This window comes from Leptospira noumeaensis, from assembly GCF_004770765.1.
Taxonomy (GTDB): domain Bacteria; phylum Spirochaetota; class Leptospiria; order Leptospirales; family Leptospiraceae; genus Leptospira_A; species Leptospira_A noumeaensis.
This window is the reverse complement of sequence record NZ_RQFK01000026.1, coordinates 1267214-1324884: the sequence shown is the minus strand read 5'-3', so window position 1 is coordinate 1324884 and position 57671 is coordinate 1267214. Positions and strand designations below refer to the sequence as shown.

Genomic DNA, 57671 nt, shown 5'->3' with positions numbered 1-57671 from the left:
CTTCGCGTTCACCAACGGAACAGTCTGTTAGAATCACAATGATCACCAGACAAAATTCCTTTCGAATCTGCTTCATATCTATTCACCTAATACCCAAAATGCGAGATGTATTCAGACTTTTGATCCGTGCAATTGACGATGGAGAACAAGATCCATAAAACAACGCCAAGGTACTTTGGTAGCACCGCACACACGAATATTCTCTTTTGATTATGACCAATTTTCGACTCAATCTTTCGCACTTTCATACTTCCGAAAAAATATTCGTAAATTAGAATATGAATCAACTCTATTATCCATACAAACTTTCCTTCAAAACGTTTTGGACGGAATTCGAACGTTTTTCAAACAGAAAGAACGGTTTTTGGAAACTTTTTTATCTGATCATTTGTTTGAATGAATTGAAGGATTATAAATAACAGAAAATCTAAATCATCCAGTTCTGAATCTTCGTGCGATAGAAAAAATAAGCTCCATCTTTTTTTCTCTGCAACTGCACCCCGAACTGACCGCGTTTGGAACGAACAATGGAAACCAAATACAAAGGCTCTTGTCCTTCCCAGGATACAGTAGGAAACAATTGTTTGCCCGAGGAATCATAGAAAGCCCACTGCGTTTCTTCTGTGTCTGTTAATTCTTCCGTAAAGAACTGGTCTAAATTCTGTTCCGCTTCTGGTAAAAATTGACAGGTCACCGACGGAGCGATTTGATTGCGTCCAAATACATGCAATGGTTTCTGTTTGCAAAAACGAATTTGATCCCTGGAAGATCCCACAAGTTCTAATCGTAGATTCTGTTCCGGTGTGACTAAAAAATTAGAGAACACGGGATAGATGGAAAATAGAATCAAACAAACTACAAAAATAAAGGAAAGGGAGAATGACTTCATTAATTAGTCCCCGGAAAGAGTAATGTTAAAAATTCATTTCCTTCTCTTTCGGCTAAAATACGAATGCTTGGTTCAAACGGTTTCCATGAATTGTTGGCATTTGGAGAACAATAAAAATGCAAAAGAGTTTCGATTTCATCTGTGGAAGATGGTGAAAATTTAAATGTAGAGCACATTTCTTTGGCATTACCTTTTAAAACAAGGGATTTCGTTGTTTCTAAATCGGCTCTCGGTTTGGAACCAAAACTTCCACTCATTCGAAAGTAACGCGCCGATAAATCGTATTCTGATGTTTGGCGGTAATAAACACCCATCAAATATAAAACATCCGATTTTTCCTGGTCAGATCTTTCTGCTGCAGATTCACCCAAAATGGTTTTTAAAAATTCCTTACCGGAATCGGCTCCTATTTTAAACTCAGAAATCCCTGTAAACAAAGGAGTTTTTGCCATTGCCGGGTTTTCTGCATAAATCGATAAAATCACTTTGTATTGTTTTCGTTTCAAAAGAATGATCGAGGCAAATTCATATAACTTTTGTGAGTTGGTAATTTTCAGATGTTCTGATAGTTCCGTAAATTTATCAGGAGCGGCCTTGGCTGCGAGCACATAAGTTGCAGAAAGTTCAGAAACGGTGATTGGTTTATAAATTTCGCTTAAATGAGTCCAAATCCAACCTCTTTCTTTCGAAGGGATGAGTGAAGGGAACTTACTACCTAAAAACAATGCATCTAATAACTTTCCGTGTTTTTTATACAAAAAGAAAAGCCTGGATACTACTGCCTTTTGTAATTTTCCGGATGGTTTTTGTGTTAATGCTTTTTCATACAAAGGGATAGCGAAAAGAGTATTCAACTGTTCCATCTCATACCCTTCTTCGTAAAAGGAATTAGCAAACAAAGATGAAGAGAACCCAAACAAAAAGGATATTAGAATGGAACAAATGAATGTTTGGTTTATCAATTTCATTTAATACAATCCTTTCATCAAATCTTTGTTCTCTGAATGTGTTGCCTTATGGTCTTCCGTACAAATTCCTTCAGGAGGATAATCAGAAAGATAGAGTTCAGTTGCCACTGGACAATTGGTTCCCGCTTGTTTTCCAGTCAGCGAACAGATTTTATATGGTTTTGCATACACAGGTTGGCTGAATTGGATTTTAGGAATGATGTTTTTTTTATCAATGGAAGATACAATTTCTCCCCAAAGTGGGGCTGCCACTGCCCCACCTAGTCCACTGGGGCCCATTCCAAATTTTGGATTGTCATAACCAATCCAAACAGCCAAAGCCAAATCAGGTCTTGCACCCACAAACCATGCATCTTTGTAATCATTTGTGGTTCCTGTTTTACCAATAAGATCACCCGCATAACCACCGCTACGTACCCCACTGGCACGACCACTGTCCCTAAGTAAAGAGACCATCACTTCAGCAGTGTCAGGACGAATCACTTGTCGTTCCGGTGGAAGTTTTAATTTAAACTCATCGGTGCCACCCACTTCATACAGAACCACACCTTTTGCGTTTTTAATCCTTTGGATGAGGTAAGGCCTTTTGACTGTGCCTTGGTTGACAAATCCTGTAAATGCGGAAGCCATTTCCAAAGGCGAAATTTCTAAGGTTCCAAGTGCCAAAGACAAATCTCCACGATAACGTGCTTTTTTCTCTACATCGTTCGGGAAAAAATATTTTGTAAAGTAACGTTCAATGCCTGCACTACCCAATCGTTCTGCCACTTGGACGGCTGCTGTGTTTTTTGATTTTACAAGGGCCGTGCGTAGAGAAATTTCTCCATCAAAACTTCCTCCTAAATTTTCAGGCGCCCATTCTTTTCCACCACCACCTCTGTAATACAAAGGAGCATCCAAAATTCTTGTACCTGATTGAATGACACCAGCATCAATGGCTGATGCATATAACACTGCCTTGATGGAACTTCCCGTTTGTCTACGCATTTGAGTGGCACGGTTGAATTGGTTTTGTGAATTAAACTCTTCCCCACCATGCAGAAATAACACCTGACCCGTGTTTGGCTGAATTCCTACAATCGCGGCTTGGACAGAACTCGTGTCTTTTTCGGACTCTAAACTATCAGGATTCCAAACCATTTCATTTAAGATGGATACTTCTTCCATTTTTTGTCGGAATGCTAAATCCATAGGAGATTCCGGTTTTAGTCGGACTCGTTTTTTTTGGATTTTTCCAGATTTACGATTACGATTCAAGTATTCACGAACCATTGGACCAATGAGTTCTTGCGCCCCACGATCCAATGTAGTTTCCACAGTGTAACCACCACTTTCATAAATATTTTTATCTCCTTCCAAGGAAGAAAGAATTCCACGAACATGTTCTGTTACATAAGGAGCAATGTCTTGTCTGGATCCAAAAACAGTTTCATTCGGGGAACGAGTGGATAGGTTATGATAAAAACTAACAAACTTATCACGGTCTAAATTGGGATAAATGCCACGATTGCGAAACATCTGTAAAATGGCGCGAACACGAGTGTAGGAATCTTCCGGATTTTTTAAAGGAGAATATTTATTTGGTGCAGAAGGAAGGGATGCAAGAAGCACCATTTCTTCTTTGCTTAATTCCATAGGATTTTTTTGAAAATAAAACTTCACCCCTTCTCCAAATCCAAAAGCACCATGTCCCAAATAAACATGGTTCATGTAGGTTTCTAAAATTTGTTCTTTGGTGAGAACAGACTCCAATGCAAAAGCCAATTGTGCTTCTCGCCATTTACGATTTAAACTTTTACGACGATCATCCAAGATAATTCTTGCTAACTGTTGCGTGATGGTAGAGGCACCTTGTTTATAACTTAAATTGACAACATTTTTAAAAAAGGCTCTAAGGATGGCCGAATAATCAATCCCACCATGGAAAAAAAACTTTTGATCTTCAATATTCAAAAGAATAGAGATCATATCTTCTGGATAATCTTGCAAACGTAAGGTGGAAGTTCTCTTCTGAAAAATTTCGCTCACCATCTGCCCATTCCGATCCAAAATTTTTGTAGGAATGTTTTTTGATAGAGATTCTAAATACAGAGGCACTTCTTTTTTAGTAGCCAGCACTCCAGCGACAAAGTAAGAGAACCCAAGTATAAACAAAAATAAACAAATGGAAGTGACGGTAAACGTAAGTTTCAGATAAGAAAATCTTTGTGACTTACCCCGTCCACTGTTAACACCGCTAAGTCGTTGTTTGAGTGGTTTTGGTTTGTAGGTCCTAACTTCCGGTTCTCTTTCAAAGACTACCTTTCTCTCCCAAAAAGGTTTGGACTTAGATTCCAAGTTTTCTTTACTAAAATTTGGTTTTTCAATGGATTCCGTTGGGATTTTAAAAGACTGAAACGATTGGGCTGAGTTAGAAACTACAGGTTCTTTAGGAACTACCTGCAGAATTTCAAATCGATAATCGGAAAAATTAAGGATTACCTTCTCTTTGCAATGAGCGCACGTTAGCTGAAATTTACCTTCCTTCGGAACTGGCTCCGGTAAACGTGATGCTTTTTGGCAATGAGGACAGAGATATTTGGGAGAAGGTGCCGACATAGGTTCTCCCTATTCTTATCGGTCGTTTGTTAAAATTACAAAATCAGCGATTTTCACAAAATCCCGGCTTTCTTCCCGATCTTTGACAAACCCGGAGATGACTAACACAGAAAGCCCCATTTCCCGTAGTCTATGCACGACACCACCGTTCCGATCGGAATGAAATCTACCATTCAGATGGACTATTTTTTTTCCCGTTTTATAAAATTCGCGCGAAACTGATTCCGCCATCCCTTGGTCCCAGGTGGCTTGGCCGAGAACCAAATGGGGATTTCCAGAACCGTGGCCTGCGCTGTGCCCTCCGGCAAACAATTCATTTAACCTCTGTTTGTAATCCTCGGTTAAATATTTTTCTAAACTATAAGCAGGGGGAAGGAAAGTAAATGCCGAATCAGAAAATTCACGGTAAGCGGCCAAACCCTTTCTAGAAATTAAATTGACATACCGTCTTGGCGGATTGGCGGCAACCACATTCAATTTTTTATCTTTCGCAAGTAAAACTAACGGCAAATAATCGGTTTTGAAGGATTTCCAATGAGATGTAGAAGTAAGGAAATGTGATTCGGTGATGGTTCCTTTTAGAAATTCGTTGGTTATATTTTGTCCATCTTGTTCCAACATCTCCAGTGACAAGGAAGTTGGTTCTAAATCAGAAATTTCTTTAAATAAAGTTTCGTAAAAACGATGGAGATTCTGGTTGTCATGTTCTTCCCCAAAAACAATGACATTGTATTTGGAAGATTCTTTTACAATATCAGAAATGGAAACGGTTTCCGCCGTGGCAGTCCGAACAATTTGTACGGTTGCTGAACCACTCTCGGCAGAAATTCCAAAACTAAAAAATAAAAAAAGAAATGCTAAAACAAAACGATTAAAGAAGATTCTCAATGGCTTGTTTTAACTCCGCAGATTCCGGTTTGGTTCCCGAAGGGAATCTTCCTACAACGTTTCCATTTTTATCAATTAGGAATTTTTCGAAGTTCCACTTCACATCCCCTTTTTCTTTTGCATTTTCAGTTAAAAACTGATAGATGGGATCTTTATCGTTTCCAAGAACTTTGGTTTTTTTCATCAGATCGAAAGTGACACCAAAATTTAACTTACAAAACTCAGCTATTTGAGTTTCGGTTCCTGGTTCCTGGCCACCAAAATCATTGGAAGGAAATCCAACCACTTTCAAACCTTTATCCTTATATGTTTGATGGACTTTTTCCAGACCATCGTATTGCGGCGTATAACCGCACTTAGATGCAACGTTCACAACTAGGACGGGATGTCCTTTGTATTCGGAAAGAGAAACCTCTTTTCCTTGGATGGATACAGATTTAAGATCATGGAATGACATTTTTTTTCCTCCTGCGTAGATATGGAAACCGGTAAAGAGAAAAATAGCAAACAAAACTTTTCTTTGCATGGAACCCCCCTGTTTCATGTTTAGACTATGCCTGCATTGTTTTTCGCCATACTTTCTGAGGCCAAACCCTGGCTCACAAAATTGGACGCAAAACCCATTTCCCATTCTGGAAAATTTAGGATCTTCCAAAAAGAAAATCATTATATCGTTATCTCTGGAACAGGCAAACTTTCTATAGCTTTGGCAGTTTCCGAATTTGCCCATATCTTCACGAAAACAGAAAGAAACCAGATGAAGGTTTGGAATTTAGGAATTGCAGGTTCAACAAACTCCGAACATACATTAGGTGATTTTTTCTGGGCCAACAAAATCACGGATGTAAGTTCACAGAGGGATTTTTATCCAGATCGTATTTTAAATTCAAAATTCCAAAAAGAAACAAATCTCAAAACTTTTGATAGACCAGTCACCAAAGACCATACAAAAGATCGTTTTCTATCGTTAAACGAAAACGAATTACAGAATATAAGTCTTGTGGATATGGAAGGCTCTGGATTTTTTGAAGCGGCTTCTCTTTATTTTCCTTTAGAAAACATTGCTGTGGGAAAAGTGGTTTCCGATCACTTAGAAGGAAATTTTTGCAAAGCAGAAGATGTGGAAACCATGATGGCAAAAACAATGGAAGGACTATTCGATGAATGGAAAACACCTCTTCCTTGGGTGAGTGCAGATCCCATCGAATCAATTGATTGGCCTATAGTAGAATCGTTCATTCAAAACTTACGCCTAACAGAGACCATGAAACATGACCTAAAAAAATCAGTTCGTTTCTACAGATTGCGCCATCCCCATTCGCAACTTCCTTTTCCTGAGGAACCTGACAAATCCAATTTAAAATCCAAAACCGATCTCAAAAACTACTTCGACAAGTGGAGGCATTCCCTTCATGTTTAAGTCGTTTTCTCATATCTACATTGAAGATAATATCAAAGATCATTTTCGTACCAAGGAAATTCTAAATCGATTTCCCAATGCCATTCCTATCCCAATTCGACATTACAAAGATAGTTTCAATCGGAATTCCCAAAACTTTAGAATCCAAAAAGAATCTCCCAAGTTGATTTTGGCCGAAAAAAAAGACCAATTTTTATACAAAGGAAGTGATTTTTCACCTAACTTCTCTCATCCGCATTTTTATTACAACACGTTGGCCCTCAACTGCATTTACGATTGCGAATATTGTTATTTACAAGGGATGTTTCCTTCCGCCAATCTCGTGTTATTTGTCAATTGGGAAGATTTTTTTTTCGCTACCAAAGAGTTTTTGGACAAAAATAAATCCTTATACCTCGCTTTATCTTATGACACCGACCTTTTGGCATTAGAATCCTTTTTTCCAGCCACCAAGGCATGGTTGGAATTTGCGGCTAACGAACTAAATTTGAGTTTAGAAATCAGAACCAAGTCAACTAACTACGGTCAAATTTCCAAATACAGTCCGAATCCCAATGTCATCCTCGCTTGGACGATCAGCCCGCAGTCCATCATCGAATCGATTGAACACGGAACTCCATCTTTGCAAGCAAGGCTAAAGGCGATAACTCAAGCCATAAAAGATGGTTGGAAGGTAAGAATTTGTATTGATCCCATTCTCAGAGTGCCCGAATGGCAAACCCATTACCAATCGTTAGCCGACGAATTAGGGAAAGAACTAAACATGGAAGGCATTCTTGACATTAGTATTGGTGGATTTCGGATGAATGTTGATTTTTTGAAGAGGATGACTGATCTCAGAAAGGACTCTTCCATTTTATTTCATGATTTTGAAAAAAAAGATAAAATCGTTTCTTATTCGAAATTAGAAACGGAAGAAATTATCAATCTTATGTCAGGAGCATTGGAAAAACATTTTTCTCCTTCTCAAATAAAAGTCAGTTATTCTTGAATTTTCCTTTTCTTTTCCATCGCTAGTTCTTAACCTTAGTAGCCTACCTATGAAGAAAAGAGTCTTTTTGTTATTCCTATTCGGCCTGTTCTTTGGATTGTCTCATTGTAAGGAAGTCAATCGCAACAAACCAATCGCAAAAGAAGGAAAGATGGACTTGTCTTCATGGGACTTCAATAAAGATGGAAACATCACCCTAGATGGAGAATGGGAATTTTATTGGAAACAAACAAACACTAGCATACAAATTGATTCCGAATTTGGCAAAGAACCAAAATACATCTACCAAACTGTTCCTTCCAATTGGAAAGGAGTCGATTGGTTTGGTGAAACCCTAGATGGATTTGGTTATGCGACATATAAGTTAAAAGTTTTTTTCCCACCAAACACACCAGCTCTGGCCTTTCATAACCTCGACTTGTCTTCAGCATACAGGTTGTACATCAATGGCAAACTAATCGTGGAACAAGGTAGTTTCGGAATCAATCCAAACTATTTTGAACCATCGTATAAATCAGTGTTAATGGATTTAGAACCAATCTCTGGTGAAACCGAAATTGTTTACGAAATATCCAACTTCCATTATTCCAAGGGTGGATTTTGGGAAAGTATGGAAATTGGCGAAAGACGAATGTTATACGACAAGGTCAATCGCAGTTACCAAACAACTTCCTTTCTAGCAGGAAGTATTTTCCTTTGGGCATTGTATCACTTGGGACTATTTGTGATGCGAAGGCAGGACAAAGCCAGTCTTTTTATCTCATTATTTAGTTTACTCATCGTTATGCGGCTTCTTACAATCGGCGAAAGGAATATTCTTAGCATATTTCCCGATATGCCGATGGACTTTCTCATTCGTTTAGAATTTGCAACCATCTATATTGCAACAATTGTTTTTGCTTACTTTTACCGGTTGGTTTTTCCAAACACAGTGGGCCAAAGGACTATGTGGGTGTTATACATCCTCATCACACCGTTTCTAATATCGTTATTTTTACCGGTTGCCGTTTTCAGTGCCAAAATTCACTTTTTCCAACTATTTCTCATCTCTGTCTGTGTTCGAATCACAATCGCCATCATCATGGCGTATCGTTCTGATACGGTTGGGGCTGGTTTATCCCTCATTGGATTTAGTTTTGTATTTGGAACTGTGGTTCATGACATCCTTTACCAAAATAATGTCATCAATACAATGAACTTAACCCCATTTGGGTTTTTAGGTTTTATTTTGTTCCAAGGTTATATCCTTTCCTATGGATTCACAAGGGCCTACCTTTCCATTGAAAAACTAAAAGAACGATTAGAAGTTTCCAACAAAGAACTAAATATCCTCAAAGAAGGATTAGAAGACATTGTTGTAGAAAGAACTCAAGAATTAGAAAGTTCAAAAGCAAATATTGAACGTCTGAACGAATTTGCTAAAACACTCAACACTTCCCTCGAACTAGATAGTATTCTCAAAAAAGCTTTTGATTATTTGAATGATGAAGTTTTTTGCGACTCGATGATTTTGTTACTCGTTGATTCCGAAAATTCCAAACTCATATATCACAAATCCGTTGTATCACCTAACTCTGGTATGACATTAGAATCTAAATTACAAGGGATGAGTTTCCCACTCGATCCTACTGCGGGTTTATTTTATCATGTTTATAAAAGGAACAGACCTTTCCGTTTTGCAAAAGTTTGGGAATCGCGGCTCAACGAATCCAACCAAAAGTTTGTTCAGTTGATTGGAAAACATCCTGGTATGATCATCCCTCTCAGTTCCCAAGGGAAAGTCATTGCCATGTTAGCCATTTTTAGCGCACAAAAAGGTACAAGTTTTTCCAGATCCCAACTCCAGTTAGTGGAAAATACAGCTGAAAACATCGCAACTGCAGTCACAAACTCCATCCTTGTGGAAGAAATGAACCGAGAAAAGTTCATAGCAGAAAATGCAAGGATGCAAATGGAGAATGCAAAAAACGAAGTAGTCAAACTCAACGAATTTACCAAAAAAATCAATTCAGAGTCAAGCCTCTCACAAATCATCGAAGAGATGTTTAACTATATTTTAAAAACTTTTGAAATTGAAGCCACTCTCCTGCAACTCATAGATCCAAAGAAAAAAGAACTTTACACTTACAATACAACCATTCCTCCTTATGCAACCGAAGAACAACTGCTATATGCAAAATCTTTCAGAGTTCCCCTAAACGAAAAAGGTGGAATCATTTACAAAACGTATGCACGAAAAAGAGCATTGTTTGTTCCCAAACCACCTAAAAAATACGAATCCGAGTTAGACGAACAAATTTTCACAAAACTCAGCCTTACTTCCTTTGTGGCGGTTCCTCTTGTGGTTCAAAACGAAGTGATTGGTATGGCGTATTTCACTTCCTATCAAAAACCAATGGAAGTCACACGCGAAGTTTTAAGAAGGATTGCCGGTTTTTGTGACCAAATTGCGGGAGCCATCCAAAACTCTTTATTATTACAAATTACAGAAGCCGAACGCAAAAAATCAGAACAAGCAAAAGCAGAAATTCAAAAAATGAATGAGTTTGCAAAAACTGTAAACTCGCAAAACAACTTAGAAAACATTCTCGCAGAAATATTTGGATTTATCCGCAAAAACTATAAAATCGAACATTGTGTTCTCTATTTTCTAGATAAAGAATACAATGAATTCAGATATTTAAACCATTCTGGATTTGATCTGTTAATTGATGATAATATAAACTATTTCAAATCACTTCGTTTTCCTCTTAGAGAAGAAAGTGGATTTGTATACAAATGTTACCAAAGAAAACGTCATTTTTATATGAAACATGTTCCGAAGTCCATGCCATTTGCAATCGACAAACAAATCACAGAAAAATCAGGTATGAAAGGATTTCTGATTTCACCACTTGTGAATAATGACGAAGTTGTGGCCATGGCAGTTTATGGAATTAGTGATGAAAACATCCAATTGAGTACCGACGAAGTGGATTCCATTGTCGGTGTTTCAGAACATATTGCCAGTGCGATCAACAACCACTTTTTACTTAAAAAAATCGAAGAGGAAAAACTAAGATCGGATTCTCTTTTACTCAACATCCTTCCTAAAAACGTAGCCGAAGAATTACAAAAAAAAGGCCGAGTGAATCCGGTTGAATTTGAAAACGTTACCTTACTAATGACTAGTTTTCCAGGGTTTTCACAAATTACGGGCCAACTCACACCAGAAGAACTCATCGAAGGCTTGGATTTATATTTCTCTCGTTTTGACGAAATCATCAAAGCACAAGGAATGGAAAAACTTCGTATGACAGGAGATATGTATCTTGCAGCCGGTGGACTTCCTGTAGGAAACTTTACTCACGCAGTAGATGCTTGCCTTGCCGCCTTACAGATCAAAGACGAAGTCAATCGAATGATAGAAGACTTTAAAGACATTCCCTTCCGACCGAATGGGATCACAATTGCCATCCACTCAGGTCCAGTGGTTGCTGGTGTGATCGGAAAATCTAAGTTTAATTATGATGTATGGGGAAAAACAGTCACACAAACGCAAGCCATTCGACGTGGTGGTGTGGGTGTTCCTATCAATATCTCACAAGAAACAATGGAAAAGGTAAAACGACTGTTCCATATCGACAACCAACGCCAAATCAATACCTATGAAGGAGATCAGTTCCCTATTTATGAATTGTTGTCCTTAAAACCGGATTTGTCGGATGATACAGGATCGACGCCGAATGAAAAATTTGGAAGGTTATACACCCAACAAAAACGGGGAGCAAAAATTCTAATCAAATGATTTACGGACTTTTTGCCATCGCGATTCTTTTTGTAGGAATTCTTTACGGAATGTTTTCTTTATACAAACAAAAAGAAGATAAGGAAAAAATTATCTCTAACTTGTTAGATGAAGTTGGTGTATTAAAGGAAGAAATCATCCAAAAAGAAAAGGAACTAGTCAGCACAAAATCCATCTCTGAAGATTTTTCTGACAAACTAGTCGATTCCTATAGCCAACTTTCTGATTTGGATGGACTGCTTCGAGAAATCAATTCTGCTTCCGACTTAAAAGAAATCTTGAAAATTTTAGGTCGATACATTCGGGAAAAATTCAAAGTCCCTCATTATCTTTTGTATGTTTATAAACAAGATCTAGAAACCTTAGAATTTTTTCACAGTAATTTCCCTGAAGAACTCACTGCCAAAGCAAAAGAAGAAATTATGGGGAGGCAAATTCCCGTTTCAGATTCTTACGTTACCATGTATGCACATGCTTATGTGAGAAAAAGAAAAAGAAGTTTTTACATCCAAGATTTTGAATCTTACAAAACAGAAGGTGTGGAACTTGCCAACAAACAATCAGCCAATTTAAAATCCCTTTTGATTGTACCTCTTTATTTACGTAACAAATTTATTGGCACCTTGGATTTGTTAGATTATTCTGGAATTTTTGAACTCACGGAACAACAACTCAATCAAATCAAAATCATTGCTGATTATATTGCAGGAACCATCGAAACCGGATACCTTTTGGATGAACTCAAACAAGGAAATATCACCATCCAAAAAGAAAAAGAAAACATAGAAACAAACAGGTTAAAATTAGAAAACCTACACCGTTTCAATAGAAAAATTAACTCTTTTTCCCAAATCGAAGATATTACAAGAGAAGTATTTACTTATCTCAAAATCAATCACCGAGTGGAATTAGGGTTTATCCTTCTCGTAGATCCCAAAACCAATACTTTGGTACCACTCATGGAAGGTGCAGAAGTTTTCAACAAAGGACTGCTGGTAAGTAATTTCCTTCGAACCTTTCGGCCAGTCCTTTCACCAAACATTGGTTCACTCTACAGAACGTATGAAAAACAAAAGCCAGTTTATTTAAAAAAATCAATTAGATGGAAACAACTCTCAACGATTGATACTTCGATTGTAGAAAGTTTTAAATTAGAACTTTTTGGACAAATCCCACTGGTAGTGCAAGGGCAAACCATCGGAATCATTTGTGTCACAAGGCTCACAAGAGAACAGGACTGGACAAAGGATGAATTTTCAGAAATCACATCTTTTTGTGAACAGGTAGCGGGTGCAATTCACAACGCAAACCTTAGGCGAGACTTAGAAAAGGAGCGAGAAAAAACCCTCCATTTCATTCGGAACATCCTTCCTGGTGATTTAGCAGATGAACTCATTGAACGTGGAGAAGTGGTTCCCATGGAATATGAGTCCGTCAGCATTCTATTTACTGATTTTAAAAATTTTACAAAAGCTGCAGAGTCTCTTTCTCCAGAAGATCTTATCGAACAATTGGATGGATGTTTTTCTCAGTTTGATGATATCTCGATTCGTCACAATTTCGAAAAATTAAAAACCATTGGTGATTCCTATATGGCAGCGGGAGGCATCCCTCAGGGGAATTTCACACATCCCGTAGACGCCTGTCTTTTTGCTATGGAAATCAAAGCCTTTATGACACAAATCCGCTCCTTCAAACAAATGTTAGGTCAGGAATTTTGGGAGATTCGAATTGGGATTCATACAGGTCCAGTTGTTGCGGGAGTTGTCGGAAAAACAAAATTTGCATATGATGTTTGGGGAGATACTGTGAACACCGCCAGTCGTATGGAAAGTTCGGGAGATGCTGGTGAAATCAATCTTTCAGAAACTACATATGATAAGGTAAAACGATTTTTTGAATGCGAGTATAGGGGAAAAGTAAAAGCTAAAAACAAAGGTGAACTGGGGATGTATTTTTTAAAACGATTGCGTCCTGAATTTTCAAGAGATGCCGAAGGAATGGTTCCCAACCAGATTTTTCTCGACTTATATAAAAATTTGCAGATTGGTGCAAAGATCATCTACAGACAAACGGGATCTTAATTTAATTTCCTCCGCCAGAAGAAGAGCTTGAACCACTCCCTGAACCTGAACTAGAGTTTCCTCCTCCACTATTTCCTCCGCCAGAGGAAGAACTACTGGAACGAGAGTAAGAGCCACTTCTTGAGGAAGTCACTGGGCATTTTTCATAACAAATCATGTACAAACTCACACATGTCACTGTGGTGGCTGCAGCATTGTCCAATTGTGGTGCCAAAGCAAGGGCACAAACATACTGTTCGCGGACACAACGATCCATACACTGAGTCCTTGTTTCATAGTTTTTGGAAGAAGAACATCCCTCAAAGAGCAGAACAAATCCAAAATAAAGAAACCAAATTTTCAATTCCCATCGATCCATGTAAGTAGGATCTCATGGATTCTAGAATCCTTCCATGGAGGAAAACCGCAAATGTGGGTACTACCTAAGAAACTGACTTGCGTATCCAAGGACTAGTCACAAAGTTTAGATAGAAACATGGAGACTCGCCAAGTTAGAATTCTTTTTTTAGCATTTTATGTTTTATCTCTGATTGTTTGGATTGCTGAAGAGGTTTTCACCTTAACCAACCCAGCATACTTTGATCGGTTTCGAATTATCATTGCCACGGTAGAATCCTTTATCGCCATCTCTTCCTTTCTTGTAGTTTTCATTCTCTACAAAGAACTGAAGGCTGAGGCTGTGGAAAATGTTCATGCCAAATCTCAGATCCATGACTTAAAACGAACCAACAGGATCTTAAAAAATCCTGAACTAGGATTCTGGGCAGAGGCAAAAGCCCAAATGGAAGAATGGAAATTGTCCGAGGCAGAAACAGAAATTGCCATCCTACTACTTCGCGGGTTCTCTCAAAAACAAATTGCCGCCGTCCGAAAAAAAAGCCTCCGCACCATAGAAAACCAAACAGCGTCTATCTATGAAAAATCTTCCATGAGGGGAAAATTGGAATTTATTTCGTACTTTTTAACTCCCCTTCTGCCCGAGGAAGACTAAACAAAAAACCTTGACCATTCCCGTTTTCTTTGTTTTTTTTTAGATTGTTTTATGAAAAATCAGAGAATCCTCATCACGTCTATTTTTCTATTGTTTGGTTCCTTACCCGTTTTTTCTCAAAACAATCTGGAAGAAAAAGACAAACAAAGGCAATCCGGCCTTGTCACAACAAACCAAAAGAAACAAGAAGAAATTTTACAAAAATACAATGACTTTGTGGGTCGTATCCAAAACCGATTTCCTGGTCTCAAAATCACATCTTCCCCTATCGACTTAAAATCTGCAGAAGGAATTTCCGACCATAACGCAAACCCCGGCGCCAAAGATAAAAAATCTAAATCCTTATCTGCCATCGCTTCCGAAAGTTTTTATCTACAACTAGAACCTACTGATAGCCTTTCTTCTCGTTCGAAAGTAAAAGTCAAAAAAGGAGAATCTGTAGAAGTGGTGATGGTTCTCAAACAAGATGTAACCTCAAAAACAGAAAAACCCCATTGGGTGCTTTTACGAACCAAGTCCAAACAAGAAGGATACATTACCCAAGATCTACTTTCTTCCAACAAACCAGCAGTTAAGTCAAGAAACACAGATGGATTGTCCTTAGATTTATCAACTCTCACGGGAAGAATTTCCGAAACACCTAACAATCAATATTCGGATTCAAAAAAAGGAAAAACTATGTGGGTGGAGGCAAGTTCACTCAATATGAGGGGAGAACCCGATGTCAATGCCTATGTTGTTGCAAGATTACCCAAAGGCCTCAAAGTTAAAATTGAATCATCTAGTTCCAATGAAGAAACCATTGATGGAATTACATCGCAGTGGCATCAAATTTCTTCTGCTTATGGAAATGGCTGGGTGTTTGGTGGTTATCTAAGTGCATCGGAAGTTGTATCTTACGAAGTCCAACCAGGAGAAATTTCCTATCCACAAGAAAATCCCGATGAATTGAAAACGGGAGAAAAAAGATATGTTCGTTCCACAAGTCTCAGAATGCGAGACGAACCTAATGATTATGGTTCGGTTGTAACCACAATTCCGGGAGATGAAAAAATCAAAATCATTGATACAAAAAAAGAAATAGAAACCATCGGTGGTGTTAGATCTAAATGGTTGTATGTTTCTTGGAATGATGAATGGGAAGGTTGGGTGTTTGGTGGATTTGTTTCCAAAGAACGCGGCCCACTTGTAGATAACGATGACATTTCCAAATACTTTCAAATTCCAGTCGATAACGACCGTTATGTATCTTCCAACTTTGGAACTAGAGTAGATCCTGTTACTGGTAAAGTTGGTGCTTTTCATTCAGGGATCGATTTACCAGCCTCCATCGGTACTCCCATCAAAGCAGTGAGTGATGGAAAAGTTTGGAGAACCATAACAACTAGCGGTGGTTATGGGATGCTCACAATCCTAAGCCATAAAAACAATATATTCACCTATTACGCTCACCAAAATGAACGCCAAGTAAAAGAAGGTGACAGTGTCCGATCTGGCGATATCATTGGTCAGGTAGGAAATACCGGAAAATCCACCGGTCCACATTTACATTTTGAAGTTAGGAAAGGCCCCGACCAACAAGCTTTGGATCCAGATGCCTATTTACCCAAATGAAACATAAACTTTTTACTTTTAGTTTTCTCCTTTTATTCATTTCTGCTAACAGCGTTTTTTCACAAAATAACCCTGCGGAAACTATCGAAACGGCTCCTCCCGATATGGTACAAATTTTAACCAAAGGGAATTTAAAGGAGTTTGAAACAGCCATCAAAAATGGTGGTGACATCAATGCCAGTGATGAATCAGGAAAAACTCTCTTAGTCCTTGCAGTAGAAAAAAACAAACCAAAACATTTTGAGATTTTATTAAACAATGGTGCAGATCTCAACAAAAGAGATTTATCCGGCAAAACATTGTTACATTATGTAGTCACTTCTCGATTCACAAACCAAATCAAAACCATTGTGGAAAAAGGAGCCGATCTGAATGCTTATGATGCGGACGGAAATACAGCTCTCCATGTTGCCGTTTTAAAAGCCAATCTCGCCGTACAAAAGTTACTCGTGGAAAGCAAAGCAGATGTGAACCTCAGAAACAATCCAAGGAAATCACCACTGTATTTGGCCTTTGAAAAATCAAAAACTGACTCCATCACTTACCTCTTACAGAATGGCGCCGACATCAATCTCCCCGACCTTACAGGAAGGACTGCTGTTTTTGTATCGATCGATCAAAAAAACTTAAAACTTTTAAACTTAAGTTTGGATTCGAATGCAAATCCAAACACAGAAGACACAAAGTCCATTCGCCCAATTGTGTTTGCGATTGAAAAAGGTTTCACACAAGGATTAGAAGTTTTACTGAACCGTGGCGCCGATGTGAATTCTAAAACTCCAGAAGGAGAATCTTTACTTTTTTATGCAGCCGAAAAAAAGAACCTAACCGCCATCAGCTTATTATTAAAAAAAGGTCTGGGTGTTGATACCAAAAGTTTAAGTGGAAAAACGTTATTTGAGCTCGCGTTACAAAAAAATGATTCCAATCTATTAAAATTAGTTTTGGATTCAGGTGCTAATCCCAACCAAATCCTTTCCACAAACAAAATCCCCTTAGAAGAATCTATTGAATCTGCGAAATGGCCTGTTGCGGAAATTCTAATTCAAAAAAATGCAGATGTATTAACACCTAACTTAAGCGGATACCTTCCCATTCATTTAGCATCTAGGAAATCTGGATTAAAGATTGTAGAAGAGTTACTGAAAAAAAATGTCCCAGTCGATGTACTAAATGAAAAAACTGGGGAAACAGCACTCAGTTTAGCCTTAGAAAACAAAAATTTGAATGTTACAAAATTTCTTTTGTCTAAAAAAGCCAATCCGAATCACAAACAAAAAGATGGTTCCAGTTTGGTTTTTGCTACAATTGAAAGAAAGGATGCTGATGGATTTAAACTTCTAGTTAGTGCTGGCGCAGACCTCCAATCTTTAAACGAAGAAGGTGAAAACTTAATTATAACGGTTTGTAAATTGGATATTGATAAAAAGGAACAAAAGTTTGCTGATGAAACGATCAAACTACTTGTCACAAAATCAGTAAATCCCAATACAAAAAACAAACGTGGGTTAAGTGCACTTCACATTGCTTTAAATCGAAATCGAATCGAAACCATGTCACAACTAATTACCTTAGGTGCCGATCCTAACCTAACAGACAATAACGGGATGACGGTTTTACACAAAGCCATCCAAAAGTTTTTATCATCCAGAGAAAATACACAAACGGAATCGTATAAGAAACTAGTACTATTCCTAGTGGAAAGACGAGCGAATCTAAACCAACAAGACAAACTAGGGAAAACTATACTTTCCGAACTAGCAATCCAGTTTGATCCTGGTAAAAGTGATTCCATTTTGGAATTGGCGAGAGTCTTCGTTTTAAACGGCGGAGATCCTAAGTTAGAAGATAAAACAGGAAAATCACCTCTGGAATATGCAGAGGAAAAAAGATTACCGGAACTGATTGAGATTTACCGCGGCCTTTAATGTCCATTCCTAAAAAAGACAATAAAATCAACATCTTTGACTTCGTGAATACTGTCCCTACAAAGACATTCAAACGAGGAGAAATTATAGTTAGAGAAGGTGAACCGTCTAACGAGAAGATGTATTTCATCTTAAGTGGTTCTCTTTCTGTAGGTATGGGAGCACCTGACCAAGGAAATTTCCATGAAGTGAGAAAACTCGCTACTGGAGAATTTTTTGGAGAGATTGCCCTGATCTCAAGCCATCCAAGAGCCATGACTGTTTTTATTGAATCAGACCGTGCGCAACTTGGAATTTTAGACAAACAGAATTTAACTCGAATTGCAAATTCGAACCCTATGTTTGTTTATGCTCTATTACAAACTTACGTAGAACGTTTGATTGAAGCAGAACAAAGATTAAAAGATCTTACGGAGTCAAGTGATGGGACTTAAAGAATCTCTCGCAAAACTAAGTATGATCAATATCAAACGTGGAGAAGTTCTCTTTAAAGAGGGAGTTCCATCCAACGGCGCAATGTTCTTTTTATTTGAAGGACAGTTAGATATTTACAAACAAATCGAAGGGAAACATATCAAACTTAGAAGTATCTTACCAGGTGAATTTTTTGGTGAGATGGCAATTATCAATAACAGTCCAAGAGCCGCATCCATCGTAGTGGTTTCGGAAACCGCAAAACTTGGAATCATCAACCGAACCACTTTTGTTCAAATGAGTCAGGAAAGTCCGGAATTTTTATTTTTACTTCTTAAAAAAGTAATCGAAAGACTTTATGAAACAGATGGAAAAATCAGAGCCATCAAACGCCAGCAAGACGAAGACTCGATAGTTGCAAAAGTCACCTCAACATCGAATGATTCTTCGGCTGAAAATGCAGAAGGTGATGGATCAGAAACCCCTATGGATCCATTTGTCGAAAATGAAACTCCTGTCGGAGAATGATCTTTCAGTTAATTCTGTTTTTTTCTTTTTAACTTAAAAAGTTCGGGAGAAATTTGAATTTCTGGAACCACCCAACCGTTATCATTTACAATCAAATTTTCAATCACTTCCGCGATTTGATTGGGCAGTAAATATGAATTTGGATCTTCATCCGGTTCAAAATTCAAATTTTTATAAAAATCTGTTTTTGTTATATCAGGGATGATCAAGTGAACTTTTACTCCAAACTTTCTTAACTCAGCAAACAATTCTCTAGCAAAGTGATGAATTCCTGCTTTGAGAGAAGCATATACATTCCCCCAAGGTGAAATTTCTTTTCCTGCCACTGATCCTATGAATAGAATACGACCACGGTTTTGTTTTAATGATCTTGTGAATGCACTGGTAAGTAACATTGGTGCGGTGAGATGAAGACTGACCATCTCTCGGATTTTTTCAGAAGAAAGTTCTTCCACCGGTGCAAAATAAGCTAATCCCGCATTATGAATCAGTAAACTAATGTCTTTTATTTCTGGAAAATTAACGATAAAATGATCTATCTCCTTAGAATTTGAAAGGTCACAAGCCATTAAATGAAACAATTCATGAGTAAATTTACAAGTTCCTGGATTTCTAGATATTCCATAAACTTTATATCCATGGCAAACTAACATTTGCGAGATGGAAAGTCCAATCCCACGAGAAGCCCCGGTTACTAGAGCAATTTTTGGTTTTGTCACAGGTTTTCCATAAAATCCCAAACAAGTTTGGATCCATCGATTACTTTTGTTGTTTTTCCTTGGTCGATAAAGGGAATCATGGGTTTTTCTCCAGGCCAACTATGACCTAGTCCATTTAATTGAATTAAACCAACTTTAGTATTATCAACGCAGGATTCATATCGAAGAAAATCTATCTTTAAATCGACAAAGTCTTCTCTATAACTTTCTGTTTTTTTAGTTACGGTTTCCGTACAAGAGTTCCATTCTTTCCATCTTAGTATAGAGTCATCTACGGAAAGAATCTCACCACCATCTCTCACATAACCTCCACTAAATGGAACAAGTGGATCTTCAGTGCCTGCCATAATTCCAACGGAAACTGTCTTTGTTTTTAAGATTTGTTTTCTTTTAAGAGTAAATACAGAAATTTGTGCTGCCACACTCAAAACCCCTTTCCATAATTCAGGTTTTTCTACTGCCAATCTTTGTGCCATAAAACCGCCATTAGAATGACCCACAAGAAAAACTTTCTTAGCATTCACGGAACCTTCCGCAATCAATCGTTTCACCAAAAGTTCGATGAAAGTTACATCATTGATTTGATTTTCATCTGCAGGAGTATTTCCTCTTCCATCGGCCCAACTTCTTTTGTAACCATCGGGAAAAACGACAATAAAACCTTTTGAATCAGATAATAAATCTAACTTTGTTTGTAAAATCATCGAAGAGCCAGATCCAAACCGTCCATGAAGAGCGACTAACATTGGTATTTGTGATCCATCCCAGTTTTTCGGATAATGGACAATATAAGTTCTTTTATGGCCTTGAATTTCGATAAAATCCGATTTTTCATTAGAAGTTAGTTTTCGATTCAATCCCATACAAGATAAAACAAAACTAGAGAATAACAATAAAGAAAGGATTCTCATATTTCTTTTATCTCCAATTCTGTAGCCTCAATTAATTGTTCTTTATAAACTTGATTAGGCCATTGTAAAACCATTATGATGATAACAGGAATCCCCCGCCACTGATCCATTCCGATTTCATAAATTGATTCTCTTTCAATATCACCGAGTTTGGAATAACGAAATGTAATGGTTTGTTCTGTTCGAATATGAGAAGGGATCAATCCTCCCGACAAAAAAGTTGCAAGTAAATTCAAACGGTGGATCCATATATATTTATATGTTGGTTCTTTTTTTTGAAGGATTAATTCCAACTCTGAATCAGAATTGGGATCTATAGTGAGACCTCTTTTCAACAAGGTCTCCAAAATCGCTTTTTTTTCCTGCTCATAACGATAAAACCCAGTAAATACAACCCTCACTTTTTCCTTTCCAATTGATGACAATTTACGTTCTTTTGATGTGACCTGATCAGGAAAAGCTGCACAACTAAAATAAAATATAATGATCACTAGATGCAATAAAGTATAAACTTTAGAATCATTATTCACCATAAGAGTCCCCTAAAAATTTAGAAACTTTTTCCGTGAGTATCGGTTTCCATTCTTTTCGATCGTCACCCCACATCAAAAGTAAAGATACCCAACCAAACAAGCGATAGGACTCCATTGGATACCGATATTCTTTTTCCAGTTTTCCTTTTTTACTCAATCGAAAGACCAAATAATCATCATCCCGATCGATATCTGGAATCACAAAAAAAGTACTAAATGCTAAAAAACGGTTCAATAAATAAAGTGCCAATCTTTCAGGATTTCTCTCCGGTAAATAAGAAACAGGTTCTATTGATTCACCCAAAAAAAGGACGAATCTCGGACTTGATTCTAATATAATTTGAACATGAAGATCCGTATTTGTTTGATTTTGGTATCTCAGTGATGTGAACTTTCCAGAATTTTGTAAAGCAGCCAAAATGTAAGAAACTCTCCGACGATCCGCTTCACTATCCCAACCAATCAACTCATAACTAAGAGACTGATCCTTAACATACTTTGAAAAATCAACCTTAGGCCTTTCCGTTGAATAAAAAACTGCGCAAGAAGAAAGAGTCAAAAAAAAACTAAAAATCCCGATGTAATGCAGAATGATTTTATACATTTTTACTTTGTTTCTCTTTTTAATTCAAATTTTTGTAATTTATATTCATTACCATTTAATAATATAGAAATCGTATGTTTTCCTGGATAATATACTCGCGTGGTGATCGGAGCAAAAGAATGTCGTTTTGTGATTTTAACTTTCTCTTTAGGTAACAAACTTTTTTCACCTAACTGAAACACCTTATACCCATGTTTACCATTTGCTAGCAAAAAACCAATTTTATATTCAATTCTTATTTTGGTTGTATCTTTTGGAGTTTGATTGATTGAAACTTCAAATTCAAGTGAATCCCCAATATTGATTTCTTTCTTACGTAAAGTTAAATTGATTTTTGTCGGTTTCCATTTTGTGTTATACGAAAAGAAACTTAAAGATTTTTTGTTTCCTTTTTTCAGAAGGGTTCGTAAAGCATGTTTTAAATTTTTATCTAATTCTTTTGACTTTCCAAATCTACTTTCGCAAAATTCTAATACCAAATCTGGATTTAATTTAGAAATATCATTCAAATGATTTGCAACACTTCTGCGAACAATTTCATTTTCATCATCCCAGAGTGTTTTTAATATAGATAAATGAATTTCTGGGTTTTGTTTGATCTCAGGGATCCCAATCCCCCAAGGCAACATTGGCCGACTGCCTTCACTTGCCAACCTTCGCACAAATGGTTCCTTATGTTTTGACCAGGTTTGCATTTGTTTTACAGTTTTTTGAAAATGGTGTTTGTAAAAAAATCGAATCGCAAACTCAGCACTTGAGAATACCGTTATTTTCTCCAATGCTTTCATAGATGTATCAAAGTCATCTAACCCTGTTTTGGTGACAATATCGTTCAAAAAAATATAAGGAAAATTAAAATCAGAAACCCCTTCTTCGCGCAGTGAGTGAATGAGAGAGATGATATTCGGATAGATATCGGCTATTGATCCTTGCCAATTCTCAATCAGTACATCAGAGAGGCGATCGATCCTTTGTTTTAATTCCATCTCTTTCCAAGGTGCAGAAAACACTTGTTTTTGAAATTCCAAAGGTTTGATTTTGGAATCCACCCGATTTAAGTGATTTCCGAGTCCGAGAACCCAATCCCGGGAATACATTTCTTTCAAAGGTTCCATACAAACTTAGAACGAAATTACATTTACCTACTCTCAATGGAATCGAAAAACCAAGTTGAATGAATTTACGCAACACGATTAATCGCCTAATTTAAGCAGGTTTTTTGGGGGAAACCATGATAATTTGTCTCAGAATGACCGCTATATGAGATACGTATATTTTTTCAAAGATAGTTTGGATCAGGTTTCGGCAACCGGCAACCAAACCGAAAAACATGCCCCCAGGGGGACTTCTTCTAACTCAATTTTTCCATCCATTTGAGTAATGATCTTTTTACAGATATCAAGACCCAAACCCATACCTTCCCCATCAGGTTTGGTGGTAAAAAATGGGTCAAAAATTTTTCTTTTGATGGACTCAGAAATCCCAGTGCCAGAATCAATGATCGACACTTTAATAAAATTTTCTACTAATTGGATTTTGATTTCTATTGTACCATTGTACGACATAGCCTGAAGAGCATTGTTTAGCAAATTAATCCAAACTTGATTTAATTTATCACGGTTCCCTTTACACTTTTTATCCGTTAAGTATGATTTAACAATAGTTACTTTCGTTAAATTATAATGATAAAGTGAAAGTATAGTTTCTATTTCAAATACTAGATCAACAACTGAATTTCCGTTCAAAATGTCTTTATCCGAAACCAGATAACTTTTTAAGGCCCTAATCACATGGGTTGCTTTTTCTGATGCAACAGAAATAATTTGATTTGAACGGTAAGCAGAAGTAATACTTGAGACCGCCTCTAGAATTTGTAAGGAATTTTCACTTTCTAATATTTGTATCAGTCTATCACCCAAACGAAAAGCACCCGTCCCAACAACAAGTTGTATATGTTCTCCATACAAATCCATTTTTTTTATCGATGAATACTTTAAAGCCAATTCTTTTTTGATCAACCTTTCTGCTTTTCCTTCCATAAAGGTTTGGTTCTTTAAACTTTCTTCTAATACCAAATAAAATCGAATTGAATCTTCTTTATTAAATCCAACAATGATATCGATTACATGAATTAATTTCTGTTTCAAAAAATCAGATAACAAAAAGTTTGATGAAACAATGGCACCTAAAGGAGTGTTTAATTCATGCGCCATTCCAGCTGCTAGTTGACCGAGTACCGCTAGTTTTTCTGAAGCAAGAAGCTTATCTTGAGCTTCTGTTAATTCCTTTAAGGTATTTAACAAACTCTGGTTTAAAACCTGCAAATATTCATTGGATTGTTTTAATTCTTCTGTTCTAACCTCAACTTGTTTCTTTAAATTTTCAGAATATTGTTTATTAAGTCTTCTCCACTGTACAAAACCTAAAACAATCAAAGAAAAAATCACAACACCAAACGTATAATAAACCCAATCATAGTTTGTTTGAGGATTGGGATCGTAAATAAATCCTTTTAGATTAATGTTCTTCGGAAGCATTCCAAGCTCAGAATAAACTTCATTGATATGTCTCCACCTTCCCGGATTCATATAACCCATTTCCACAAGGACTGGTTGGATGAGCGGAGTCATTTGTTTTGCTTCAAAAAGTAATCTTTCTTTCGAATTTTTTTGTGAGTATTGATTATAAATTAAATCAACAATTTCTTCTTGATGATTCATTGCGTATATCCAACCACGAAGCGTTGCTTCTCGAAAGGCTTTTACTCTTTCGGGATGTTCCCGAACTTCGGCTTCACTTGTAAAAAAGTTATCTCCATAAAAATCAATTCCTGCTACTCTAGGGGAGTATTCTACAAAAGGAAATCCGGCTTTTTGGAAATCGTAGGCTTGAGTGGTTGCATACCCAGAAAATGCATCTACCTTTCCAGAAATTAAATCATCGGGATTAAACCTATGTTCTAGCAATTGTAAGTCTTTTAATTCAATACCTTCTTTCTTTAGATAAGCAACAATTTCATCCATCCTTGGCGTTAACATCACCCGTTTCCCGGCAAGGTCATGAATGCTCTGAATATTGGATGTTTTTTTGAAATATAGAACCGATGGAGAATGTTGAAAAATTACAGCCAATACAACCACAGGTTTTCCTTTGTATCGTTCTTGAATCAGTTCATTACTACCAACCCCATATTGGCCAGTAGAACGAATTACTTTTTCGTGAATCCCTTTAATACCAACTGTACTTTCCAAAAGTTCTACATTAAGACCGACGTCTTGATAATAACCTTTTTCGAGGGCTGCATAATATCCTGCGAATTGGAATTGATGAAACCATTTAAGGTGCAGGGTTACTTTTTCCATCCCCAAAATTGCGGTATGGTATGGAAGTACAAAACAAACTAAGAAGACATAGTAAAATCTTTTAGTGCCAGAACGCCTACCCATAGATGGATTTTTATATAGATTCTCTATTTCAAATCAATGAATTTAATCTTTAGATTGTTATTTTATTTCTAACGATTGAACAGATTGTGTTGGAATGAAAGGGGCCTTTTTAAAAAATTGAAATAAAACTCAGGCTTTGATTTGATTCTTAACTTTGTCAATCCAATCCAAATTTAGTTTGGTTTGTTTTTCTGCATATTCGAGAGTCAAAGACCAATACTCCAAATCAGGATGTTTTTTCCAATCTGCATCCAATTCTTTATGAAAGTTTTTAAGAAGTTTTAAATCTTCTTTTTGTTTTCGAATTTCATCTTCCAAATGTTGTTTGATTAACTTCGGATTCATATTCCTTCCAAAAAAAACTAATCGTAGACACAATGTACTTCCGAATTTCATATCCATTCATTTCACACTGAGAAAGAATTCCTAATAAAACGTATTGTGTTTTACTTTCTCGTTTCATCTGAACAATATCATTCCCCGTGAATTGCTAATGATTCCACAATGTTTGTCCACTTGAGAAAGTGTTTTGGTTTACGAGTTCTTACTTCACCAAAAATTGTAACTTTTACAGGCGTCACTCCACAAAATTCTAAAGTTCCAAATTTTAATAACTGGATACCGGGAGATTTATTGAACCATTTATAATACCAACTGGGAGCATCCATTGTTACGATGATACGAGCTGTTTTACCTACCAAAAGTTTTTCGGGCAATGGTGAGTTTTTTCTATACTTAAAAGAAAATCCCGGTAAAAAAACACGATCAATCCAGGCCTTTAAAACTGCAGGCATACTCGCCCACCAACTAGGAAAAACAAAAACTAGATGGTCTGCTTCTGAAATTAATTTTTGGCTTTGTATCAAATCTGGTTCGAGAGTCGGTGTAGAATCTTTTTTATGACCCATATATAAATTATAATCGAATTTCAGATCAGCTAATTTCAAAAAACCCACAGTATGACCTGCATTTTTTGCAGAATTAACATAAGTCTCTGCCAAATGGCCACAAAGTGAATTGGGATTAGGATGACCAAGGACAACGAGGATATTCCTTTGTTTGGTTTTCATAAATTTGCCATATCTAATAGATATATTTAGTCAAGTGAAAAACTATTAATTTTAATTGTTCAACACAATAAAATGGTAAATTACTGATACAAGTAAACGAATTCATTCCAATCGCATTGGATGACGTTGCAGATGTATTGTCAACTAACATTGCTTTACATCCTTTATCAACCGGGCAAAGGTTGTTTTTTTTCACCTATCATACCTAATAAAACTGATGTTTCAGCATAAGATTTTGATTCAGAATCACAAACATTATTTGCAGAATTTCCACTACAGGAAAAGAGAAAGATATAAACCAAACTTTTGTATCAATTGAATTATAAAAATAGGCCAAGTTTCCCATCTGCCTTCAATACTCAACACATAACAATTTTAGTTGATTGCCACATCCATAGGTTGCTCCAAAAAACAAATTATTTACTTGCTGAGTCCTTAATATAAATCCTGATTCTGTATTTACGATTGCCGACCACGTAAAACAGCTAGTGCTGGTAACAAAAACCCAATCAGCATTACCGCCAAACCAGGTTCCATAGTTAACCGAATCAATGGGATTGGAAAATGGAATTTGGAATAAAGAGGTATTGTTGGTATAGGAAATCAGAGTCGTTCCATCCGTTAGGTAATAATGTGCGTTAGGTTTCAAAACCCAATCCACTTGCCCATCACCCACATTCGCAGTTAAGGAAGCAATCCGAGTGTTTCCATTTAAAATCATTGCCTTACAAGAAGAACCGGGTGGGCACAAGCTATCAGTAGAACAAATGGCATCTGCACCTGAAACTCCCCCAAATTCACCGCCTCGATAGGAACCAGCAGATAAAAACATTCTTTTTTCGTTGTCCAAAATTTGCATTTGTATTTCCGCAGGATTCAAATCCAACTTTGAATCTTCTGATTTTGGAGTTAAAATCACACGAAAATCTCGAATGCCATTGAGCAAAGAATCATTAATATCTGTTACCTGGATATTTTGAGGAGTAGACCAATTGGTTGAATCAAAACTGAGCGCTGTAGGACTGACGATAGCATAAGAAGGATTTGAAACTATTAGTTCAATCTCAACTTTTGCCTCAGGTTTCTCCTTAAGAGTTACTGAAAATCGAAGGGGACTTCCACTACCCTCGTTAATCACTCCTTTTTTAGAACTGAGTGCAATGACAGTGGGGAAAAACTCAATGGTTCCTGTGGAACAATTATTCCTACCTTCACCTAACAAATTAAAAAGGATTGTTGATTCGAGATAAGAATCGGAATTAATATCGCATGTATTGTTTAGTGTTTGTTCATTACAATAAAAAACGAAAAGTAATAATGGAACGAATAAATAACGAAACATAAAAGAAAGAATCTAATTACCTATGCCAAGTTGGTTGCAAGCAACTTACTCGCAAACCATTAATAAAAAATTTATAATTTATTAACTACGTTAGCGTATTCCCTTAAACTAACAGAAATAAGCCTATATGCAGATAGAAAAATTCATTACATTTAATTTTGTTCTTAGAGAAAAACTCTATTTTAGTTTTAGTGAATCCAAAAACACATCCATCAGATTTTGGATGGATTGTTTTGTTGATAAGTCGCTGATTTGTCCATCTAAAGTTATCTTCGCTTTGACACCAGAAATGAGTAAGTTAGTTTCTTCTGATAATTTAGCGCCAATTGTTTTTAATACTAAAAGTAAAGATTCATGAGCTTTTTCGCCAACAGATGCAGCTGTGATTAAAGCTACCGGTTTATCAGTAAACACTACGGAAGAGACAGCCCATTCCAATGCATTTTTTAAGACTCCAGGAATACTAAACACATATTCGGGTGAACAGATAAGGATTCCATCTGCGTTTTGAATTTTTTTCAAAAATTCTTTTATAATTACAGGAGTTTCTTCCTCTGAAATTCCAGAAAGAAAAAATGGAAAATTTATTATTTCATCATATACCTCCATCTCAAATGCATTTGAAAAATCTTGTTTTAATGTATTTAAAATTTTTCTATTATATGAAGTCGGACTAATTCCACCTGAAATTGCAAGTATTTTCGGTTTTGTTTTAATCATTGTTTATATTGTGATTCCTAGAATTTTTTTGGTCCCATCTGTTTCTTTTGTATAAGAAAACAATTTTAAGATGGAAAATTTTTCATATCCATTGTCTTCTGTTTGATACTCCCAAAGCCAACCCCAAAGGCTTCCTCTTTTAACATATCCTCTTTCTATCTCCGTTTTTTCTTGGTATAAAGCGCCTAATAACAAATATGTTGAGTATTGATTATCGGATTTTGTTTGATTATGATAATAACCAAGACCGGCCAAAACCAACTCAGTTTTTTCTTCTTCTGAATCGAAAAGATAATAAAGGAAAGGTCCATAAAGTCTCGATTTTTCTCCCGCGGCATCGGCAGTCCTGACAATCGGGAAAAAATTATAAATCTTACGATAGGATTTATCATCGTAACCGAGCCACATAAATGTAAGTCGATTTATGTTATTTTGGCTTTTATCAAAATTCCAGAACAAACCACCCAGACTTTTAAACTGATACTTCGATTCAGTATTTTCTGATTCGATCAAATAAAGAAAGTTGTAATAATGTCCTGTTCGATTCCATTCGAGATAATTCAAAAAACTAAAAGTTGTAAAACTATCAGAATTCCAGGAATTAAAAGATAATGGAATCACAGAAAAACTAGAATTTGTTTTATAAAAAGGAAAAATCAAAATATGAGATAGTGTTTCTTTTGATTCATATTTATTGATGGATTTTGAATTATCGTTTTTAGATAGGTTCTTCTCCTGATACCATTCCCAATCTACAAACCAAAATAAATTTGTCCTAGTCGAAGTTTCGCTTGAGTGTCTATAAAAGAATGGTGTGATCCAAATCGTAATTTCTTTTTGGATTTCTGAATAACTTCTATTTTCATAAACAATCCATAGTGGCCAAAATAAAAACTCATTATACAATGAATTAGAACGTTTTGTTTGATTGTATATTGAAAACAATGTATAGGTTTTACTGGTAGTAACTTCTTGTTTGAATTCATTACGATGGATGTAAAATGGAAGAACCCTATGACCGGAATTGGAATCTGATTCATAAACATTTACAAGAGGCCAAAAATAAGATTTCTCCTTCCGATTGTTTTCTTTTACATCTTCAGTTAAGTATAAATTGAGTAAATAATCGCGAAATTCAGAATCTTTGTCTTTTTGTTTTCCATACAAAGGAAATAGAACTTTATATTCCAAATCATCCGATTGGTAACTAAACCAAATAGGGAAAAATGGTGGCAAAAGAACAACATTATCATCTGAACTCTCATCCCATGTAAACCATGCAAGCGGTAACAAGCGAATATGTTTTTTAGAGTCAGCTCTTTCATAAGAAAAAACGCCAAATAACAAATTATAACCAATAAAACTATCGCTACTCTCTCGTTTGAATTCCCTTTTTTTAATTACTTTAGGGTCTTTTATTTCTGGAGGTTTTATTTTTTCCGTAACTAACTTCGAATCCAAAACTTTAGTTCTTTGTGAGTAACCAACTAAATTATAAAAAACTCCGAAATCAAAATCTATATAAACATTTCCATCGTTAGTCGCCAAATCAACATTTGCGGAATTTGTCTTTGTATACCATAACAAATTAATATGATAGTCTTCTTCTGAATCAGAATAATTGATATATAATGGAAAAATTAAATCAAATTCTTTTCCTGGTGCGCGGTAGTGCCCAATAAACGGAAAACCAACAATCAACCGTTCATCCTTTGCCTTATCCTCAGAATAATAAATTGGCCCAAACCAATATTCATTAAAGTTAGATCTATTATTTTGATAAAACAATACCAAAGGAAGGAACAAATAGTTTTCTTTGGAATAATAAACTAAAGGAAAAATTGAAAATTCATGAAGTCCTTTTCTATCATTTACTTCAAGATGTAATAAAGTAAGTAGTCTAGTATAATGGTTTTTATTTTCTCCGGCAGTTTCTCGGTTATGATAGTATAACAATGGCAAAATGGGAAATCCAAAACGACTTCGTACATCATTTTTATTAGAAAAGAAAAAAGGAACTGTGGTTAAGTAAGAACTATTTGTGTCTTTTCCCCAAAAAACAAATGGATAAAAGGATTGATCCACCGCTTCCTTTTCTACCGTTTTATTGAGATTGAGTATTCGTTTGTATTCACGATTGTCGGACTTACTTTGAATATGGTAATAAAATGGAAAAATGGATTTTGTTTTTGCTTTTGGATAATCGTAATACCGATAGAATCCTAATGCACGAACCGAATGATGATTTGTCCAGTTTTCTACGTCGTAGAAAATATTACTGGCAGTAAACTTAGCACTCCTTTCACTTCCATAAATTTTTGTTTCCTTCTCCGATTCTAAATCATACCAAGTTTTAGCATACAATCCATGGGGAAGTGTAAAAATAATGAAAACAAAAATGGATTCATAGAGAGTGCTCAGAGTTCGTCTAAAAATGTCCATAGCTTTAGAAGTGTGTTATGGACTCTTGTTTTTATGCAAGAAATTACTTGGTGTTTTTAGATCCTTCTTTCATTGGTAAATGGATTAACTTTTTGTTTTTTTTGGGGATATGTTCAATGATCTCTGCTGATTTTGGAGTTATTGAATCAGATTTATTATTAACATATTGATAATTTATTTCAGACAATAGAATCGGTTTAGTTGAAGGATACATTTGACCAATTTGTTTTTTTCCTTCCCGATCATAAAAAGGAATGACTGATTTGGAAATTGAACGATAAGGAAGGTAAGTAGATACCTTGATCAACCTACCTTCTTTATCATATTGATAATCATTAAAACCTAATACAATTTCTTCATTGGAAACAATGATTCCTTCCAATACATCTTCAGTAAATTCATAAGTTCCTTTTCCCATCCCCAAGATAATAGCGGTTCCCGTGGAAGCAATATATACAATTCCTAAAGCAGCAAAACTTACAACGGCTGAAGTTGCATAAACGGGCATATAAACTGGCGAATTATCGTTTGCCCTTCGAATATCATATTCTGTTCTAAGAGTTTGTCTAATCGAAAGATAGTTGGTGACATTGATAGCGTAATAAACTGGATAATATAAATATTCTGTCGGATGTAAGTTCAAATCTTTGGAATCCACAAGGATAGCAATACTTCTTACAATTCGGTTAGTTTCTTTATCACGAAGAATTCCGTAATAAATTTCACCTTGCGAACTAGGCCTTTTTATTGGTTCAGAGACAATTGGCAAAAGGGATTCAGAAAATTCTAGTTTTTTGACAAACTGAGCGGGCAACAAAGAGTTGTTTAGATTTTCTTTTGGGATATAAACTTTCTGTGTCGAACAGGAAAAAAACGAAAGAAGCAAAACAAAAGTAAGGTGGTTTGACAATAGAGATTTCATTTTGATGATTCAATGAATACAAAAAGGAATGTTAGGAGAGCAAACAATCAACTTTTTGTTTTATCATTCAAAAAGAAAGTAAATAGATCAAAAAAAAGAATTTACTGATAAGAAAATGTGTTAAAACCGTCGAATAGTTACTCCTGACTCAAGAAAGTTGGAAATTCCTTTTTTGATGACCTAGAAAAAAAGGAATTTTTCCTTACGACTTAACTCTGAGTAACAAGTGTTTATGCTTCTTTTTATTGGATTTTTATCTGAATTTTTATCCAAAAATGCCATAATCTAAACCCGGCAGATATCATTTTCTTACCAACTATCAGAAATTTATTCTTTCTACCATTGATCGGAAAATTTTCGCTAAGTAAACCAATTCCCAAAGAGAAGAATCTGAAAGCGTATCATGAATTCAATTAACAATGATTAGTAAAATTTTCTTAGTTTTAAAAAATTCCCACAAACGAAACACACCATAATACAAAAAAATTTAATTAATGTTAAATTAAAAACAAATACAATAAAAATCTGGAACTATTCTTATAATAATTACAAATTTATATAAACAATGTTAGTTGTTATATTGATTCTAATATTTGAATTCTCTCAATTTTAAAAAATTTGATTCGCATTTGTTTATTTTAAAATAATACCATGTACTTTGTGTTATCAATGTGTCACTGAGTTCTTTAAATTTTAGATTCATTCAATAAACACGAACAATCATTTTTAAAATGATTCAAAACAAGGAGAAGGAGGATCTGTAGTGGTCGTAAAAAGAAACGATGTCATTATAATCGGTGCAGGAATCGCAGGTTTGGTAGCAGCATATGAATGTCTTAACCAAGGGAAATCTGTTTTAATTTTAGAAAGAGATACCGAAGAACATTTAGGGGGACTCGCTAAACTATCATTTGGTGGGATGGCCCTGGTTGGCACCCCGATACAAAAACGTTTGGGAATCAAAGATACTCCCACAATTGCATTGGATGATTGGTTTTCTTTTGCAAACTTTGGTTCGGAGGATGTTTTTCCAAAACAATGGGCGGAACAATATGTCCATGAAAGTCTTGGACAAGTGTACCATTGGCTAGGAAACCTTGATTTACATTTTTTTCCAGTGGTCAATTGGGTAGAAAGAGGGGAATACAAAAGAGGCAACTCAGTTCCTCGTTATCATGTTCTCTGGGGAACTGGTCACCGTTTGGTGGAACGTTTTGAAGAATTATTAAAAAAACATCGCCACATTGCAAAACTAAGTTATTTATTTGAACACAAAGTAACAGATTTAATCAAAGAAAACGGTAGGATTGTAGGTTGTATCGCTGAACAAGAGAAAACGGGAGAGAAAGATCTAACGTTTTATGCAGATCATGTGATGGTAGCAACAGGTGGCATTACAGGTTGTCTTAATAAGGTGCGTGAACATTGGCACAAACCCTGGGGTGAAGCACCAAAAGAAATGTTGAATGGATCTCATCCTTTTGCCGATGGTCTAGTCCATGATGCCGTAAAGAAACATGGCGGAAACCTCACTCATTTGGATAAAATGTGGAATTACGCTGCGGGCATTCCCAATCCTAAACCACAATTTGATGCTCACGGACTCAGCCTAATTCCTTGTAAGTCGGCCTTATGGCTCGACCATTCGGGTCGTCGGATTGGACCCGAGCCAATGATGACCGGTTTTGATACCAACGAACTCTGCCGTAGGATTTCTAGATTAGAAAAACCTTATACTTGGCAACTTCTGAATTGGAGAATTGCGGCCAGAGAACTCGCCGTTTCTGGTTCAGAACACAATCCGATGATCCGTGATCGCAAACTATTTATGTTTCTAAAAGAAATATTGTTTGGTAACCACCGCCTCGTGCGACAGTTACAAAAAGAAAGCGATCATTTTCTAGTTGCAAACAACTTGCGAGAGTTAGCTGACAAAATGAATCATTTGAATGGCGATCATTCGATTGATTACGAAGTATTAAAACAAGAAGTCACTCAGTATGATGATGTGATTAAACGCGGCAAAGGACTTTGGAACGACGACCAATTAAGAAGAATCCAACATGCAAGGTCATGGCGTTCCGATCGTGTTCGGACTTGTGCCCCCAAACCCATTCTGGATCCAAGTGCAGGTCCCCTCATTGCGATCAAACTAAGACTGATCACACGAAAAAGTCTCGGAGGAATCCAAACAGACTTAGAAAGCAGAGTATTAGACAAGTTAGGTGTTCCGATAGAAGGATTGTATGCCATAGGTGAGGCGGCCGGATTTGGCGGAGGCGGTGCTAGTGGATTTAAGTCTCTAGAAGGAACTTTTTTATCTGGTTGTATACTGACAGCAAGAGCAGCGGCAAAGTCGGTCAACAACGGTGTTTCATTTAAAGGATAATCAAACAAAGGAGAATGATCGTATGAAAAAAACAGGTGCTTGGTTAGTAAGATATGCTTTGGAACAAATTGGAGTTCGATATACCTTTGGAATTCCTGGCGTCCACAATACAGAAATTTATGATGAATTAAACAATTCCGATTTGATACATCCAATGCTCGTAACCCATGAAGGTTGTGGTGCGTTTATGGCAGATGCCATTAGTCGCACAAGTGATTCCATTGGAACAGTGGTGATTGTACCTGCGGCAGGAGTGACTCATGCTGCTAGTGGAATTGGGGAAGCTTTTTTGGATGGGATTCCAATGTTAGTGATTGCCGGTGGAGTACGAAGTGATTCACAATTCAAATACCAATTACATGATATGGATCAACATACATTAGTAAAACCCATTACTAAAAAAACATTCAAAGTAAACTCGCAAGAGGAAGTAGTGGAAACTCTTTACGAAGCGTACCAAACAGCTGTGAGTGGAGAACCTGGGCCAGTATTTATAGAAATTCCAGTGAACATCCAACTTTATACGGGAACAGTTGAAAACCTTCCCAGTTATCTTGATTATTGTAAAAAACAAACAACCAAAAATACAACTTTACCATTCTCTGATGATAGTCTTGATGAAGCTGTCGAGTTATTATCGAAAGCAAAGTCACCAGGTTTGTTTTTAGGATGGGGAGCCGTTGATGCGGCGGATTCAAGCGTGGCCATTGCGGAATTACTTGGTGCACCAGTGGCCACAACTTTACAAGGACTCAGTTCATTTCCAGGCAACCATCCTTTGCATTGCGGAATGAGTTTTGGGCCGGCAGCAGTTCCCGCAGCAACCAAAGCATTTTCTGGATGTGATTGTTTACTCGCAGTAGGAACTCGTTTTGCAGAAATTGCTACTGGTAGTTTTGGAGTGACTGTTCCCAAAAATCTAATTCATATCGATATCAATCCGAATGTCTTTCACACAAATTACCCGGCAAAAGTAAACATTCAAGGCGACGCCAAAATCATTTTGCCTGAACTGGTAAAAAGACTACAAAATAAGTTACAACTAACGAAAGAAAGTCGGGAAAATCGAATCCAGGTGCTCACAGCAGAAATTCAGAAAAACAAACAAAACTATATGGAGGAATGGTTCCAACATAATAGTAACGATAGAGTGAATCCCGCAAAATTCTTTAGTGTTTTACGTTCCTCTTTACCAGATGATGGTTTTGTTGTGGTAGATGATGGAAATCACACATTTCTCACTGCGGAACTGATGCCAATTCACAAACCAAGACATATGATCTCCCCCACTGATTTTAATTGTATGGGTTATGCAGTTCCTGCAACCATTGCTACTAAACTTGCAAATCCCGATAAAGCCGTTGTTGGGATCATTGGCGACGGGGCGTTTCTAATGACTTGTATGGAATTGGTCACTGCTAGTAGAAACAAAATTGGGGCCATGTTTGCAGTTTTTAATGATGGTGAATTATCTCAAATTTCACAGGCCCAACAAGTTCCCTACAATCGTAAAACTTGCACCGTCCTCGGAACCACAAGGTTTGAAGGAATTGCTCTGGCTACCGGAGCAGAATATCTTAAAATTCAAACCAACGATGATATCAAACAAAAGTTAGATGAAGCCTGGAGCCGAACAAAAGAAGGCCGTCCTGTTATTTTGGATGTCCATATCGACTACAGTAAAAAAACTCGTTTCACACAAGGGATCGTTGGCACCAATTTGAAACGTTTACCATTTGCAGCCAAGGTCAGAATGATTGGTCGTGCTTTAGCACGAAGAGTCACTGGATAGAATCGAGGTTATTTTCTTTTGCGTATCTTACTTGCTCCCATGGAAGGACTTCTTGACTACCGACTGCGTGACACTCTCACACAAGTTGGTGGTTTTGATGAATGTGTTAGTGAATTCATTCGAGTGAATGACACTCTCCTTCCATCACATAGGTTCTATCGTTATGTTCCAGAACTATATGAAAATTCTAGGACTAAATCGGGAGTTCCTGTCAAAGTACAATTGTTAGGTTCTGATATCAATTGTATGGCAGAGAATGCAAGTAAGGTAGCTTCTCTTGGGGCTTATGGAATTGATATTAATTTTGGATGCCCTGCTCCCACTGTGAATCGAAACCGAGGTGGGGCCGCACTCCTCAAAGAACCGGATCAGATGTTTGCCATTGTAAAGGCCATCAGAAAAGCAGTTCCTTTGGAGATTCCAGTGACAGCAAAAATGAGGTTAGGTTACGATTCCACCGAACAGGCGCTTGTTTGTGCCAAAGCCTTAGAAGAAGGTGGGGCCGAAGAAATTGTTGTCCATGCTCGAACAAAAACCGACGGATACAAACCTCCTGCCTATTGGGACTGGATCCATAAAATTGGATCTACGGTAAAGGTGCCCCTAGTCGCCAATGGGGAAATTTGGACTGAAGAAGATGCAATCCGATGTAAAGAAATCTCTGGCTGCAAAGACATTATGATTGGCCGGGGAGCAGTAGCCAATCCAGCCCTCGCTTTGATGATCCGAGGCGAAAGAAAAGAAAATCTTTCTTGGGATGAAATCAAAAGAATTTTACATCGGTATTGGCAAAGTTTAGAATCAGACATGGAAGTAAAAAGCCGTGCAGGAAGGATCAAACAATGGTTACACTACCTTTCTCGCCAGTATCCCGAAGCCGAAAACGACTTTGAGATGGTAAAACGATTCACAAACAGAATGGACTTCGAAAAGTATTGGGAATCGCCTGTAAAATCTACGTAAAGTTTCCTATTAACGCAAAAAACCGAACAGACATAAAGATTAATTCCAAATATTCCAATTTATTGGATGATCACCTTGGGATTGATACTTTGCCCAAAGACATAAAAAAAATAATTTCCTGGAGTTATAATGGTATAAGTAGAACCAGATTGGGTAATATCGGTTATTGTATTTGCCAAATTTTGTCCTCCAGAAATCGGACATTCGTTTTGTTTGTATATGGCAATTCCATCATCCCCATAATCACTGAAGACAATTTTGTCATTGGCAACTAACTGACTTCCCTTTACGATTCCACCTCCATAACCATTATCATTCATTTTTTTACTAATGACTGTCAAAACTCTGCTAGCAGTAGTTAAAGGCAAGGTAAGAGCATCTATACCAGGAGAAGATTGATAATTACAAGTGAGACCACCTTGACTTCCGGCAAGCAACAAAACAAGACCTGCACTATTATCGTTTTTTTCTTTTTGACAATTGAGGAAAAACACACTTAAAAGGAAGCTGACAATAATACTAATTTTTAACATATCTTTATATTCTAAAACAATACTTTACTACTTTTATTTTTCTGTAAACCGCAAAAATAAAAACTAGCCAACACCTAACAAAAAAGTAAATAGATCATTTTTCGCGTTTTTTCATATATAATTTAAAACTTCTGAATAGTTCGTTAATTTAATCGTGAAGGAAAATAACAACGAATCTACCGAGAGTATTATTCATGGTAATGCCTCAAAGGTGATTGTAGAACATTTAGTAAGATTTGGTTGGCTGTTTAAATAGGATTGAAGATTTACAATGACAACCTTGTTTCCAAAAGAAGGAATGATACAAGTCTGAGTTCCGCCAGGAAAGAAATCTTTAAATGTCCCAGAATCACATTGAGTCGTTGTGTTTGTAGCAAAAACATTCGGACGATTACAGTCGCTCACAAACAACATAACACCACAACCAGGATAATCGGAAGAAAGCGTAAACGAATATCTAAAACCATTTGGGCCAGAATCCAAACGAAACTTTTTACTTTCATTACTTACTGCAAGAGAGATAGGAGAATTAAAAGTTATTGGAGAAGCTCTATTTGGATCATCACAAGCAGGGTCATAATACCCTGAACTCCTAAACAGTGTCTCAAACCAAATCACAAAAAAACCTTGAGCATTACTCCGGCTTTTTTTCTCAGGGTCTACGCATGATACAAAACTTAAAACAAATAGAAGTATGATGATAACTAGTTTCACGAAATTTCTACCACAGCATTCAACGCGATTGTATAACAAATCAGAACTAGATATTTTTTCAAGGAATCACCTCAAATTGCACCGTTGTACACGGAGTCGTTGGATAAGATGAAGTTGCAGAAACCAAATACACTAAAACAACTTGGTTTGAAAAACTAGGGATTTGGCATGTTTGTGTTCCGCCAGATACGTAATTTCGATATGTCCCCGAATTACAAGATACTTCAATACCAGTATCACTAGCAAATGAGTAAGGGGGACGACAACTTCTGATATTGATTAGCACTCCGCAGGCAGGATAATCGGAAGATACAGAAAAATTATACTTCAATCCTGAAGAACCTGTAGTAAATCGATAAGTCTTTCTTACGGAACTGGAAAGTATGGGAGAACTCAGAGCCAATGGAGTTGACAGACTTTCGTCATCACAAGCTGGATCATATTTCCCCGATTGACTCAGCAAGTTGAGAAACCCGATGAGTAACCATCCCTCTTTATTGACTCCTCCGACCTCTTCCTTTGGAATAAAGCACGATACAAAACTTAAAACAAACAGCAGTAATATCATCCATTGTTTCATATTACTTACCCCTTCTGATTGCTTCATCAATGGCCGCTTTCCGAAGGGAAACCAACCATTGCAAATTTGTCTCGGTGATTTGTTTTTCCGATTCTGGTAAACTCACAAAATAGTCCTTCAAATACGAATAAGCAAAAACCCCAAGGAAAGAATTCCCTCGCAAATGAGACAATTGCAAGGCAGATAGTTTGGGAACTTCTTCAAGTGCTTTTGCATAAAAGTCATTCATACCAGAGTCTGACGCCAGTTATTTTATGAATCCAAAAAAAGAAAGTCAATGAGATTTTTCGCATATCATGAATTATACGTCATTGCCGAAAAATGTTCGCAAAAGAATAATGAAAAAAGATGGCATTAGTTTTAATGCCCTTTAAAACTATTTCTAACAGCGGTATATGAAGTTCAAGACCATGAAAAATAAAACCAAAAACATTCTTAAAATATTTCTTATCCTTTCACTAACGAGTAACTGCGCAGTTGATATCAGACAAGTTCCTGAGCCAAGAGCTCTTATCTATTCCCCAGTTTTTTTGACACAAAGCAACTTATACATCGGTAAATTGGAAGTATATACTTCTGACTCAATCGAATATACAACTGCATGGAGGCATATCTTCAAATCTTTTCTATTAAATAATCGAATCAGCAAAAATGTTAAAGATTTAAATGGAGAAAAACAAATTAATAAAGACGACTATATTCTAGACATTGAAATCTATCCAAAACTGAATGATGAATTTAACTATTGGTGGACTTGGCCTGCTATTTATCCAATGTCAGGTTACTGGCCTGTTCAAATGAGAACCTACAATTATGAAACCATCATTAAATACAAAATTATTAAAAATCAATCCATTATACATGAAAGCGAAATAAAAGAAACGGAAGAGAAAACTATCACTATGTATGGTTTCTACAGGACTTCCGAGATCGAAAAAATGATCGAAATTGTAAATCTAAAGGCATTAGATAAATGTTCAAAAGAAATTTCATTAAAAGTTCAATAACTTTAGCATTATTAATATTTCCTTCAAATTATTCAATTAGAGAAAGAAATCACAGTATCAGAAGATTTTTTAAATTCATTATAGATAAAAGAAAAAATTCGCATAACATCGAGAAAACGATTCGCTTCGGCACTTACGACCTCGCTTGTCCTGCGACACATAGGCTTTCTGCCACTCATTTGCATACGCAAGCGTCGTTCCAATCCCTGTCCCATTGGGATTTAGCTTGCGCCCTTACCCGACCGCTCCCTTTTTTTCCTTTCAAAAAGGATCCCCCTCCACTAACTTATTCTTATGTTCGAATCATTTTCCAACTCTGAGATTCTTTCTGGTATGATCACTCCAGCCGTCCTTGTTTCCGCCTGTGCCAGTTTGATTTTTTCCACAGCCAACAGGCTTGGGCGAATTTTTGACCGAGTGAATCTTTTAAAATCGGAAGTGGAATTACTACTCGAAGGCAAACGAGGTTTTCAAAAGGAACGAATGGTTTACATGCGCCAACAATTATCGGTTCAAAAAAAACGTGCCGTCCTCATCCAACGTTCCATGGCTTTTTTATATTTGGCCACTTCTCTATTTGTGATTTCAAGTCTGACACTTGCCATCACCCTTGCTTTTGCCAAGGACTATGCCTGGATCCCCACAGTTGTGGCAATCACCGGTGGAGTTTGTTTGTTTTTAGCAAGTGCCCTTTTATTTTACGAAAGCAGATACAACCTAACGTTCATTAATCGACAAATTGAGTTCACAGAGTTTTTAGAAAAGGAAGTGCGAGAGAAATAGGAACTAAAAATTCCTAGTCCGCAAACAATGCCCAAACGGAATTTTTGATTTTCTTTTTTTAGCGCCTCGAATCCGTTAGTTGACAAACAGTGATTCTAAAAACGACCGCGTCATCCGCTCCAATCTTTCGTTTCACGAAAGGATTTCCGCTACTACCGCTGGCGCAGGAATTTTTTGTGAACTCTTGTAGTCCCTTGCGCCAGGGACCAGAAGGGCTTGGTCTGAAGAGGCGATCGCCTCGGAAGACGGGAGCGAACGCGCACCCCGAAAGGGCCCGCCCGGGCGCCCAAATTACCAACTATGAACTTTTTAAAAAGAAAAACGGGGTTTTTGGGAAGTGGCGTGCGAAATGCGGCGGGTTGTGATAGAAGGAAACCATTGGGTGGCGGGTCTAGTTCCCCACCCTCAGATCAGGGCGGGGAGATTGTACCGTTGCCCCCCACCCCAACGCCCCCATTTTGTAACAAATCTGACAAAAAAAAACGATTTTCCTGTCACCTTGGCTTTCTAGAACGGTAAGTAAAAATTAGATTCGGAAATTCCTTCATGAGAGAAATCAAAACTGTCACGATTTTAGGTGCCAACGGAGCCATGGGTTCTGGAAGTGCGGGCGTCATTGCTGCCTTCGGTGGTGCTAAAGTCCATATGCTCGCTAGAGATGTTGAAAAAGCAAAACAGGGTATCGAAGCCGCTGTCGCATCCGTAAAAACGGATACAATTCGCGCAAGAATGATCCCTGGTTCCTACGATGCGGATCTGGAAAAAGCTGTCGCAGAGTCAGATTGGGTTTTTGAACTCGTGGCGGAAAGTTACGAAGTCAAAGAACCGATCAATACTCGTATTGCAAAGGCTCGTCGTCCTGGAACCATCGTTTCCACTGTGTCTTCTGGACTTTCCATCGGTCGTTTGGCAAAAGCTTACGATGAAGATGGTCAAAAACACTACTACGGAACGCATTTTTTTAACCCTCCTTATAAAATGATCCTTTGTGAACTCGTCACTCACTCAGGAAATGATAAAAAAGTCACACAAGCGTTAGGTGAATACCTAGACAAAGTTTTAGGCCGTGCCGTTGTTTATACAAATGACACTCCTGCTTTCGCTGGAAACCGCATTGGATTTCAGTTGATGAACGAAGTGGCACACTTTGCAGAAAAGTATGCTGACAAAGGTGGAATTGCTCTTCTTGACGAAATCATGTCTGGATACACTGGACGTGCGATGGGCCCACTGGCTACTGCTGACTTCGTAGGACTTGATGTTCACAAAGCCATCGTAGACAATATCTACGACAATACAAAAGACGAAGCTCACGAAACATTCAAACTTCCTGGTTACTTCCAAAAGTTAATCGATGCTGGTAAACTTGGTATGAAGTCTGGTGGTGGTCTCACAAAAGTTGTGAAACACGCTGACGGAAAACGTGAGAAGTTTGTTTACAATATCAAAACTGGTGAGTACGATCCGTACCCAAAATTTGATATTCCTTTTATCAAAGAAGCACGCCAAAAAATCAAAGACTCTGATTACAAAGGTGCGATGGATGTAGTAAAAAAAGCAAGTGGCTTCGAAGCAGACATTGCTCGTTACTTCATTTCACGTTACATCAGTTATTCGCTCTCTCTCGTGGGAGAAGTGGTTGATACAAAAGAAAACACTGACGGCGCTATGGGTTTCGGTTTTAACTGGGTTCCTGCTTCTGCTTTTGTTGATTTCCTTGGTGGACCAAAAGAAACAATCAAACTAATGGAAGCGTCTAAAATACCAGTTCCAAAACTTTTAAAAGATGCAAAAGAAGGCAAAAAGTTCTACGAACTTGGCGACAAACTGGATGCAAGGTCTCTCTTCAAAGGTTAATTAGGAGTATCATATGAGTGAAAAAGTATTCGTATTAGGCGGAGAACAAACCGACTTCCAAAGAAACTGGACAAAAGAAGGAAAAACCTTCATGTCCATGATGCGTGAAGTATTAGATGATGCTCTTGAAAAAGTGGGCATCAGTTATGATGAAATCAAACGATTGAACAAAGAAAACCGTGTGGCTGTGTTTGTTGGTAACTTCGATGCAGAACAGTATGCCAACCAAGGTCACTTGGGTGCTTTTCTTACAGAAGTAAACCCAGCTCTTTACGGCGTTCCTGGTGCTCGTTACGAAGCAGCTTGTGCTTCTGGTTCTGTTGCCCTTGATGCTGCCATCACACATATCCGTGCTGAAGATTACGATCTAGCGATTGTTCTTGGTGTGGAAGTAATGAAAACAGTTTCTTCTTCTGTGGGTGGTGACTTTCTTGGAACTGCTGCATACTACGATAAAGAAGCGAAGGGAGTTCAATTTCCTTTCCCTAAACTTTTCGGAAAACTAGCAGATGTGATCCTCGAACGTTATGAACTGAAAGAAGAACGTTTTATGGATGCTCTTGCAGAAATTTCACGTATCAACTACGCAAACGCAAAACGTAATCCAAAAGCGCAAACTCGCACATGGTTCATGAACAAAGAACATGCGATGGCTCGCGGTGGTGATAACAATATGGCTGTGGGTGGTAGACTTTGTATCACTGACTGTTCCCAAGTAACAGACGGTGCTGCTGTCACAATCCTTGCATCCAAAGATTACACAAAAGAATACGCTAAAAAAACTGGTCGCAAAGTTGATGACATCCCTCGTGTTAAAGGATGGGGTCACCGTGTAGCACCAATTACTTTTGAAGCAAAAAAACAAGAATCCGTTGGAGACAAATACATCCTTCCATGGACTCGCCAAACAGTAAAAGACGCATACAAACGTGCTGACCTTGATGTAAAAAACATTGATGTGTTTGAAACACATGACTGTTTTACTTCTTCTGAATACGCTGCGATTTCCGCTTTTGGAATCTCAGAACCAGGAAAAGAACACATCGCAATCGAAGAAGGAACCATTGACTTTGGTGGTAAAAAACCAATCAATCCATCTGGTGGACTCATTGGTGTGGGTCACCCGGTTGGTGCTTCTGGGGTTCGTATGATGCTCGACCTCTACAAACAAGTCACAAACACTGCTGGTGATTACCAAGTAAAAGGTGCTAAAAATGGCCTTATGCTCAACATCGGTGGATCTGCGACTACGAACTTCGTGTTCATCTTAGGTAAGTAGATTTTGAGTTCGCTGAATACAGAAAAATGGAATCGGATACTCGTCCGGTTCCTCCTAGCCTTTTCGTTTTGGGAAGCGGTTTCCATTCCACTGAGAATGTTGTTTTTTTCAAAGTTCTACTTTGATCCAACATTGAAATCGATGTTTGTTCCCATAACCGATGTTTTTTGGTTAGGCCCTGTGTTCAGCGATTTATCCTTTACCTTAGCATTTGGATTTTTATATGCACTGATGAAAGAATCTTTACCGCAAGGTCTTGTGGGTGGGTTTCTCGTGGGAATTTTAGTTTCCATCATTGGATTTGTATCACCCATGTTATGGACTGTATCACTCACAAACGTTGCTCCCATAGCACTTGTTTGGGTATGGGTCGCTTATTATTCCTTATTCACAATTTCTACTGCTGTCATCTATTCGGTAGGTTGGAACGCCGAAGATTAAAACTGAAATCGAAATGCTACCGAATCCAATCGATCTGCCACTTGGGCCAGATTGGCAATGGATCCTTCTATGGCAGCAATGGTGTGTTTTTGTTCACTCGCAGCAGCTGACAGCTCTTCTACGATAGAAGAACTATTCACAAGTTGGGTTTGGATTTTTTCAATATTCCCCAAAACACTTCCCGACATCACCTCTGTTCCTTCTGTGGAACCATGAATTTTTTCGGCGCTGATTTTAGTTTCTTCTGCGTTTTTTAAAATTCGATCCATTTCTACTTGGACTGTTTCAAATTCTAAAGATCCTAATTCTACTTCACTGAGTCCGTCTTGGATATCGGTAACTGTTTGTAAAATTTTGGATGTCAACTCGTTGATAAATGCTGAAATTTCTTTTACGGATTTATTGGACTGGTCAGCAAGTTTTCCCACTTCTCCTGCCACTACAGCAAATCCTTTTCCAGCATCTCCAGCCCTAGCTGATTCAATCGATGCGTTTAACGATAGTAAGTTTGTTTTTTCGGAAATGGCCGCGATGGTTTCTGTAATTTTTCGAATGACCTTTGTTTTTTCACCCAAATCTTTGATGGTTTCTGAGGTTTTGATGATTTGTTTTTTGGCTTTATTGAACTGAGCGATGGCTTTGTCAGAACGTTCTTTTCCGGAAATAGAAAACTCATAGGCTTCCGTTGATTCAACTTGTACCGTATTTGATTCTGTTCGTATGCTACTAATTAGGTGGTTCAAAGAATCCATTTGATGAAAGATACTTTCCGAACTTTCACGAGTCACATTACTAGAATCAGCAAGAGAAAACATAGCATTTGAAAGTTCTTTAAAGGCTACGTGAATATGTTCCACAGCAACGGTTAAGCCGGCAATTTGTGATTTTACAATTTCTGCATTCCCAATGAGTTGGGAGATCATCCCACGAAATTCCACTTGCGTTTTTCGAATCAAATTCAGTAGATCCAAATGTTCGCCTGAATTTTTGACTTCCACATCAAACTTAAGTTTTCCCCGGTTTAAATTCTCTAAATAAACCTTTGCCCTTCCATATGATTTAGAATTTAATTTTACTTGCGTATATCCAAAGATTGTAACTATCAAAAAGAATCCAAAGCCAATTCCGAAATACATAGGATCTGGCAAAAAAACAAATTTGGAATTTGATTTTAAAGAAAACAAAACAAGCAATATTCCACTAATAAGAGTTTGTATAAAAAACAAAGAACTATCAGATAAACTTTCTAAAAATCCGATCTTTTTAGGTTTCCATTTCCCCGAATTTATTTTGGCATAAAGTTCCTCGGCTTCCCGAATTTGGTCTTTTGTGGCTTTCGTTCGCACCGACATATAACCCACATGTTTCCCATCTTCGTAAATGGGAGATACATTGGCATCTACCCAATAGTAATCGCCATTTTTGCATCGGTTTTTGACAATTCCCACCCAAGAGTTTTCTGCCTTAACGGTCTCCCATAAATCTTGGAAGGCCAGTTTTGGCATATCGGGATGGCGGATGAGATTGTGCGGTTGCCCAATCAATTCCTCTTCTAAGAATCCACTAATACGCAAAAAATCGGCATTCACATACGTGATGATTCCTTTCAAATCTGTTTTGGAGGTGATCTTTGTCCCTTCAGGGAACTCGATTTCTTTGTCAGTAATTGGCAGATTCTTGCGCATTATTTCGTTATAACAAAGGATCTAGAATCATCCAAGAACAAATTAGAATATTTACAAACCTAACTAAAGTAAGAAACCAACGAATTCGAGGTTCCTACCGGACTTAGCTTGACATTTTGATTTGATTGTCATATCTTCTCACGGGACGAAGATCCATACAAAGGAAAATCCTAAATTGGATGGATCAGGTGAAAACGTGAAACGAGAAACTCTCTTCTGGGACCTAACCCTAAAACTCGAAGCGTTTACCCATACCGTTCCTGTTCCTTTTGCTGTGTATTATGCCATCATCACCCAAAAAATGGAACCGGCCCACTGGCGGATCTTCATCGCACTCTGTGTGGTTTTTGCTACAGGGATTGGACTCCTAGGAACCTTTGTCCGCCACCTCCTTCTCAAGTATGTTTACGCCAGAATAGAAAGGATCCCCATTCCAAAGGTCGGAGTTTCCTCTTTATCGAAAGAAGAAATTAATTATGCAAAGTCGGTTAAAATTCTATTATTTCGATATCCCTTATTAGAAGCCATCATCATCGTTATCCGTTGGTTATCCGGTGTGATTCCCATAAGCCTTTTGTTTTTTCATTTGGTAACTTATATGCCTTCGGTAGCTCGATCGGCATTTTTTACCTTTGTGATGATTGCACCCATATCCTTTGTAACTTATTATTTTATTTCTGAAAGTTGTATTCGTAGATTATTTGACTTACCTCAAATCCAAAACATTGAACTCCAAGAAAAGGACATTCCAAAGTTTAATTATTTCTCTCGGATACTTGTCGCCTTTTTTAGTTTGGCGGCGCTTCCCTTTGTTATTTTTTCCTATATCCTTTATTCACTAGCAATGGGTGAAATTGCGGTAGAAGATCCCATGATCCCTATTGTTACTGTATCTTTTATTTTTATTGTCCCTTTAGTTGTTTGTTCTTATGTCGTTGCGAAATCTGTAAACGAAGGCCTGAACGAAACAAGTAGATCTCTAGGAGAACTGGCAAAAGGAAACTTCGATGTAATGGTAACAGCAAAATCAAGTGACGATTTTGCAAAACAAGCACTCTATCTAAATTCCGTAATTACTACACTCAAAGGAATGTATGAGGAAATCAAAAACCTAAACGAAGGGCTAGAAGAAAAAGTAACCTTGAGAACCAACGAACTCAATCAGTCCTTACAAGATATCAGTAAATTAAAAATACAACAAGATGGAGACTATTATCTCACCTATCAACTGCTAAGCCCTCTTGCAATCAAAGATGTGGTTTCCAAATATTTGGAAGTGGATCATTTGGTAAGACAAAAAAAAGTTTTCGAATACAAAGATAGAAGGTATGACATAGGCGGTGATATCAATATTTCCCATTCGATAGTTTTACAAAAAAGAAAGTTTTTACTTTTTGTAAATGCAGATGCTATGGGTAAGTCAATGCAAGGTGCAGGCGGCGCCTTAGTTTTTGGTGCGGTATTTCAATCCATTGTCCAAAGGACAAAATCAGACCCCGGATACGAACAGATAGGACCTGAAGAGTGGTTAAAATCAAACCTGCAAGAAATGCATATGATCTTTGAAGCCTTTGATGGAACGATGCTTGTTTCACTCACTATGGGATTATTAGAAGAAGAAACAGGAAAGTTATACTTCTTAAATGCAGAACACCCACCCATAGTATTGTATAGACAAAAAAAAGCAGAATACCTACCCGCAGGTGTTTCCTACAGAAAATTAGGAACCTTGGGAGCTACCCCCATCCAAAACATAAAAGAATTCCAACTAACACCGGGCGATGTGTTAATCATAGGTTCCGATGGAAAGGACGACTTACTTCATTTAGACGAAACGGGGAAATGGGAGATCAACTCAGATGAACAAATGTTCCTAAAACTTGTTGAATCCACCCATGGGAACCTACTTGCCATCTCAAAACAAATCGAATCTTTAGGGCAAGTCATCGACGATATTTCTTTGATACGAATCTGTTATTTACCGGAAACTTAGTCCTAAACAAAATTTGAATTCCCAAAAGATCTGAAATTTCTAACCCCAGAACCATGTTACAAACAGTCCAATTTTTACACCCAAAATGAACCAAACAAAATTAAAACTCCCCATAAAAATGGGATATGGATTGGCTGAAACTGGTATAACAGCCGTTCAACTTTTTACTCAAATTTATTTACTAAAATATTATACGGAAATTGTAGGACTCAACTCTAGTCTTGCAGGGATTGCTCTTTCCATTTCTGTCATTTGGGATGCTGTAAGTGACCCATTAATGGGACGTATCTCCGACCATACCCATACAAAATGGGGACGAAGAAGACCCTATATTTTACTTGGTGGGATTTTACTTTCTCTAGCTGTATTACTTTTATTTTCCCCTCCACAACTTAGTTCCCAAATGGGAAAATTTTCTTATCTATTATCTGTTTACCTTTTAGTAAACACAGCCATGACCATCATTTCGGTTCCTCATATCGCACTCGGAGGGGAACTTAGTTTTGAACGAAACGAAAGGACGTCCATTTTTGGATGGAGATTGTTTTTTAGTAATATTGGTATGCTTGTGGGAATGATCGTACCTGCGGCCATCTTACAATCTCTAGGTGACGAATCTTCAAAAAACAATATCATCACTTCCCGCACCGTGGCAGGTGAAATTGTTTCTTTGGTCATTTTAGGTTCTTCCATCATCACCTTTTTAGTTACCAAAGGAAAAGACATTTCTATCCCACAACCAGAACGGAAAATCCCGTTTGTAACTTCATTTACATCTGTATTAAAAAACAAAATGTTTCTCATCTTATTATTTGCTTTTGTCATAGCAACCATTGGAAGGACATTCAATTCAAGCATTGCTCTTTATTACTACGAACATAGGTTAGGTCTCAAAGAATCACTTGTTGTCATCAACATCCTCTTACCATTTTTTTTGGTTCTCCTGCTTTCGATTGGATTTTGGGTTTGGATCGCTAAAAGAATTGGTAAAAAAATACCGGCCTTTCTCGGTGTTTTTGGCCTTGGATTATTAACTGTGGTTGTTTATCCACTTTTCCCTTACGGAGAATTACGTCCTCCCCTCATTGCTGCTTTTATTGGTGGGATTTGTGCCGGTTCCATCCTCATTATGGACTCCATACTAACAGATGTAGTAGACTACGATGAATTCAAAACTGGTGAAAAACGAGAAGGATTGTATTTTGGAATTTGGAAGATGGGTGTAAAGTTTTCGCAGGCCTTTGGAATTGCCATCACCGGTTTTTTACTGGATTTCATTGGATTCCAAAATGGAGAGACCACACAATCGCAAGAAGTAGGATTTCGACTTGCAATGATCTTTGGACCAGGTGTTGGATTCTTTTTTATTTTAGGTTCTCTCCTCTTTTTATTTTTTCCCCTCACAGACAAAAAACACATCCAAGTCCAAAGAATCCTATTAAAACGAAAAGAAAGAGATACATTCTCTAAGGAAAAATAATTTTTATGAAACCAGGTCGCGGAGTTCAGTTCATTGCTTTTTTATTAATTTACTTCATAGTTCCCTTCTGTGCTTGTTTATTCACGCTGATTTTTGCAAATTATACAGCCTCCGAATTTTTGCCTGATAAGTTTTTAGCGTTATTCGAAGCCACTCATATCAAAAATGACCATACTCTAGCCATTTTCACTTGGGCTCCCTTTCCTATCATCACCTTCATTCTGTTTGTTTACAGCCTTCCCATTGCAAAATTTCTTTTTTCTTCCAAAGGTTGTAATTTTATCTCTGAAGAAAAGGCAAGGCACAGGATTGTCCATTCCCCACTCATCATTAGTTTGTTAGGATTTGTTGGTTGGGAACTTTCTAATTTATTAAGTATTTGTCGAATTGATATATTATTCCCAACGGCACCTCACCAAAGCATTGTTACTGTTTCTATTTTATTTGGGTTTTGGGGTTTATTCGCTTTTGCATTTTCTTACGCAACAACCAGTTATTTAAATAAACTCCTAATCATCCCTTGCGTATTTCCGGAAGGAGGCCTTGGAAAATACGCTCATGGAAAACAATTTTCCATTGTCACAAAACAATTTATTTTTTGGGCTGCATCCACCCTTTTCCCAATCGTACTTCTTATTTTTGGTTTATTACTCCGAACCAATCAAAATATTTTAAACCTTCATTACCTCGTTCATAACGATGTACTTTTTGAAGTCATTGCGATCATGCTTGTTTTTTCTTTTGCCTTTGCCATGTCCTTTGCCTCCAGTTTACAACACCCACTCAATCAAATTGAGAGAGCCACACAACTCATCAAAGAACAAAAATTTGATACTCGGGTTAAGATATTTAGTTCAGATGAATTAGGTTTACTTGGTGATGCTGTAAATGAAATGGCAGAAGGACTTGCAGAAAGAGAAAGGATCAAAGATACATTTGGACGAATTGTGGATCCAAGAGTTCGCGATTATCTTTTATCCAACGAACATAGTCTAGGTGGAAAAGTGGTAGATGCTTCTATTTTATTTTCTGACCTACGCGACTTCACTAAACTTTCGGAAAAACGTAAACCAGAAGAAGTATTGTACATCCTCAATCGTTATTTCCAAGAAATGAGTAATGCCATTGAAATGCATGGTGGGTTTATTAATAAATTCATTGGTGATGCCATTTTAGCTGTTTTTGGAACTCCTATGCCTATGGCAGACCACGCAGAACGTGCCTTGGCCACTGCCCTCCAAATGCAAAAAAACTTGGATTCGTTAAATGCACAGTTTTTAAGCGAAGGACTCACGGAACTTAAAATGGGAATTGGAATCCATACAGGAAGCCTCCTTGTGGGAAACATTGGCTCAGCCAATCGAATGGAATTTACAGTGATTGGAGATACTGTCAATACTGCTTCACGAGTGGAAGGGTTATGCAAAGGTTTGAAAAAAAATCTCCTCCTGACAGAAAACACTTCGGTTCTTTTGCCAGAAAACATTCGTTCCAAACTTAAGTCCGAAGGGGAATATGAATTGAAAGGAAGAGAAACCAAAGAACGAATTTATTCCTATTCTCCCGGCGAATAAAATGGTTGAACCGAATTCCAAAATAGTTCAGAATGGAAACGAAATGAAGTTTTCCCTTGGAATCATTTTGTTTGGTCTTTTTTTGGTTTCGTGTAACGAAGTCAAGTTGGTAAGTCCCCAAGACATCTTAGATCTTTTAGAAGGGGATGGAACACAAGGTGGATATTCCTCTGCGGATTCAAATGATTCTTCTTCCAGGTCATCCACTAACAACGGCAACTCGAACAATTTAAACCACTATGGCCTTACTGACAGAGCCACAGGAACCAACACTTATGGTTCCACGGGTTCCACAGTCGGTAACCCGCTCGGTTATTAATTGTTCCTCTTAATTTTTCTTATTTGATAAATTCAAAAAAATCATCCATCAGTGGCCGGAAACAAGAGCGAATGGTGATTTTTGCAACTTTCTCATTTTTGGGCCCATAATTCAAAATGATATCATTCGGATCTCGGATGAAGGAAAAGATTTTATTCACCTGGAAGTCTGCATGGCCATCTCGAATTTTAATTACATATTCAAATTCGTGTTCATTGGCATCCACTTCCCCAATCCCATAGGGAACGTAACATTTAATGAGTCCAATGCCTCGAAACTCTCCCGTTTCTTGGTTTTCCATTTCAATTTTGGAAAGTTCCGGATCCAATTTGTATTCCAACCATTGTTTTGCTTTTAGAAAACTTCGAGTTTTTTGGTAGGTTTTATGGTCTCTCGAGTCTTCTGTGGTTCGAAATTTGGAAGAAACGGTCCAAAGTTTCAAACACATAGAGTTTTGAAAGAATAGGAAAAATACAGATAAAAGGATAATTCGTTTTGCCATCATTTCTATGCTTCCCTCTCGTCGCCGGACTCGCAAAACAAATCTTCACAAAGATGGAAAATTTTCTCTTTATTGGGGAGCACGGGAAAGGGTACGACATTCGGCGGCAACAAGGATGTGTTCTGGTTTGTTTTTTTGATCTTATGTCTCTTGGACTCGATTCTATCTCTCACCTTATTATTTTCGGAACTGCCCTCCCCCATTCTAGAGTGCCCAAATAAAAATTGGATTGAATTTGTCGGGGCATCACTTTCAATCTTGATCATGCCCGATTTTGATCGTATTGATCTTATGAATTATGCCATGTACGGAAACGATTTTGATCCCCAATGGGATGAGATCCGTGCATTTTTAAAAACGAATGTACCTGCTCAAAAAGAGTTAGAAGAGATAAAAAGAACCGTGCCAAGCCCGCATTTAGGAAAAAAGCGCAGAGAAAACGTGAATCTAAATGATCCGAGAGAGTCCAATGGAGGCAGCGGAATGGAAAATGAACAACGCATTCAGACTTCAGACTCGTCTGCTAAGTCTTGGTGGCAAAAGATCTTAGGAGAATGAAATGGAAAACACCGTAGACCAAATCAAGAAGAATGTAGAGAACATCAAAAAGTTTGTCACTCCGTTCTTTAATTTGGCAGTAAGTACAACTGTCTACGGTTACCATAACATTGTACCCAATGGCAAACTCATCCTCACCTGTAACCATAGAAGTGATATGGATCCCTTTGTCATTGGTTCTGTGTTTCCTCGGTTTATTTCTTGGATTGCTGCCGAGTACACGACACGGATTCCTCTCTTTAAAGATTTAGTGGAAAAAACGGGAACCATTCCTATGGCCATCGACGGAAATATCTCCATGGCCAGTATCAAAAAAGTACAACAAGTTTTTAAAAACGGCGATGTCCTTGGAATTTTTCCAGAAGGCCATGACTATATGGTGCAAAACGATTTTTCTGCTCCACTTGCCAATTTCCATTCTGGATTTGCTGCCTTTAGTCTTCGAAACAAAGTGGATATCTTACCCTCTGTCATCATTCCCGATGAAGAAACTGTTACTGATTATCCCATCCCACCATTGGTGCGTGCCTTTATGGGTATGCCCAAAGAAGTCTGCGATATCAAACGCCGAGTGGTTTATAAAAAAATCAATGTGGTTTTTGGGGAAGTAATCAAATACGAAAACTATGCCCACCTACCGCTTGACAAAGGTATGGTGGAAGTTTCGAACGAAACCAAACGTAGAATGGGTGAATTACAAAAAGTAGATTATTTAAAAAAGTAATCTACTACCGATCTAAACTTCTACTTCGCCAGAAAATACTTCCTTCGCAGGCCCTGTCATCATCACAGATCCATTTTCTTTCCATTCGATGTTGAGAGTTCCACCTCGTAAGTCAATTTGCACAGATCGACCTGTTTTTCCATTTAAGATGGAAGCCACAGCCACAGCACAAGCCCCTGTCCCGCAAGCCAAGGTTTCTCCCGCTCCCCGTTCCCAAGTCCTTTGGTAAAGATGGTCTTTGCCCCGAACGGATACAAATTCCACATTCACCCTTCTTGGAAACAAAGGATGGTTTTCAATGAGAGGACCAATCTCCCGAACCGGGAAGGCATCGGCATCATCCACATAAATCACACAATGAGGATTTCCCATACTAACAGCCGTAAAATGATATTGTTTCCCTTGGACTTCAATCACTTGGTTGATGACAGGTTCGTCACCTTTCCAAACCAAAGGAACAAGTGATGGTTTTAAGATGGGTTCCCCCATATCCACGGTGACCATTTCAACTTTGCCCGTGTTTCCGGTTTTTAGGTCGAGAGTGAGAACTCCCTTTCCTGTTTCAATGGTTGGTTTTTGGTTTTTCGTAAGGCCGTGGTCAAAAACAAATTTTCCCACACAACGAACTCCATTCCCACACATCTCAGAGGAACTTCCATCTGAGTTGTACATGTCCATTTGGAATTCACCAGTGTTTGAGTTACGAATAAAAATCACCCCATCACTACCTATCCCAAAATTGCGGTCGGATAGTTTTTGGATTTGTTCAGGACTCAGGCGAATATCGTTTTTTGTAGCGTCGATATAAACATAGTCATTTCCAATTCCTTCCATTTTGGTGAAGTTGATTTTCATTTGTCCCTCTCTTATCTCACCCCATGTTTTTTTTGCCATGGATGTTGGCAAGCCAGATCAAGGTTTTTTAGTTTGACCCTTGTTCTAGATAGTTAGACTGACCTATAGACCATGAAATCTTGTATCCTTTGCCAATCTTCCGAGTCCAAAACCGTATTCAATGAAAATGGAACCCCTATTTTAGAATGTAAAAAATGTGGACATGTGTATTCTTCTTACGAGCAAGAAGAACATTACGAAGGTTATTGGGACGGAGCAGAACAAACCTATGATTTAAAATGGTGGGACGAAGCACACAGAGCCGTGTATTCTGATTTTATTTCCACATACTTAAAACAGGAGAAAGGAAACCTTCTCGATGTGGGTTGTGGACTTGGATTTTTTGTAAAAGCTGTGCTCACTAAAAAACCAGGTTGGTCTGCCGTTGGGTATGAGATTTCCAAACAAGCCGTCAAATTTGCAAACGAACAAAATGGAATGAAAACTGTGTATGCAGGTCTAGTCCAAGATTCCAAACTTCCCAACGAAAGTTTTGATATCATCACTTTGTGGGATGTGATCGAACACATTCCCAAACCGCATTCCCTACTCAATTATTTATATGGACTACTGAAACCCGGCGGGATTCTTTTTTTACAAACTCCTAACTTCCCTATCCAACTAACCAAAGCCAATTTAAAGGTAAAACTCAAAGGGATGAAGGAAGGTGTTCATTACTTAGAAGCCAAAGACCATGTAAACAATTACAAAATGCACACTTTGGCAGAACTAGGAAAACAATGTGGATTTATGGAACCTAAATACAAAGTTCTTATGCCAATTCTTTCTGTATCTGGCAGCAAAAGTAAAATTGCCGTCTATTTAAAGTTAGCTTATTATTATTTTACAAAACTTGTATTTACTTTGAGTTTTGGATCTATCAATTGGAATAACACTTTATTTTTGACGCTGAAAAAGCCATAATTCAGCGAACTTTAGCGCAGTGACCGTACTTGGCGCCGTCCAAATCGGTGCCGGAGTATCCGAAGGACATGTTTTTACATCTCCACCTTCTCCCCACATATTCGGAATATGGATACTCGCAATCCCGTGACGGTTTGCCCCCAATACATCATCTTCCCAGTTATCTCCGAGTAATATACAATCTTCAGGATTTTGATTGGCCTCACCTAACACATAAGAAAAAAATTCTGTGGAAGGTTTTTCAAATCCTACTTCTTCTGAAGTGATGAGTGTAAACTGAAATTGATCCGGCAAAAAAGAAGAAACTTTTAATAACTGGGTTCTTAAAGTTTCATTTGTTGTCAAAAATACGGGAAGTTTTTTGGACAAGTCAATTAGTCTTGGAAATAAATTGGTTTGGTAGATATCTTTTTTGGATTCTGTTTTTAAATAAGACAAAAAATGAAAATGATATCTCTCCTCCATCCACAAAACATCGGCAATATCTTTTGTTTGGAATCCTCTGGTTGCCAATGATCCGACTTCATGTGAATCAATTTTTCCAGTTTTAGAATTTTTGACAACATCCATCATCAATTTAAAACATAATAGGCGGAGACGATTCGAACTATGACCTTTTAGTTGGTTTTTTACTTTTTTCCGTGCGGATTCATACAAAGAAAAAAAATCTCCACCTAACTTTCGCTCTTCCCAATCCTTTGCACATTCTTCAATGGCAAAATCGTATGCAGGTTTCGAAGGTAAAAGAGTATTGTCCAGATCAAGAAACAAAGCCATATCCGAAAAGAAAACTACGGACAAACATTCTGTCAACGGTTTGGTTTTAATATTTACTTGTATATCACCCAAACTTCCGGTAGAATTTCGCCATGATTTCTTTATCATCCATTCTGGCGGTTTTATTTCTGATGCTCGGACTCATCCTTTCTCTCTATGGTCTTTGGACATGGTCAGATCCCATGTATGAAAAATCCCTAGGTTGGAATCTCAATTTGGTTTGGGGAGGGGTTGTGTTTTTTGTAGGAGTTTTGTTTGGATTGGGGAACCGGATTTCTGCCCGTTCCCCCCAAGAACCAAATTCTTAAACAGCGACTCTTTCTAATACTAGAGAGAGAAAAGGAATGAAAGCATCCAATAACTCAGGAAGTTCGTATTCCAATATATCGCCTGCATAAACGATATCATTTTTTTCCATGGCAGATGCAATGTTGGAAAGTGTTTCGTTTAAACTTGTGATCACATCCGATAATTTTTTATCTTCAATCGCAAGGGATTGCCAATCCAGTTCCGCATGACGAGTTTGCACCGAAACCAGTGCCGACATAAGACCCGTTAAACGACCAACAGCATCATTTAAAATCTCAGATGCCAAATGATCTTTTCCGGATTGGAAATTTTCATTTACCAACATAAAATCTTTGATGACTTTTTCTTTATCGTCAACAAACCGAGAAATGATTTCAATCAGTTCACTTTCGTCCATTCGCATCACCGCAAGGCGAGTGCTTAAATCCATTAGGAAAAGTTTTACATCACGAAGGTCTTCTAAAAAAGTTTCAATGGCTTTGGTAGAATCTAAAACTTCTGATCCGTTTTGTAAGGACTCTAAAATTTCTTCTACGTTTTTGCCTTTTCCCATAGGTTGGATCAAGTTTAAGTTTAAATTCAAAATTTTAGTGGTAGTGCGAATCATAGAGATGATCCAAGGAATTCCTTCCTTTAAATCCTCTGTTTCTTTTTCCGTCAGAGAATCACGACCAACAAGGGTACTACCGACTTTGTCTACGTAGTTATCTACTTCCCAAAGGCTATCTTCGATGACATCCAGTTCTTCACCAACAAACAAATCAAGGCGTTCTGTTTCATCCACACCAACAGCATTTAGATCGGAACGATTGAGTTCTTTCCCATTCACAGTGAAATGGCGTAGATACTTACCATTGGATTCAATCCATTTTTGGATTTCATCCAACACTTGACCGAGGTTTGTTTCACCATCAAGTTTAGTATCTAATTGTTGTTCGTTGATATAAATATTCATCATTCCCCACCGTTCCCTCTAAACATATTATTCTGTAAATAGTTACCAACTGATTTGTTTTTCCCCACACCTTGTTCCATGTAGAGGAATCGTTGTTTTAGTTTGGCTTCAAAACTTATGAGATGAGACTCATGTTCTTTGATTTTTTTATTATTTCCTGCGACACTTTCTTCCAGAAGTTTCACTTTACTTGTGACAATTCCAGAAGCATATTGGTTATACGGTTTTAGAATTTCGAGTAAACGAATCCCAACACCTTCTTCCATCTTTGCATCGTTATTTGGATCAGAGGCAAATAAATCACGAACTCCATCAGGATTTTCAGAAAGCACGGAAATCAATTTTTCCTGGTCAATTTGCAAAAGTCCGTCTTGGATTTTTTCCCAGTTAGAACCAACTGCACCTGTGGAAATTCCAATGTCTGTTAACACTCGAAATCCATTGTCTTTTGTGGCCGGATAATACGAGTTTGCTGTTGTTTTTAAGGAAGCAATCAGTCTTAGGATTGCGTTTTCACCGGCAAGGATTCCCGATTTGGATTTGTTATCCCAAAAATCACGAGAAATATCCGCCGATTTAGAATCATCACTTTCTTTTTTATCAGAAATTTTTCCATTCTTTTCAACAGAAGTCACTTCTTTGGAAAACTTCATGAGTTCATTATAAGCATCCACCCATTCTTTGATGAGAGCGGAACCCTTTGCATGATCCACATGGATTTTTAAAGTGACTGGTTTTTCTGTGACTTTGTGAACATTAAAAGAGATCCCTTCCAAAACATCGGCAATGGAATCATTTGTCTCACGTGTGATCTCCACTCCATCAATTTT

Annotated in this window: 53 protein-coding genes (1 of these 53 cut by a window edge); 25 read left to right on the top strand and 28 right to left on the bottom strand. The window is 37.5% G+C overall.

Going from position 1 to position 57671, the window contains the following annotated elements:
- Nucleotides 1-427: 427 nt before the first annotated feature.
- Genes EHQ24_RS14430 through EHQ24_RS14410 form a run of 5 tightly spaced genes read right to left on the bottom strand, consistent with a single transcriptional unit; the run spans nucleotide 428 to nucleotide 5887 of the window.
- A complete protein-coding gene (locus EHQ24_RS14430; RefSeq protein WP_135602266.1) occupies nucleotides 428-889 on the bottom strand; it encodes a hypothetical protein in 462 nt (153 codons plus the stop codon).
- Entirely contained in the window at nucleotides 889-1857 is a 969-nt protein-coding gene (locus EHQ24_RS14425) for a hypothetical protein (protein ID WP_135602265.1), read from the bottom strand. The genes EHQ24_RS14430 and EHQ24_RS14425 overlap by 1 nt, the downstream gene beginning before the upstream one ends.
- Nucleotides 1858-4455, bottom strand: coding sequence for a transglycosylase domain-containing protein (locus EHQ24_RS14420; RefSeq protein ID WP_135602264.1), 2598 nt, complete (start codon nucleotides 4453-4455; stop codon nucleotides 1858-1860).
- Nucleotides 4456-4470: 15 nt separating this feature from the next.
- Nucleotides 4471-5343 (bottom strand): ChaN family lipoprotein, encoded by an 873-nt coding sequence (locus tag EHQ24_RS14415; protein ID WP_135602263.1) that lies wholly within the window; start codon nucleotides 5341-5343, stop codon nucleotides 4471-4473.
- Nucleotides 5327-5887, bottom strand: coding sequence for a glutathione peroxidase (locus EHQ24_RS14410; protein WP_135602262.1), 561 nt, complete (start codon nucleotides 5885-5887; stop codon nucleotides 5327-5329). Before EHQ24_RS14410 ends, EHQ24_RS14415 begins: the two co-directional genes overlap by 17 nt.
- Nucleotides 5888-5896: 9 nt before the next feature.
- On the opposite strand from EHQ24_RS14410, the gene EHQ24_RS14405 reads away from it, so the two are divergent.
- Genes EHQ24_RS14405 through EHQ24_RS14390 form a run of 4 tightly spaced genes read left to right on the top strand, consistent with a single transcriptional unit; the run spans nucleotide 5897 to nucleotide 13625 of the window.
- Nucleotides 5897-6763 carry a phosphorylase gene (locus EHQ24_RS14405; protein WP_135602261.1) on the top strand — a complete coding sequence of 289 codons (867 nt, stop codon included), beginning with the start codon at nucleotides 5897-5899 and terminating at the stop codon, nucleotides 6761-6763.
- Nucleotides 6756-7754 (top strand): SPL family radical SAM protein, encoded by a 999-nt coding sequence (locus EHQ24_RS14400; protein ID WP_135602260.1) that lies wholly within the window; start codon nucleotides 6756-6758, stop codon nucleotides 7752-7754. The genes EHQ24_RS14405 and EHQ24_RS14400 overlap by 8 nt, the downstream gene beginning before the upstream one ends.
- Nucleotides 7755-7803: 49 nt before the next feature.
- Nucleotides 7804-11541: an adenylate/guanylate cyclase domain-containing protein gene (locus EHQ24_RS14395; RefSeq protein ID WP_135602259.1), complete on the top strand. Its 3738-nt coding sequence runs from the start codon at nucleotides 7804-7806 to the stop codon at nucleotides 11539-11541.
- The gene (locus tag EHQ24_RS14390) at nucleotides 11538-13625 is read left to right on the top strand and encodes an adenylate/guanylate cyclase domain-containing protein (RefSeq protein WP_135602258.1); all 2088 of its coding nucleotides are present in this window, start codon (nucleotides 11538-11540) and stop codon (nucleotides 13623-13625) included. The genes EHQ24_RS14395 and EHQ24_RS14390 overlap by 4 nt, the downstream gene beginning before the upstream one ends.
- A 1-nt stretch (nucleotide 13626) precedes the next feature.
- Here EHQ24_RS14390 and EHQ24_RS14385 read toward each other — a convergent pair whose 3' ends face one another.
- Entirely contained in the window at nucleotides 13627-13983 is a 357-nt protein-coding gene (locus EHQ24_RS14385; RefSeq protein WP_135602257.1) for a hypothetical protein, read from the bottom strand.
- A 117-nt stretch (nucleotides 13984-14100) separates the two neighbouring features.
- Between EHQ24_RS14385 and EHQ24_RS14380 the strand changes: the two genes are divergently transcribed.
- From EHQ24_RS14380 to EHQ24_RS14360, 5 genes are read left to right on the top strand one after another with little or no spacing between them, the layout of a single operon-like run.
- A complete protein-coding gene (locus EHQ24_RS14380; protein ID WP_135602256.1) occupies nucleotides 14101-14616 on the top strand; it encodes a helix-turn-helix transcriptional regulator in 516 nt (171 codons plus the stop codon).
- A gap of 51 nt (nucleotides 14617-14667) precedes the next feature.
- Nucleotides 14668-16230 (top strand): peptidoglycan DD-metalloendopeptidase family protein, encoded by a 1563-nt coding sequence (locus EHQ24_RS14375; protein ID WP_135602255.1) that lies wholly within the window; start codon nucleotides 14668-14670, stop codon nucleotides 16228-16230.
- Nucleotides 16227-18158: an ankyrin repeat domain-containing protein gene (locus tag EHQ24_RS14370; RefSeq protein WP_135602254.1), complete on the top strand. Its 1932-nt coding sequence runs from the start codon at nucleotides 16227-16229 to the stop codon at nucleotides 18156-18158. Before EHQ24_RS14375 ends, EHQ24_RS14370 begins: the two co-directional genes overlap by 4 nt.
- Entirely contained in the window at nucleotides 18158-18592 is a 435-nt protein-coding gene (locus tag EHQ24_RS14365) for a Crp/Fnr family transcriptional regulator (protein ID WP_135602253.1), read from the top strand. Before EHQ24_RS14370 ends, EHQ24_RS14365 begins: the two co-directional genes overlap by 1 nt.
- Entirely contained in the window at nucleotides 18582-19100 is a 519-nt protein-coding gene (locus EHQ24_RS14360; protein WP_135602252.1) for a Crp/Fnr family transcriptional regulator, read from the top strand. Before EHQ24_RS14365 ends, EHQ24_RS14360 begins: the two co-directional genes overlap by 11 nt.
- 8 nt (nucleotides 19101-19108) lie before the next feature.
- Here the strand turns inward: EHQ24_RS14360 and EHQ24_RS14355 are convergent, their stop codons facing one another.
- From EHQ24_RS14355 to EHQ24_RS14295, 12 genes are all read right to left on the bottom strand, one after another.
- The gene (locus tag EHQ24_RS14355; RefSeq protein ID WP_135602251.1) at nucleotides 19109-19819 is read right to left on the bottom strand and encodes an SDR family oxidoreductase; all 711 of its coding nucleotides are present in this window, start codon (nucleotides 19817-19819) and stop codon (nucleotides 19109-19111) included.
- The gene (locus EHQ24_RS14350; RefSeq protein WP_135602250.1) at nucleotides 19816-20730 is read right to left on the bottom strand and encodes a CE1 family esterase; all 915 of its coding nucleotides are present in this window, start codon (nucleotides 20728-20730) and stop codon (nucleotides 19816-19818) included. The genes EHQ24_RS14355 and EHQ24_RS14350 overlap by 4 nt, the downstream gene beginning before the upstream one ends.
- Nucleotides 20727-21263 (bottom strand): hypothetical protein, encoded by a 537-nt coding sequence (locus EHQ24_RS14345; protein WP_135602249.1) that lies wholly within the window; start codon nucleotides 21261-21263, stop codon nucleotides 20727-20729. The genes EHQ24_RS14350 and EHQ24_RS14345 overlap by 4 nt, the downstream gene beginning before the upstream one ends.
- Nucleotides 21253-21867 carry a hypothetical protein gene (locus EHQ24_RS14340; protein ID WP_135602248.1) on the bottom strand — a complete coding sequence of 205 codons (615 nt, stop codon included), beginning with the start codon at nucleotides 21865-21867 and terminating at the stop codon, nucleotides 21253-21255. The genes EHQ24_RS14345 and EHQ24_RS14340 overlap by 11 nt, the downstream gene beginning before the upstream one ends.
- Before the next feature lie 2 nt (nucleotides 21868-21869).
- Complete coding sequence (locus tag EHQ24_RS14335; RefSeq protein ID WP_135602247.1) at nucleotides 21870-22982, bottom strand: DNA alkylation repair protein; 1113 nt, start codon at nucleotides 22980-22982, stop codon at nucleotides 21870-21872.
- Between the two features lie 180 nt (nucleotides 22983-23162).
- A complete protein-coding gene (locus EHQ24_RS14330; protein ID WP_244310434.1) occupies nucleotides 23163-25229 on the bottom strand; it encodes an ABC transporter substrate-binding protein in 2067 nt (688 codons plus the stop codon).
- A gap of 213 nt (nucleotides 25230-25442) precedes the next feature.
- A complete protein-coding gene (locus EHQ24_RS19375) occupies nucleotides 25443-25658 on the bottom strand; it encodes a hypothetical protein (RefSeq protein WP_244310433.1) in 216 nt (71 codons plus the stop codon).
- A 128-nt stretch (nucleotides 25659-25786) separates the two neighbouring features.
- Nucleotides 25787-26383 carry an NAD(P)H-dependent oxidoreductase gene (locus tag EHQ24_RS14320; RefSeq protein ID WP_135602245.1) on the bottom strand — a complete coding sequence of 199 codons (597 nt, stop codon included), beginning with the start codon at nucleotides 26381-26383 and terminating at the stop codon, nucleotides 25787-25789.
- A gap of 352 nt (nucleotides 26384-26735) precedes the next feature.
- Nucleotides 26736-27725: a DUF1554 domain-containing protein gene (locus EHQ24_RS14310; protein WP_135602243.1), complete on the bottom strand. Its 990-nt coding sequence runs from the start codon at nucleotides 27723-27725 to the stop codon at nucleotides 26736-26738.
- Nucleotides 27726-27902: 177 nt separating this feature from the next.
- Nucleotides 27903-28445 (bottom strand): NADPH-dependent FMN reductase, encoded by a 543-nt coding sequence (locus tag EHQ24_RS14305; protein WP_135602242.1) that lies wholly within the window; start codon nucleotides 28443-28445, stop codon nucleotides 27903-27905.
- 3 nt (nucleotides 28446-28448) lie between these two features.
- Nucleotides 28449-30887: an LA_1737 family protein gene (locus EHQ24_RS14300; protein ID WP_244310432.1), complete on the bottom strand. Its 2439-nt coding sequence runs from the start codon at nucleotides 30885-30887 to the stop codon at nucleotides 28449-28451.
- 43 nt (nucleotides 30888-30930) lie between these two features.
- Entirely contained in the window at nucleotides 30931-31809 is an 879-nt protein-coding gene (locus EHQ24_RS14295; protein WP_135602241.1) for a hypothetical protein, read from the bottom strand.
- A gap of 763 nt (nucleotides 31810-32572) precedes the next feature.
- Here EHQ24_RS14295 and EHQ24_RS14290 point away from each other — a divergent pair.
- The 3 genes from EHQ24_RS14290 to EHQ24_RS14280 are packed head-to-tail and all read left to right on the top strand — an operon-like array spanning nucleotide 32573 to nucleotide 36953.
- Complete coding sequence (locus tag EHQ24_RS14290; RefSeq protein WP_135602240.1) at nucleotides 32573-34198, top strand: FAD-binding dehydrogenase; 1626 nt, start codon at nucleotides 32573-32575, stop codon at nucleotides 34196-34198.
- 22 nt (nucleotides 34199-34220) lie between these two features.
- Nucleotides 34221-35990: a thiamine pyrophosphate-binding protein gene (locus EHQ24_RS14285; RefSeq protein ID WP_135602239.1), complete on the top strand. Its 1770-nt coding sequence runs from the start codon at nucleotides 34221-34223 to the stop codon at nucleotides 35988-35990.
- Nucleotides 35991-36008: 18 nt separating this feature from the next.
- On the top strand, nucleotides 36009-36953 hold the full coding sequence (locus EHQ24_RS14280) for a tRNA dihydrouridine synthase (RefSeq protein ID WP_135602238.1): 945 nt from the start codon (nucleotides 36009-36011) through the stop codon (nucleotides 36951-36953).
- A gap of 59 nt (nucleotides 36954-37012) precedes the next feature.
- Here EHQ24_RS14280 and EHQ24_RS14275 read toward each other — a convergent pair whose 3' ends face one another.
- From EHQ24_RS14275 to EHQ24_RS14260, 4 genes are all read right to left on the bottom strand, one after another.
- Nucleotides 37013-37486, bottom strand: coding sequence for a hypothetical protein (locus tag EHQ24_RS14275; RefSeq protein ID WP_135602237.1), 474 nt, complete (start codon nucleotides 37484-37486; stop codon nucleotides 37013-37015).
- A 192-nt stretch (nucleotides 37487-37678) separates the two neighbouring features.
- Nucleotides 37679-38200, bottom strand: a complete 522-nt coding sequence (locus EHQ24_RS14270; protein WP_135602236.1) for a hypothetical protein — start codon at nucleotides 38198-38200, stop codon at nucleotides 37679-37681.
- Between the two features lie 58 nt (nucleotides 38201-38258).
- On the bottom strand, nucleotides 38259-38780 hold the full coding sequence (locus EHQ24_RS14265; protein ID WP_135602235.1) for a hypothetical protein: 522 nt from the start codon (nucleotides 38778-38780) through the stop codon (nucleotides 38259-38261).
- Nucleotide 38781: 1 nt separating this feature from the next.
- Complete coding sequence (locus tag EHQ24_RS14260; RefSeq protein WP_208725780.1) at nucleotides 38782-39009, bottom strand: hypothetical protein; 228 nt, start codon at nucleotides 39007-39009, stop codon at nucleotides 38782-38784.
- Nucleotides 39010-39175: 166 nt separating this feature from the next.
- Here EHQ24_RS14260 and EHQ24_RS14255 point away from each other — a divergent pair, with 166 nt between their 5' ends.
- The 5 genes from EHQ24_RS14255 (at nucleotide 39176) to EHQ24_RS14235 (ending at nucleotide 44147) form a co-directional block, all read left to right on the top strand.
- Nucleotides 39176-39787, top strand: a complete 612-nt coding sequence (locus EHQ24_RS14255; protein ID WP_135602234.1) for an LBF_2127 family putative lipoprotein — start codon at nucleotides 39176-39178, stop codon at nucleotides 39785-39787.
- 294 nt (nucleotides 39788-40081) lie between these two features.
- Nucleotides 40082-40570 (top strand): DUF2721 domain-containing protein, encoded by a 489-nt coding sequence (locus EHQ24_RS14250; RefSeq protein ID WP_135602233.1) that lies wholly within the window; start codon nucleotides 40082-40084, stop codon nucleotides 40568-40570.
- A 546-nt stretch (nucleotides 40571-41116) separates the two neighbouring features.
- Nucleotides 41117-42427, top strand: a complete 1311-nt coding sequence (locus EHQ24_RS14245; protein ID WP_135602232.1) for a 3-hydroxyacyl-CoA dehydrogenase NAD-binding domain-containing protein — start codon at nucleotides 41117-41119, stop codon at nucleotides 42425-42427.
- Nucleotides 42428-42440: 13 nt separating this feature from the next.
- Entirely contained in the window at nucleotides 42441-43706 is a 1266-nt protein-coding gene (locus EHQ24_RS14240; protein WP_135602231.1) for an acetyl-CoA acetyltransferase, read from the top strand.
- A 3-nt stretch (nucleotides 43707-43709) separates the two neighbouring features.
- On the top strand, nucleotides 43710-44147 hold the full coding sequence (locus EHQ24_RS14235; RefSeq protein ID WP_135602230.1) for a hypothetical protein: 438 nt from the start codon (nucleotides 43710-43712) through the stop codon (nucleotides 44145-44147).
- Here the strand turns inward: EHQ24_RS14235 and EHQ24_RS14230 are convergent.
- On the bottom strand, nucleotides 44144-45832 hold the full coding sequence (locus EHQ24_RS14230; protein WP_135602229.1) for a methyl-accepting chemotaxis protein: 1689 nt from the start codon (nucleotides 45830-45832) through the stop codon (nucleotides 44144-44146). The two genes, EHQ24_RS14235 and EHQ24_RS14230, sit on opposite strands and share 4 nt — an antisense overlap.
- 196 nt (nucleotides 45833-46028) lie before the next feature.
- On the opposite strand from EHQ24_RS14230, the gene EHQ24_RS14225 reads away from it, so the two are divergent.
- The 4 genes from EHQ24_RS14225 to EHQ24_RS14210 all read left to right on the top strand — a co-directional run bounded on the left by EHQ24_RS14225 (nucleotide 46029) and on the right by EHQ24_RS14210 (nucleotide 51198).
- Nucleotides 46029-47825: a SpoIIE family protein phosphatase gene (locus EHQ24_RS14225; RefSeq protein ID WP_135602228.1), complete on the top strand. Its 1797-nt coding sequence runs from the start codon at nucleotides 46029-46031 to the stop codon at nucleotides 47823-47825.
- Between the two features lie 85 nt (nucleotides 47826-47910).
- On the top strand, nucleotides 47911-49305 hold the full coding sequence (locus tag EHQ24_RS14220; protein WP_135602227.1) for an MFS transporter: 1395 nt from the start codon (nucleotides 47911-47913) through the stop codon (nucleotides 49303-49305).
- Between the two features lie 5 nt (nucleotides 49306-49310).
- Nucleotides 49311-50879, top strand: coding sequence for an adenylate/guanylate cyclase domain-containing protein (locus EHQ24_RS14215; protein WP_135602226.1), 1569 nt, complete (start codon nucleotides 49311-49313; stop codon nucleotides 50877-50879).
- A gap of 43 nt (nucleotides 50880-50922) precedes the next feature.
- On the top strand, nucleotides 50923-51198 hold the full coding sequence (locus tag EHQ24_RS14210; RefSeq protein ID WP_244310431.1) for a hypothetical protein: 276 nt from the start codon (nucleotides 50923-50925) through the stop codon (nucleotides 51196-51198).
- A 19-nt stretch (nucleotides 51199-51217) separates the two neighbouring features.
- On the opposite strand, the gene EHQ24_RS14205 is transcribed toward EHQ24_RS14210, so the two are convergent.
- Entirely contained in the window at nucleotides 51218-51703 is a 486-nt protein-coding gene (locus EHQ24_RS14205) for a DUF4468 domain-containing protein (RefSeq protein ID WP_135602224.1), read from the bottom strand.
- Between the two features lie 147 nt (nucleotides 51704-51850).
- On the opposite strand from EHQ24_RS14205, the gene EHQ24_RS14200 reads away from it, so the two are divergent.
- On the top strand, nucleotides 51851-52258 hold the full coding sequence (locus EHQ24_RS14200) for a hypothetical protein (protein ID WP_244310430.1): 408 nt from the start codon (nucleotides 51851-51853) through the stop codon (nucleotides 52256-52258).
- Between the two features lie 22 nt (nucleotides 52259-52280).
- Nucleotides 52281-52982 carry a lysophospholipid acyltransferase family protein gene (locus EHQ24_RS14195; RefSeq protein ID WP_208725825.1) on the top strand — a complete coding sequence of 234 codons (702 nt, stop codon included), beginning with the start codon at nucleotides 52281-52283 and terminating at the stop codon, nucleotides 52980-52982.
- 12 nt (nucleotides 52983-52994) lie between these two features.
- Here EHQ24_RS14195 and dapF read toward each other — a convergent pair whose 3' ends face one another.
- Nucleotides 52995-53837, bottom strand: a complete 843-nt coding sequence (dapF, locus tag EHQ24_RS14190; RefSeq protein WP_135602222.1) for a diaminopimelate epimerase — start codon at nucleotides 53835-53837, stop codon at nucleotides 52995-52997.
- 111 nt (nucleotides 53838-53948) lie between these two features.
- On the opposite strand from dapF, the gene EHQ24_RS14185 reads away from it, so the two are divergent.
- A complete protein-coding gene (locus EHQ24_RS14185; protein WP_135602221.1) occupies nucleotides 53949-54800 on the top strand; it encodes a class I SAM-dependent methyltransferase in 852 nt (283 codons plus the stop codon).
- On the opposite strand, the gene EHQ24_RS14180 is transcribed toward EHQ24_RS14185, so the two are convergent.
- The gene (locus EHQ24_RS14180; RefSeq protein ID WP_135602483.1) at nucleotides 54774-55577 is read right to left on the bottom strand and encodes an HAD family hydrolase; all 804 of its coding nucleotides are present in this window, start codon (nucleotides 55575-55577) and stop codon (nucleotides 54774-54776) included. The genes EHQ24_RS14185 and EHQ24_RS14180 overlap by 27 nt on opposite strands.
- A gap of 92 nt (nucleotides 55578-55669) precedes the next feature.
- Between EHQ24_RS14180 and EHQ24_RS14175 the strand changes: the two genes are divergently transcribed.
- Nucleotides 55670-55885, top strand: a complete 216-nt coding sequence (locus tag EHQ24_RS14175) for a hypothetical protein (protein ID WP_135602220.1) — start codon at nucleotides 55670-55672, stop codon at nucleotides 55883-55885.
- On the opposite strand, the gene EHQ24_RS14170 is transcribed toward EHQ24_RS14175, so the two are convergent.
- A complete protein-coding gene (locus EHQ24_RS14170; protein WP_135602219.1) occupies nucleotides 55882-56844 on the bottom strand; it encodes a hypothetical protein in 963 nt (320 codons plus the stop codon). The two genes, EHQ24_RS14175 and EHQ24_RS14170, sit on opposite strands and share 4 nt — an antisense overlap.
- A protein-coding gene (gene fliD / locus EHQ24_RS14165; protein WP_135602218.1) for a flagellar filament capping protein FliD crosses the window boundary here: on the bottom strand, nucleotides 56841-57671 show its 3' portion. Its footprint extends 1092 nt past the window's final position; only the last 831 of its 1923 coding nucleotides appear in the window; its start codon lies off the right edge, out of view; it ends in the stop codon at nucleotides 56841-56843. The genes EHQ24_RS14170 and fliD overlap by 4 nt, the downstream gene beginning before the upstream one ends.

Bases quoted from the DNA above. Each gene is read 5' to 3' on its own strand.
- EHQ24_RS14340 (WP_135602248.1), bottom strand. From the start codon at position 21,867: ATGTATAAAATCATTCTGCATTACATCGGGATTTTTAGTTTTTTTTTG.
- EHQ24_RS14205 (WP_135602224.1), bottom strand. From the start codon at position 51,703: ATGATGGCAAAACGAATTATCCTTTTATCTGTATTTTTCCTATTCTTT.
- EHQ24_RS14215 (WP_135602226.1), top strand. From the start codon at position 49,311: ATGAAACCAGGTCGCGGAGTTCAGTTCATTGCTTTTTTATTAATTTAC.
- EHQ24_RS14385 (WP_135602257.1), bottom strand. From the start codon at position 13,983: ATGGATCGATGGGAATTGAAAATTTGGTTTCTTTATTTTGGATTTGTT.
- EHQ24_RS14430 (WP_135602266.1), bottom strand. From the start codon at position 889: ATGAAGTCATTCTCCCTTTCCTTTATTTTTGTAGTTTGTTTGATTCTA.
- EHQ24_RS14405 (WP_135602261.1), top strand. From the start codon at position 5,897: ATGCCTGCATTGTTTTTCGCCATACTTTCTGAGGCCAAACCCTGGCTC.
- EHQ24_RS14185 (WP_135602221.1), top strand. From the start codon at position 53,949: ATGAAATCTTGTATCCTTTGCCAATCTTCCGAGTCCAAAACCGTATTC.
- EHQ24_RS14220 (WP_135602227.1), top strand. From the start codon at position 47,911: ATGAACCAAACAAAATTAAAACTCCCCATAAAAATGGGATATGGATTG.
- EHQ24_RS14390 (WP_135602258.1), top strand. From the start codon at position 11,538: ATGATTTACGGACTTTTTGCCATCGCGATTCTTTTTGTAGGAATTCTT.
- EHQ24_RS14180 (WP_135602483.1), bottom strand. From the start codon at position 55,577: ATGGCTTTGTTTCTTGATCTGGACAATACTCTTTTACCTTCGAAACCT.
- EHQ24_RS14345 (WP_135602249.1), bottom strand. From the start codon at position 21,263: ATGGTGAATAATGATTCTAAAGTTTATACTTTATTGCATCTAGTGATC.
- EHQ24_RS14425 (WP_135602265.1), bottom strand. From the start codon at position 1,857: ATGAAATTGATAAACCAAACATTCATTTGTTCCATTCTAATATCCTTT.
- EHQ24_RS14360 (WP_135602252.1), top strand. From the start codon at position 18,582: ATGGGACTTAAAGAATCTCTCGCAAAACTAAGTATGATCAATATCAAA.
- EHQ24_RS14420 (WP_135602264.1), bottom strand. From the start codon at position 4,455: ATGTCGGCACCTTCTCCCAAATATCTCTGTCCTCATTGCCAAAAAGCA.
- EHQ24_RS14300 (WP_244310432.1), bottom strand. From the start codon at position 30,887: ATGGACATTTTTAGACGAACTCTGAGCACTCTCTATGAATCCATTTTT.
- EHQ24_RS14265 (WP_135602235.1), bottom strand. From the start codon at position 38,780: ATGAAACAATGGATGATATTACTGCTGTTTGTTTTAAGTTTTGTATCG.
- EHQ24_RS14295 (WP_135602241.1), bottom strand. From the start codon at position 31,809: ATGAAATCTCTATTGTCAAACCACCTTACTTTTGTTTTGCTTCTTTCG.
- EHQ24_RS14250 (WP_135602233.1), top strand. From the start codon at position 40,082: ATGTTCGAATCATTTTCCAACTCTGAGATTCTTTCTGGTATGATCACT.
- EHQ24_RS14260 (WP_208725780.1), bottom strand. From the start codon at position 39,009: ATGAATGACTTTTATGCAAAAGCACTTGAAGAAGTTCCCAAACTATCT.
- EHQ24_RS14380 (WP_135602256.1), top strand. From the start codon at position 14,101: ATGGAGACTCGCCAAGTTAGAATTCTTTTTTTAGCATTTTATGTTTTA.
- EHQ24_RS14210 (WP_244310431.1), top strand. From the start codon at position 50,923: ATGAAGTTTTCCCTTGGAATCATTTTGTTTGGTCTTTTTTTGGTTTCG.
- EHQ24_RS14310 (WP_135602243.1), bottom strand. From the start codon at position 27,725: ATGTTTCGTTATTTATTCGTTCCATTATTACTTTTCGTTTTTTATTGT.
- EHQ24_RS14400 (WP_135602260.1), top strand. From the start codon at position 6,756: ATGTTTAAGTCGTTTTCTCATATCTACATTGAAGATAATATCAAAGAT.
- EHQ24_RS14335 (WP_135602247.1), bottom strand. From the start codon at position 22,982: ATGGAACCTTTGAAAGAAATGTATTCCCGGGATTGGGTTCTCGGACTC.
- EHQ24_RS14285 (WP_135602239.1), top strand. From the start codon at position 34,221: ATGAAAAAAACAGGTGCTTGGTTAGTAAGATATGCTTTGGAACAAATT.
- EHQ24_RS14170 (WP_135602219.1), bottom strand. From the start codon at position 56,844: ATGATGAATATTTATATCAACGAACAACAATTAGATACTAAACTTGAT.
- EHQ24_RS14240 (WP_135602231.1), top strand. From the start codon at position 42,441: ATGAGTGAAAAAGTATTCGTATTAGGCGGAGAACAAACCGACTTCCAA.
- EHQ24_RS14255 (WP_135602234.1), top strand. From the start codon at position 39,176: ATGAAGTTCAAGACCATGAAAAATAAAACCAAAAACATTCTTAAAATA.
- EHQ24_RS14410 (WP_135602262.1), bottom strand. From the start codon at position 5,887: ATGAAACAGGGGGGTTCCATGCAAAGAAAAGTTTTGTTTGCTATTTTT.
- EHQ24_RS14175 (WP_135602220.1), top strand. From the start codon at position 55,670: ATGATTTCTTTATCATCCATTCTGGCGGTTTTATTTCTGATGCTCGGA.
- EHQ24_RS14370 (WP_135602254.1), top strand. From the start codon at position 16,227: ATGAAACATAAACTTTTTACTTTTAGTTTTCTCCTTTTATTCATTTCT.
- EHQ24_RS14230 (WP_135602229.1), bottom strand. From the start codon at position 45,832: ATGCGCAAGAATCTGCCAATTACTGACAAAGAAATCGAGTTCCCTGAA.
- EHQ24_RS14305 (WP_135602242.1), bottom strand. From the start codon at position 28,445: ATGATTAAAACAAAACCGAAAATACTTGCAATTTCAGGTGGAATTAGT.
- EHQ24_RS14395 (WP_135602259.1), top strand. From the start codon at position 7,804: ATGAAGAAAAGAGTCTTTTTGTTATTCCTATTCGGCCTGTTCTTTGGA.
- EHQ24_RS14365 (WP_135602253.1), top strand. From the start codon at position 18,158: ATGTCCATTCCTAAAAAAGACAATAAAATCAACATCTTTGACTTCGTG.
- EHQ24_RS19375 (WP_244310433.1), bottom strand. From the start codon at position 25,658: ATGAATCCGAAGTTAATCAAACAACATTTGGAAGATGAAATTCGAAAA.
- EHQ24_RS14375 (WP_135602255.1), top strand. From the start codon at position 14,668: ATGAAAAATCAGAGAATCCTCATCACGTCTATTTTTCTATTGTTTGGT.
- dapF (WP_135602222.1), bottom strand. From the start codon at position 53,837: ATGAAAATCAACTTCACCAAAATGGAAGGAATTGGAAATGACTATGTT.
- EHQ24_RS14350 (WP_135602250.1), bottom strand. From the start codon at position 20,730: ATGAGAATCCTTTCTTTATTGTTATTCTCTAGTTTTGTTTTATCTTGT.
- EHQ24_RS14275 (WP_135602237.1), bottom strand. From the start codon at position 37,486: ATGTTAAAAATTAGTATTATTGTCAGCTTCCTTTTAAGTGTGTTTTTC.
- EHQ24_RS14245 (WP_135602232.1), top strand. From the start codon at position 41,117: ATGAGAGAAATCAAAACTGTCACGATTTTAGGTGCCAACGGAGCCATG.
- EHQ24_RS14330 (WP_244310434.1), bottom strand. From the start codon at position 25,229: ATGGAAAAAGTAACCCTGCACCTTAAATGGTTTCATCAATTCCAATTC.
- EHQ24_RS14320 (WP_135602245.1), bottom strand. From the start codon at position 26,383: ATGAAAACCAAACAAAGGAATATCCTCGTTGTCCTTGGTCATCCTAAT.